This window comes from Siphonobacter sp. (assembly GCF_048595215.1).
Classification (GTDB): Bacteria; Bacteroidota; Bacteroidia; order Cytophagales; family Spirosomataceae; genus Siphonobacter.
On sequence record NZ_JBMDWJ010000048.1, the window covers coordinates 1 to 57,671 of the forward strand.

General features: G+C 50.0%; 51 protein-coding genes (1 of these 51 running past the window's edge). 29 read left to right on the plus strand and 22 right to left on the minus strand.

Translation table 11 applies throughout. The annotated features are described in order from the left end of the window. Positions 1–501: 501 nt before the first annotated feature. From ACOJTG_RS03105 to ACOJTG_RS03115, 3 genes are read right to left on the minus strand one after another with little or no spacing between them, the layout of a single operon-like run. Positions 502–2,268, minus strand: a complete 1,767-nt coding sequence (locus ACOJTG_RS03105) for an ABC transporter ATP-binding protein (protein WP_420152467.1) — start codon at positions 2,266–2,268, stop codon at positions 502–504. A gap of 40 nt (positions 2,269–2,308) precedes the next feature. Next, the gene (gene tsaE / locus ACOJTG_RS03110; RefSeq protein WP_420152468.1) at positions 2,309–2,734 is read right to left on the minus strand and encodes a tRNA (adenosine(37)-N6)-threonylcarbamoyltransferase complex ATPase subunit type 1 TsaE; all 426 of its coding nucleotides are present in this window, start codon (positions 2,732–2,734) and stop codon (positions 2,309–2,311) included. A 16-nt stretch (positions 2,735–2,750) separates the two neighbouring features. Then, positions 2,751–3,212 carry a YkgJ family cysteine cluster protein gene (locus ACOJTG_RS03115; protein WP_420152469.1) on the minus strand — a complete coding sequence of 154 codons (462 nt, stop codon included), beginning with the start codon at positions 3,210–3,212 and terminating at the stop codon, positions 2,751–2,753. A gap of 144 nt (positions 3,213–3,356) precedes the next feature. Here ACOJTG_RS03115 and ACOJTG_RS03120 point away from each other — a divergent pair, with 144 nt between their 5' ends. Beyond that, positions 3,357–4,400, plus strand: a complete 1,044-nt coding sequence (locus ACOJTG_RS03120) for a Gfo/Idh/MocA family oxidoreductase (protein WP_420152470.1) — start codon at positions 3,357–3,359, stop codon at positions 4,398–4,400. Between the two features lie 155 nt (positions 4,401–4,555). Beyond that, positions 4,556–5,785, plus strand: a complete 1,230-nt coding sequence (locus tag ACOJTG_RS03125) for a chorismate-binding protein (RefSeq protein ID WP_420152471.1) — start codon at positions 4,556–4,558, stop codon at positions 5,783–5,785. 57 nt (positions 5,786–5,842) lie between these two features. Here the strand turns inward: ACOJTG_RS03125 and ACOJTG_RS03130 are convergent, their stop codons facing one another. Then, positions 5,843–10,636, minus strand: coding sequence for a translocation/assembly module TamB domain-containing protein (locus ACOJTG_RS03130; protein ID WP_420152472.1), 4,794 nt, complete (start codon positions 10,634–10,636; stop codon positions 5,843–5,845). Positions 10,637–10,778: 142 nt separating this feature from the next. On the opposite strand from ACOJTG_RS03130, the gene tsaD reads away from it, so the two are divergent. After that, positions 10,779–11,777 (plus strand): tRNA (adenosine(37)-N6)-threonylcarbamoyltransferase complex transferase subunit TsaD, encoded by a 999-nt coding sequence (tsaD, locus tag ACOJTG_RS03135; protein ID WP_420152473.1) that lies wholly within the window; start codon positions 10,779–10,781, stop codon positions 11,775–11,777. Positions 11,778–11,779: 2 nt separating this feature from the next. Here tsaD and ACOJTG_RS03140 read toward each other — a convergent pair whose 3' ends face one another. Continuing rightward, a complete protein-coding gene (locus tag ACOJTG_RS03140) occupies positions 11,780–12,118 on the minus strand; it encodes an ArsC family reductase (protein ID WP_420152474.1) in 339 nt (112 codons plus the stop codon). 264 nt (positions 12,119–12,382) lie between these two features. Further along, on the minus strand, positions 12,383–13,516 hold the full coding sequence (gene hisB / locus ACOJTG_RS03145; RefSeq protein ID WP_420152475.1) for a bifunctional histidinol-phosphatase/imidazoleglycerol-phosphate dehydratase HisB: 1,134 nt from the start codon (positions 13,514–13,516) through the stop codon (positions 12,383–12,385). A 497-nt stretch (positions 13,517–14,013) separates the two neighbouring features. Here hisB and ACOJTG_RS03150 point away from each other — a divergent pair, with 497 nt between their 5' ends. From ACOJTG_RS03150 to ACOJTG_RS03160, 3 genes are all read left to right on the plus strand, one after another. Continuing rightward, entirely contained in the window at positions 14,014–15,750 is a 1,737-nt protein-coding gene (locus tag ACOJTG_RS03150; protein WP_420152476.1) for a DEAD/DEAH box helicase, read from the plus strand. A gap of 317 nt (positions 15,751–16,067) precedes the next feature. Beyond that, positions 16,068–16,484 carry a hypothetical protein gene (locus ACOJTG_RS03155; RefSeq protein WP_420152477.1) on the plus strand — a complete coding sequence of 139 codons (417 nt, stop codon included), beginning with the start codon at positions 16,068–16,070 and terminating at the stop codon, positions 16,482–16,484. Positions 16,485–16,782: 298 nt separating this feature from the next. Next, positions 16,783–17,397: a hypothetical protein gene (locus tag ACOJTG_RS03160; RefSeq protein ID WP_420152478.1), complete on the plus strand. Its 615-nt coding sequence runs from the start codon at positions 16,783–16,785 to the stop codon at positions 17,395–17,397. A gap of 17 nt (positions 17,398–17,414) precedes the next feature. Here ACOJTG_RS03160 and ACOJTG_RS03165 read toward each other — a convergent pair whose 3' ends face one another. Both ACOJTG_RS03165 and apaG read right to left on the minus strand, forming a co-directional pair. After that, complete coding sequence (locus tag ACOJTG_RS03165; protein ID WP_420152479.1) at positions 17,415–18,179, minus strand: O-methyltransferase; 765 nt, start codon at positions 18,177–18,179, stop codon at positions 17,415–17,417. Positions 18,180–18,269: 90 nt separating this feature from the next. Further along, positions 18,270–18,656, minus strand: coding sequence for a Co2+/Mg2+ efflux protein ApaG (gene apaG, locus ACOJTG_RS03170; protein WP_094816650.1), 387 nt, complete (start codon positions 18,654–18,656; stop codon positions 18,270–18,272). A gap of 166 nt (positions 18,657–18,822) precedes the next feature. Here apaG and ung point away from each other — a divergent pair, with 166 nt between their 5' ends. Beyond that, the gene (ung, locus tag ACOJTG_RS03175) at positions 18,823–19,488 is read left to right on the plus strand and encodes a uracil-DNA glycosylase (protein ID WP_420152480.1); all 666 of its coding nucleotides are present in this window, start codon (positions 18,823–18,825) and stop codon (positions 19,486–19,488) included. A 221-nt stretch (positions 19,489–19,709) separates the two neighbouring features. On the opposite strand, the gene ACOJTG_RS03180 is transcribed toward ung, so the two are convergent. Next, complete coding sequence (locus tag ACOJTG_RS03180; RefSeq protein WP_420152481.1) at positions 19,710–20,078, minus strand: cyclic nucleotide-binding domain-containing protein; 369 nt, start codon at positions 20,076–20,078, stop codon at positions 19,710–19,712. 130 nt (positions 20,079–20,208) lie between these two features. Then, the gene (locus ACOJTG_RS03185; protein ID WP_420152482.1) at positions 20,209–20,916 is read right to left on the minus strand and encodes a Crp/Fnr family transcriptional regulator; all 708 of its coding nucleotides are present in this window, start codon (positions 20,914–20,916) and stop codon (positions 20,209–20,211) included. Positions 20,917–21,049: 133 nt separating this feature from the next. Between ACOJTG_RS03185 and ACOJTG_RS03190 the strand changes: the two genes are divergently transcribed. Further along, positions 21,050–23,545 carry a heavy metal translocating P-type ATPase gene (locus tag ACOJTG_RS03190; protein WP_420152483.1) on the plus strand — a complete coding sequence of 832 codons (2,496 nt, stop codon included), beginning with the start codon at positions 21,050–21,052 and terminating at the stop codon, positions 23,543–23,545. Between the two features lie 284 nt (positions 23,546–23,829). After that, entirely contained in the window at positions 23,830–24,576 is a 747-nt protein-coding gene (locus ACOJTG_RS03195) for an acyl-CoA desaturase (RefSeq protein WP_420152484.1), read from the plus strand. A 204-nt stretch (positions 24,577–24,780) separates the two neighbouring features. Here the strand turns inward: ACOJTG_RS03195 and ACOJTG_RS03200 are convergent, their stop codons facing one another. The 3 genes from ACOJTG_RS03200 to ACOJTG_RS03210 all read right to left on the minus strand — a co-directional run bounded on the left by ACOJTG_RS03200 (position 24,781) and on the right by ACOJTG_RS03210 (position 27,338). Then, on the minus strand, positions 24,781–26,388 hold the full coding sequence (locus tag ACOJTG_RS03200) for a catalase (protein ID WP_420152485.1): 1,608 nt from the start codon (positions 26,386–26,388) through the stop codon (positions 24,781–24,783). Positions 26,389–26,405: 17 nt separating this feature from the next. Beyond that, the gene (locus ACOJTG_RS03205) at positions 26,406–26,891 is read right to left on the minus strand and encodes an ankyrin repeat domain-containing protein (protein WP_420152486.1); all 486 of its coding nucleotides are present in this window, start codon (positions 26,889–26,891) and stop codon (positions 26,406–26,408) included. A gap of 228 nt (positions 26,892–27,119) precedes the next feature. Beyond that, entirely contained in the window at positions 27,120–27,338 is a 219-nt protein-coding gene (locus ACOJTG_RS03210; RefSeq protein ID WP_420152487.1) for a hypothetical protein, read from the minus strand. Positions 27,339–27,394: 56 nt separating this feature from the next. On the opposite strand from ACOJTG_RS03210, the gene ACOJTG_RS03215 reads away from it, so the two are divergent. The 11 genes from ACOJTG_RS03215 to ACOJTG_RS03265 all read left to right on the plus strand — a co-directional run bounded on the left by ACOJTG_RS03215 (position 27,395) and on the right by ACOJTG_RS03265 (position 35,943). Then, the gene (locus tag ACOJTG_RS03215) at positions 27,395–27,808 is read left to right on the plus strand and encodes a group III truncated hemoglobin (RefSeq protein WP_094816730.1); all 414 of its coding nucleotides are present in this window, start codon (positions 27,395–27,397) and stop codon (positions 27,806–27,808) included. A gap of 106 nt (positions 27,809–27,914) precedes the next feature. Further along, complete coding sequence (ccoS, locus tag ACOJTG_RS03220) at positions 27,915–28,058, plus strand: cbb3-type cytochrome oxidase assembly protein CcoS (protein WP_094816634.1); 144 nt, start codon at positions 27,915–27,917, stop codon at positions 28,056–28,058. A gap of 25 nt (positions 28,059–28,083) precedes the next feature. Then, positions 28,084–30,243, plus strand: coding sequence for a cytochrome-c oxidase, cbb3-type subunit I (gene ccoN / locus ACOJTG_RS03225; RefSeq protein ID WP_420152488.1), 2,160 nt, complete (start codon positions 28,084–28,086; stop codon positions 30,241–30,243). A 126-nt stretch (positions 30,244–30,369) separates the two neighbouring features. Continuing rightward, positions 30,370–30,528, plus strand: a complete 159-nt coding sequence (locus ACOJTG_RS03230; protein WP_165796030.1) for a hypothetical protein — start codon at positions 30,370–30,372, stop codon at positions 30,526–30,528. A 131-nt stretch (positions 30,529–30,659) separates the two neighbouring features. Beyond that, positions 30,660–31,451, plus strand: coding sequence for a cbb3-type cytochrome c oxidase N-terminal domain-containing protein (locus ACOJTG_RS03235; RefSeq protein ID WP_420152489.1), 792 nt, complete (start codon positions 30,660–30,662; stop codon positions 31,449–31,451). A gap of 5 nt (positions 31,452–31,456) precedes the next feature. Continuing rightward, positions 31,457–32,842 carry a cytochrome c oxidase accessory protein CcoG gene (gene ccoG, locus ACOJTG_RS03240; RefSeq protein WP_420152490.1) on the plus strand — a complete coding sequence of 462 codons (1,386 nt, stop codon included), beginning with the start codon at positions 31,457–31,459 and terminating at the stop codon, positions 32,840–32,842. A gap of 75 nt (positions 32,843–32,917) precedes the next feature. Continuing rightward, positions 32,918–33,343 carry a FixH family protein gene (locus tag ACOJTG_RS03245; RefSeq protein WP_420152491.1) on the plus strand — a complete coding sequence of 142 codons (426 nt, stop codon included), beginning with the start codon at positions 32,918–32,920 and terminating at the stop codon, positions 33,341–33,343. Positions 33,344–33,424: 81 nt separating this feature from the next. Continuing rightward, positions 33,425–34,093: a sulfite exporter TauE/SafE family protein gene (locus ACOJTG_RS03250; protein ID WP_420152492.1), complete on the plus strand. Its 669-nt coding sequence runs from the start codon at positions 33,425–33,427 to the stop codon at positions 34,091–34,093. Positions 34,094–34,382: 289 nt separating this feature from the next. Continuing rightward, the gene (locus ACOJTG_RS03255; RefSeq protein ID WP_420152493.1) at positions 34,383–34,937 is read left to right on the plus strand and encodes an REP-associated tyrosine transposase; all 555 of its coding nucleotides are present in this window, start codon (positions 34,383–34,385) and stop codon (positions 34,935–34,937) included. Between the two features lie 140 nt (positions 34,938–35,077). After that, the gene (locus ACOJTG_RS03260; protein ID WP_420152494.1) at positions 35,078–35,239 is read left to right on the plus strand and encodes a hypothetical protein; all 162 of its coding nucleotides are present in this window, start codon (positions 35,078–35,080) and stop codon (positions 35,237–35,239) included. Next, positions 35,203–35,943: a hypothetical protein gene (locus tag ACOJTG_RS03265; RefSeq protein ID WP_420152495.1), complete on the plus strand. Its 741-nt coding sequence runs from the start codon at positions 35,203–35,205 to the stop codon at positions 35,941–35,943. Before ACOJTG_RS03260 ends, ACOJTG_RS03265 begins: the two co-directional genes overlap by 37 nt. A gap of 74 nt (positions 35,944–36,017) precedes the next feature. On the opposite strand, the gene ACOJTG_RS03270 is transcribed toward ACOJTG_RS03265, so the two are convergent. Together ACOJTG_RS03270 and ACOJTG_RS03275 are read right to left on the minus strand one after the other, a co-directional pair. Next, positions 36,018–36,404: a hypothetical protein gene (locus tag ACOJTG_RS03270; protein WP_420152496.1), complete on the minus strand. Its 387-nt coding sequence runs from the start codon at positions 36,402–36,404 to the stop codon at positions 36,018–36,020. Positions 36,405–36,427: 23 nt separating this feature from the next. Next, a complete protein-coding gene (locus tag ACOJTG_RS03275; protein WP_420152497.1) occupies positions 36,428–38,041 on the minus strand; it encodes an NFACT RNA binding domain-containing protein in 1,614 nt (537 codons plus the stop codon). Between the two features lie 29 nt (positions 38,042–38,070). Between ACOJTG_RS03275 and ACOJTG_RS03280 the strand changes: the two genes are divergently transcribed. The 3 genes from ACOJTG_RS03280 to ACOJTG_RS03290 are packed head-to-tail and all read left to right on the plus strand — an operon-like array spanning position 38,071 to position 40,973. Continuing rightward, entirely contained in the window at positions 38,071–38,706 is a 636-nt protein-coding gene (locus ACOJTG_RS03280; protein WP_420152498.1) for an ABC transporter ATP-binding protein, read from the plus strand. A gap of 18 nt (positions 38,707–38,724) precedes the next feature. Beyond that, positions 38,725–39,810, plus strand: coding sequence for a hypothetical protein (locus ACOJTG_RS03285; protein WP_420152499.1), 1,086 nt, complete (start codon positions 38,725–38,727; stop codon positions 39,808–39,810). 59 nt (positions 39,811–39,869) lie between these two features. Then, entirely contained in the window at positions 39,870–40,973 is a 1,104-nt protein-coding gene (locus ACOJTG_RS03290; protein WP_420152500.1) for a P1 family peptidase, read from the plus strand. Between the two features lie 165 nt (positions 40,974–41,138). Here ACOJTG_RS03290 and poxB read toward each other — a convergent pair whose 3' ends face one another. The 7 genes from poxB to ACOJTG_RS03325 all read right to left on the minus strand — a co-directional run bounded on the left by poxB (position 41,139) and on the right by ACOJTG_RS03325 (position 50,038). After that, a complete protein-coding gene (gene poxB / locus ACOJTG_RS03295) occupies positions 41,139–42,863 on the minus strand; it encodes a ubiquinone-dependent pyruvate dehydrogenase (RefSeq protein ID WP_420152501.1) in 1,725 nt (574 codons plus the stop codon). 394 nt (positions 42,864–43,257) lie between these two features. Beyond that, positions 43,258–45,603 (minus strand): TonB-dependent receptor, encoded by a 2,346-nt coding sequence (locus ACOJTG_RS03300; protein WP_420152502.1) that lies wholly within the window; start codon positions 45,601–45,603, stop codon positions 43,258–43,260. 149 nt (positions 45,604–45,752) lie between these two features. Further along, entirely contained in the window at positions 45,753–46,256 is a 504-nt protein-coding gene (locus tag ACOJTG_RS03305) for a methylated-DNA--[protein]-cysteine S-methyltransferase (protein ID WP_420152503.1), read from the minus strand. A gap of 25 nt (positions 46,257–46,281) precedes the next feature. Further along, positions 46,282–47,190, minus strand: a complete 909-nt coding sequence (miaA, locus tag ACOJTG_RS03310; RefSeq protein ID WP_420152504.1) for a tRNA (adenosine(37)-N6)-dimethylallyltransferase MiaA — start codon at positions 47,188–47,190, stop codon at positions 46,282–46,284. 49 nt (positions 47,191–47,239) lie between these two features. Continuing rightward, a complete protein-coding gene (locus ACOJTG_RS03315; RefSeq protein ID WP_420152505.1) occupies positions 47,240–47,851 on the minus strand; it encodes a DNA-3-methyladenine glycosylase family protein in 612 nt (203 codons plus the stop codon). A gap of 10 nt (positions 47,852–47,861) precedes the next feature. Beyond that, the gene (locus ACOJTG_RS03320; protein WP_420152506.1) at positions 47,862–49,544 is read right to left on the minus strand and encodes a sodium:solute symporter; all 1,683 of its coding nucleotides are present in this window, start codon (positions 49,542–49,544) and stop codon (positions 47,862–47,864) included. 362 nt (positions 49,545–49,906) lie between these two features. Further along, positions 49,907–50,038, minus strand: a complete 132-nt coding sequence (locus ACOJTG_RS03325; RefSeq protein ID WP_420152507.1) for a hypothetical protein — start codon at positions 50,036–50,038, stop codon at positions 49,907–49,909. Between the two features lie 178 nt (positions 50,039–50,216). Here ACOJTG_RS03325 and aroB point away from each other — a divergent pair, with 178 nt between their 5' ends. The 6 genes from aroB to ACOJTG_RS03355 all read left to right on the plus strand — a co-directional run. After that, on the plus strand, positions 50,217–51,242 hold the full coding sequence (aroB, locus tag ACOJTG_RS03330) for a 3-dehydroquinate synthase (RefSeq protein WP_420152508.1): 1,026 nt from the start codon (positions 50,217–50,219) through the stop codon (positions 51,240–51,242). Between the two features lie 26 nt (positions 51,243–51,268). Then, positions 51,269–51,832, plus strand: coding sequence for a Crp/Fnr family transcriptional regulator (locus ACOJTG_RS03335; protein ID WP_420152509.1), 564 nt, complete (start codon positions 51,269–51,271; stop codon positions 51,830–51,832). Positions 51,833–52,120: 288 nt separating this feature from the next. Further along, positions 52,121–52,540: a hypothetical protein gene (locus tag ACOJTG_RS03340; RefSeq protein ID WP_420152510.1), complete on the plus strand. Its 420-nt coding sequence runs from the start codon at positions 52,121–52,123 to the stop codon at positions 52,538–52,540. 7 nt (positions 52,541–52,547) lie between these two features. After that, positions 52,548–53,594, plus strand: a complete 1,047-nt coding sequence (locus tag ACOJTG_RS03345) for an efflux RND transporter periplasmic adaptor subunit (protein WP_420152511.1) — start codon at positions 52,548–52,550, stop codon at positions 53,592–53,594. A gap of 77 nt (positions 53,595–53,671) precedes the next feature. After that, positions 53,672–56,767: an efflux RND transporter permease subunit gene (locus ACOJTG_RS03350; RefSeq protein ID WP_420152512.1), complete on the plus strand. Its 3,096-nt coding sequence runs from the start codon at positions 53,672–53,674 to the stop codon at positions 56,765–56,767. Between the two features lie 28 nt (positions 56,768–56,795). Beyond that, the coding region annotated (locus ACOJTG_RS03355; RefSeq protein WP_420152513.1) for a TolC family protein crosses the window boundary (this coding region is incomplete at its 3' end): on the plus strand, positions 56,796–57,671 show 876 of its 968 nt. The annotated region continues 92 nt past the right edge of the window.

Here is a 57,671-nt window from a genome sequence, read left to right on the forward strand (position 1 = left end):
AAAACCGACTCTATGGCTTTGATGCTTCCTACGGAGGTGCCGCCGAACTTTAGAACTTTCGTACGCTAATCAACGACTTTACAGCCGTGCCGGATAAGTAGAGGAGCCCTTGGGGGAGACTCATAAAATAAGAGAATCGCAAAGATAACCGAGACGATTGGTTCGCAGCTGAAGAATTCTAAAAACTACACGTTTGCCGGTACTAAACGTAGGAGAATGCGGGAGTAGAGCAAATTTCTTAGGCTAAACATCGCCTACAAATTTTGAACATCCGTAACAAATCCTACGGATAGCTCGGAAAAAGAACGTGAGGGTTGGTCGGACTCGGGCTCGCGGCAAAGGTAGGCACAGCCTACAAATTAGAACATCCGTAGCAAATGCTACGGATAGCTCGGGAGGGCGGAGCGTTTTAAGGTAAGGCCAGGGCTGGCGATTATTAAAAACAAAAACTTCCCGGAAGTCATTACGCCCGGGAAGTCCGTACTCGTTATGAAACGGGGCTTACGCCACTTTTTCCATTTTTTCTTCCTGGTGCCACCACAGTTCCATAAAGCGGGGACCATTATAGCGTAACCACTCGAACGAACCTTCTTCAATGATTTGTCCCTGGTCCATGACGTAGACGTAATCAAAGTCGCGTAAGAGGTGCAGGCGGTGCAACGAGGAGACGATCGCCTTGTCGGGGAAGGCCTCGAACATCCGTTGGTAAATCAACGCTTCCGTTTTTGGATCGACGCTGGACGTCGGTTCGTCGAGCAATACTACGTGACTGTGCTGAGCAGCCAGAATCCCCCGGGCCAGAGCCAGCCGCTGTTTTTGTCCACCCGACAGGTTGACTCCTTTTTCCTGAATCTGCGAGTCGAATCCCTGTGGCAGTTGCTTCACGATTTCGTGGAAATGAGCAATCTCGCAGACTTCCCGAAGTTTTTCTTCCTCAAAAGGCAGTCCCAGGGTGATGTTGTAGGCGATCGTATTTTCGAAAATTTCCGGCTCCTGTGGGAAAAGCGTTACGGAGTCGTACAAGGCTCCCAAATCCGGATACAGCTGGCCATCGATGGTCATTTCACAGCCGGGCTTGGGCTGATACAATCCCCGTAACAGGGCGAGCAAAGTACTTTTTCCACTACCACTTTCTCCGATCAGGGCAATGCGTTGTCCCCGCTGAATTCGCAGATTCAGGCCTTTCAGGCCCGTCACGCGTTCGTCGGACTGATGGGAGAAGTGAATATTTTTTAGCTCAATCGCCTGCCAGTCGGGAGACATCGTTTCAATGGCTTCCGGACGGTGATTGTTTTCGTAGGCGTCGGCAATATCGTTGGCCGTTTGCAGGTCGGTATTGTAGCGGACGATGTCCGTATACTGCCAGGCGACGTCCTGAAATACGCTCGTAAACTGGTTCACGTAGCCGAGCAGCGTGACCAGTCCACCAACGTAAAAGGCCTGTGAGGGATCGCTGTTCTGATAAATGTAACCCAGCGTAATGACGCCGTAAATCAAACTGATCATCATTTCAGCCGTAAACCATTTCCATTCGTTGATAACTACGTTCTTACGAAACGCCGGAAATAGCTTCGAAACTTTCTGCATCAGTCCGGTTTCCATACTATTTTCCAGCCGTAAGGTAATTACGGTAAGGATGTTGGAAAGGCTGTCGAAGAGCGTAGCGGACACTTCATGCTCGCCTTCGTTGACTTCATTCAGCGTCCGAACGAAAGGCTTATCGAACATAAAAATGATCCGTAGAGTCACAATACCGATACCCACGCCGATTAGTCCAAATAGCGGAGAAAAGTATAGCATGGCTCCCAGTGACAAGGCAAACTTCATCAGGGCGTGCAGGTACGTAAAGCCATTCTGGAAAAAGAGACGCAGGGCTTCGTAGGCCTTCCGAATCCGGTTGATGGTGGCTCCCGAGTGGTGATCTTTATGCCACTTGACGGGTAAATGCAGGGCCTGGTGGTACCGTTCCTGCAAAAAGTTACGGCTTAGGTTAAAAGCCAGTTCCCGTTCCACCACGCGGGCTGGACCGTGAAACGCCCAGAAAACCAGTCGCAGACCGATATACCCCAGGATGTACCAGAGGGAATACCGCAGGGCATGCACACCGTCTTTTTGAAGCTGATTAACCAGCCAGCCCAGCATCAGGGGCAAACTGGCATTGACTAAATTGGAAAGAATAAACAGCGTGTAGACGCCTACATACCGGCCTCTTTCATGCCGGGCATACTGCCACGCGGTACGCAGCAGCGAAACATAAGGATTACGCATGGGGGAAAAAAGGATACCTTAAAAACGGAACGTCCGCGTATTAGCTCTGCACGCGAATCGTTCGGGAATCGTCGGGGTTAGGGATAATGGACACCAATAAAGCATCGGGGGGCCACAGGTTCGGAATCAACGAGGGCCATTCTACAAAACAGTACGCTCCTGAATCAAAATACTCTTCTACGCCCAAATCCAAAGCTTCAATTTCTGACTTAATCCGATAGAAATCAAAGTGGTACACCGTTTCACCCGCTTGGGTGGCATATTCATTCACTAAGGCGAAGGTCGGACTCTGTACGGTCTGGCTTACGCCCAGTACCCCGCACAACGCTTTGATAAAGGTAGTTTTGCCCGCTCCCATCTCGCCCTCAAACAGCCACACATTATGCTCCTTCCCATACGCCAGCACCTGACGGGCCGTTTCTGAAAGTTCCGAAAGCGAAGGGCAATGAAATTCCTGAATCTGCATGATGGGTAAAAGGGCCTCAGGCCGGTACTAGGTGCTGTAAACGATCAACGATGGTGGCTACGGCCGGACAAATCGTCGTATTTGCTAACGTCAGATCCAGAATCTGAACCATTCGCCGTCGGTCGGTATGGGGATACTCCCGACAGGCTTTGGGGCGTACTTCGTAAATCGAACAGTAGTTATCGCTGCCTAAAAAGGTACAGGGCGAACTATTGAGTACGTAATGCCGATCTTCGTCCAGGTGTAAATACCGGGCAATCAAATCCGATGGGCGGATCCGCAGGTGTTTGGCGATGCGTTCAATATCCGTATCCGTAAAAATGGGACTGGTCGTCTTGCAGCAATTGGCACAGGCCAGACAATCGACCTCCTCAAAAACTTCTTCGTGCAATTGCTCAAAAGCTTCGTCTAATTTTTTAGGTTTACGGGCCTTGAGCCGATTTAAATACCGCTTATGTTCCGCGTAACGCTCATTCATTGTACAAAAATAATAGATTAGTTTTCAGTTTATTGTTTTCGGTTTACAGTTATTCTTTGAAAATCAGTGGCTCCTTTTCCACAAGCCCGGGGGTATGCTTTTACTAGCTGAACACTGTAGATCGAAAACTGACCACTTACTGCCATGATTCGTACTGCTCTTGCCGGTTTCGGAGATTCTGCTCATTACCTCCACGCCCCATTCATTCTGGCTAATCCCGCCTTTCAACTCACGCACGTCTTCGAACGTTCCAAAAATCGAGCGGCGGATACCTATCCTTTTTTGCAGACGGTACGCACGTTTGAAGCCCTGCTGGAAAACCCGGAAATCGATCTAATCATCATCAATACGCCCAACGATACCCACGCGGATTATACCCGAAAAGCGTTGCAGGCGGGCAAACACGTCGTCGTAGAAAAGCCCTTCACGCCTACTGTCGAAGAAGCTGAAGAACTCATTGAGCTGGCTCAGCAGCAAAACCGGGTCCTCAGCGTATACCATAACCGTCGCTGGGACAGTGATTTCCGTACGGTTCAACAGGTACTGGAATCCGGCGAACTAGGCGAGGTACACACCTACGAAGCTCACTTTGACCGGTACAAACCCGTTTTGAATCCAAAAGCCTGGAAAGAAACTGCTTCGGCTGGTAGTGGAACCTTGTATGACCTGGGCTCGCATATTCTTGATCAGGTTCTCGTACTGTTCGGTCGTCCGCAATCGGTATGGGCCAACATCTGGACGCAACGGGAAGGCTCCCAGATTGATGACGCGTTTGATTTACACCTCAACTACGGTCGGTTACGGGTACGTTTACGTTCGAGTCTGCTCGTTCGCGAACCCGCTCCCCGCTATACCGTACACGGCAACTTGGGAAGTTTTCTCAAACCCGGTATTGATATTCAGGAAGATCAGTTGAAGGCGGGTGAAATCATGCCCGGCCATCCTAATTTTGGCGTAGAACCCGAATCGCTCTGGGGCTTGCTGCATACGGATGTAGACGGACAGAGCATTTCCCGAAAAATGGAAAGCTTACCCGGCGACTGGGGCATTTTCTACCAAAACGTAGCGGACGCCATTACGGATGATGCCGAACTATTTGTCAAACCCGAGCAGATGGTTACGCAGTTGAAAGTCATTGAAGCGGCTTTTCAAAGTACGCAAACGGGCCAGACCGTTCATCTGTCCTAAATTTTATTTCCTTCCCGAAAGTGCTGACTTTCGGGAAGTTACTCTTCTTGAGCGTAATCTTTACGCAGATTCATCCATCAATTAATGACTTTTTAAGGAGTTCCCAGCACCATTTCGCACTGCGAATAGTTATACTTATATCGTGAAATGGAGTTATGGAAACAGTTCATACTGAGAATATTTCAATTCGTACCCACTCATTATCCAATCTTTGGCGTACGGCTGAGCGTGGCGGTTATCCGGCAGCCTTGTGGCGATTACCGCGAGCTTCAGAAAAACAGCTGATTATTGACTTATCGAGCGAAGACCGTCGACTGAAAGCCGATCTGGAAGAATTGCCTGCTGGTTTTGCCATCAGTCCTTTTCTAAATCCAGAAGGCGAGCAGACGCGTTTTTTGCGGGCGGATCTTTACTTTTCGTTTGATGCCGAAGAGACCCTGATTGCCGAAGAGATTACTTCGTCGGCGGATTTCTGGCGTATTCAGGCGTTTGAAGACGATGCCGACGACGATTCCGATGACTTCCCCGAATACCATCTGACCCCCATTCCGCTGGACGCAAACGCGGGTTCGGAACGGGAGAAATTCGAGCAAGCTGTTCGGCAGGCCGTTACGGAAATGAAGCTCGGAGCTTTTCAGAAGGTCGTCCTTTCCCGGCGTAAATGGGTGGAATTACCCGCTCGTTTCGATCACGTCGCCGCGTTTCATCGGCTTTGCGAAACCTATCCCAATGCCTTTATTTCGCTCGTTTCCCTACCGGAATCGGGTTGCGTCTGGCTGGGAGCAACGCCCGAAGTACTCGTCAGTCAGGATCAACAGGGCATCTTTCGAACGATGTCTTTGGCGGGCACGCAATCCGCAACGGATGCTCAGCAACAGCCCGTTTCTCTAGAACATGCCCGGTGGTCGGACAAGGAGATTGAAGAGCATGCGTTGGTGAGCCGGTATATCATCGAATGTTTCAAGAAAATTCGATTGCGGGAATACCAGGAAAGTGGGCCGAAAACGGTCAAAGCCGGTAATCTCCTGCACCTGCGTACGGATTTTCAGGTGGATACGCAGGCCGTTAATTTTCCGCAACTGGGCACGGTCATGCTGGATCTGCTGCACCCCACTTCGGCGGTTTGCGGTACGCCGAAATCCTCGGCCCTTCGCTTCATCGAACATTACGAAAACTACGACCGAAGCTATTACAGTGGCTTCCTCGGTCCGATTAATATTCACAACGAATCCCATTTGTTCGTCAACCTACGGACCATGCAGATGGAAGGCGATCAGGCCGTTTTGTACGCCGGAGCTGGTATCACGGAAAACTCCATTCCGGAACAGGAATGGCACGAAACCGAAATGAAATGCCAGACCTTACTCGCCGCCCTGGCCTTGTAAGTACCTTACGATTTCAAACAAAAGCGGCCCGAACTTTGATTCGGGCCGCTTTTGTTTTCAGGGCTTATAGGCTTCCGTCGTGCGGGCGGGTTGCCTAGTCGTATCGGGTCGGGTCGTATCCGTTGGAGTCACAGCGGACGGTGTTACTTTTTTCTTCGGGAAGAAATAGTTGAAGCTTTTCGTATACAGTACACTACCTCCTACCGTCGGCGTATTCTGGTTGATGGTACTTTGCAGGAATGTGTTTTGCGGGAAACGGCTAAAGGCTTTCAGTCGCCAGCGGGCATCGGGTGTTACGGTCCATTCGGCGGCCCAGTCGCCAATGAGGTTCGCATTTTGTGTACTGTACACCGATGAAAAGCCCCCGTCCCGACTAATCGTCAATCCATTCCCAAAATTATACGATACGCGAGCCCGAAGCTGATCGGCCAGATTTTGATTCGAGCCAATCACGTTCACCGTATTGATATCCACTTCCACGCCATTGGCTACTTTAGAAAGGATGTCACTCAGTACGCTGGTACCCGTTTCAGCCAGCAAATTCAGTACGTTGATGTCGCGGAAAGCCTGTGAGTTCTGCGGGATCAATCGTCCCGAAAACAGGATACTACTGACTTGATTGTTCAGCTCCTGCTCATCGTTAGCGATGCGGGCTTCAAAAGCCTGTACTGAGCCGGAGAATTGCGGTTCCAGTGGGTATTCTTTGATTTTTAACCCAAAGCCAACGTTTGGCTTCATCAGCCGATCTTTCAAACTAATCGTCACCTCCACCGGATACGCCCGCCGGGCCTGAGCCGAAGAGGTTTGATCGTTGGTGAGATTCATAATCGGCGTCAGCGAGGTGAGTTTCGTATACGAAGCTTTCACGTCCACGTAGGCTTCATAGGGATCGCCGTACCAGCTAATGCGACTGTTGGGTTGAATGGCAAATTCCTTGGAAACCAGTGCTTCGTATTTGTAATAATACTTCCCTTTTTCCAGCTCATACGTCCCCCGCATGGCGAATTCGCCTTTCGTATCTACTTCCAGATTCAGGTTACTGTGTCCGTACGCCTCCAGCCGGTCACCCGTTCTACGGTCGAGCAGCAGAATACATTTGGCATCGGGCGTGATGTTGAAATTAAAGTCCATTCGAATACCCGAACGCATCCGACGCTTCAGGCTCAGATCCTCTTCGACTTTTTTCTTGATGGCCAGATTCACAAACTGAATGTAATCCGTATTGCTCACCTCCGAAGCATTATCAATCGGAATCGTAATTTCAGTACCGGGTCGGGTGGTTGCGTTAGACTTAACAATCAAATTATCCAGTGAACCCACACTTTCCACGCTCACATCGCCCGTCACGTAGGCTTTCCCGTAGAAGAGTTTATTATCCTTGCTGGTCGTATTGAGTACCTTGAAGTTTTTCAGGCTAGCTTTTAAATCCAGGGCATAACTACCGTTACCCCCCGAATACATGCCCAGCCGGATCTTACCCGTATTGCCTTCTTCATCGCTTACGCCCATCTGAGCCTGAATTTCGCCCCCCCGGAAACGAATGGTATCGGAAAAAGCCAGCCGTACGCCCAGATAATCGAAGCGAAGTTGCCCGCGTTTCACGTCCACCAGCCCCCCGAGTTTCGGATCGCGGGGCGTACCCCGAATCAGCAATTTACCACTGGCCTGCCCTTTAATTTCTGAGAAAAGGTCTTCCGTAAACGGTTCAAAAATCTGTAAGTCGGTTCGGTTCAACGTGGCAACGAGGTCTAGCGAATTTTCATCCTGTTCGGGAGCGTACGTTCCTTTTACGTTCAGAATCGGGTTGTTCATCCGATCAACGCCCATGTTGATGTTCACCCGCTGATTGGTACGGTCCCACTGCGACGAAGCCGTTACGTTACCAATGAGAAAACCTTTATACACGAGCTCATCCACATTCAGGTTACCATCCAGATTAATGTTTTCGTAGGCATCCCGCATGGACAGTTCGCCATTGAGCGTCCCTTTGACGTTTACCTGTAAAATCGGTTGGAGCGTAGCCAGGTTAAAGTCCTGAGCCTTGAGGGACAGGATTTGCAAGGGATCCTTGGAAACCATGCCGTTGATGGCAATCGACTGCTCCACATTGCGGAAGGTCAGATCACTGACCTCAATGTTCGAACCCGTGAGCCGGATCCGGTTCTCCGTATTCACGTTCCAATCCTGATCCAGAATCCGGACCCGGGAACGGCGAAAGTGAAGATCGGTCCCTTCCGGCCGGAAAAAAATATCCCCATTCAGGTTGAGCCGGTTGGTACTTTGCTGTTGCCGAAGGCGGCTGGTGAAGGCAATATGATCCTTTTCCCAGGAAGCTTCGACCTGTAAATCTTCCGTTGGGGCCGCCGAGTAGATTTGCTGCTGTTGGGACGTAATGACCGCCGAAGCCAGTACGTCGTTCTGAGTGGCGTATTTGGACGTATTGAGATCTATTTCCGAATGATAGAACTTATATCGCTCCACGAGTAAGGTATCAACTTTGGCATTGAATGAGAATACCGACGTCGCTCCCATCGTAAAGGCTCCTTCTACCCGCGTATTCGGCGAAAGATAGCCGCCGGGGTACAGAAAAGCCATCAGCGGCCGAGCGTCTTTAAAGTCAACGGAGTAATCCAGACTATAGCGGTCGATGATGGACGACTTTTTGGCCTTGCGACGGTAATAGTCCTGCCGGGTGGAGTCCAATTCAGTGAAATAAATTTTGTACTCCTCGACTAGATTGGGTAAGTCTTTCAGGGCTTGTGACAAGGCAAAGGGGCCCTCAACGGTGGCATTCAGAATATCCGTTTGCAGGGAGATATACCGACTGCTTACGGGCTTGGGTACGAAGAGATACAGCGTATCAATGAGCAGGTTACGATCGCCTTCTTCGAGCATCCGGGTCAGATACGTATTTTTCAGGCGGGCAACGCCGTACATCTGATCCAGCTCAAGCCCGGTCCAGACAACGTGTACTTCTGACTGCAACCGCATGTCTTCTTCGGATACGCCCAGCGGATGCAACATGGCCCGGCTGATGGTGCCGTCAATATCGAAGTAATTACGTTTCTGCCGAAGGTCGGCTTTCCCTTCCAGATCGAATACCAGATTAGTATCCTTCATGGCTACTTTCCCCTCAAACAAGCCAAGTTGCAAGGCTCCGTCCACGCGGATATTTCGGTAGTTATAGCCCTGGAATCCGAACTGTTTCACGTCCGTATTGAGCTTGACCGTGGCCGTTTCTTTATCGAACCCGGCTCCTTCAATCTGGCCCTTCAAATCAATTGATTGCAGCAGATTGGGATCTTTGATCAGATCTCCCAAGGCAAAATCAGCGAGTTCGATATTTCCTTTGTACGTTGAATTTTCGATCACGTCGGCAATCTTCATACTCAGATCAGGTACGATCGTACCGAGTCCGGTTTTTAGCGTTCCCTTCGCCCGAAAATCATTATAGCGACCCGCAAAAAGCCCCTGATAATCCAGCGTACCAAACTCTCTAATGGTTTCTTCGGCGGTTTTTCCCGTATACTGGGCCAAATCCTGAGCGTTCGTTACAAACTGACTCAGGCGAAAATCCATATCCGACGTCTCAAAGTCGGGTAAGCCTTTAAAAGCAAACGTACCCGCCGCCCGGCTTTGCTTGCCGTAACGCAGGTCGGTAGCGTTGAAAACAAAATCTCGAACGGTTCCATCGAAGTGTCCCGACGCCTGCCAGCGGTCGTTAAACTGGTACAAGGAGGAGGCAAAGCGGGCCAGGTCATTGGCATAAACGACGCTTTGATTGAGATCGGCAATGATGCGTACCTTCTCATTAAAGTCGCCTAAATCCCGGCTTCGATTGTACCGGAATTCGATATGTTTACGCAACGTCGAACGATTGACGTGTACGAGCAGATTTTCAAACCGCATCTGTTGAGCGGAGAAAAAGAACTTCGTATCGAACTTATGAATCCGCAACTGAGCGACGCGATCAATCCCCCGTAACTGCGTAATGTCGGCAGCAATGGTATCGGCAAAAACCAGAAAGTTTTTAACGTTACCGTTTAGCTCATGAATGACAAAGTGGTTGTAATCGAAAGTGCCTTTTCGTTTGAAAGGCTCTTTGCGAGGATCGTCGTAGTGAAATTCTCCCGCTTCCACCAAGCCCTCGCCAATGGTGAAGGGAATCACTTTCGGAGGGCCTTTTCGGGGTGTTTTAGGAGCGGTAAGCCGATCGATGGCATTAATAAACCCGTCGATATTCAAATCCCCATTAGGCTGTACGACCAGTCGTATATCCGGACCCACCAGCTTGACCTGATCGAGGTGGATGTTGGTACTGGCCGAATCAATGAGTTTGAATAAGGCCAGATTCACTTCCAGACGCTTGACCTCAATCATGGGTTTACGAAGCGTATCCGGGATAGAAACCTTTTCGAGGATAAGATTATCGGGAAAACGATAATTCACGCGGCCAATCCGAACCGGATAGTGCGTTTGCTCGTAAAACCAATTCGTAACGTACCGCGTCAGCTTGGTTTGAACAACCGGAATGCGTAAAAACGCCATCAGGCTAATCGTAAACCCAAACATCAAGGTGATTAAAATGGTCGCGTTACGAACGATAATCGGGGATTCCCGGGCGATATGAAACAAAACCCAGTCGCGTATTCGAGGAAAGAAAATCAGTACGAGTACCCCAATGACCACTAAGGGTAAGCCAAACAGGAGTAGGTTTTCTTCCAGACGTTCCTGCTGGGCTTGCGTAAACGTCACCCAGGAAAACCGAACCGCTATCGCTAACCCGATGAAAGCTACCAACGCCAGGGTTAGCAGGGTTCGAAGGGTGAAACGGAGGAGCGATCGCATCATGAGAAAACGGTACAAAAAACTATGGTTATTCAGGGATCACGTGACAAAACCTGTCATTTGAACGTTTCTCCTGTACTTTTGTTGACTAAATACTCATTTAAAATTACAAACCAGCCCGCTCATTTGGGTTGTTTCGCTAGCTATGGTCTTACTCGCCATTGAATCTTCCTGCGATGAAAGTTCAGCTGCCGTACTGATTGATGGTCAGATTCGTTCGAACGTCGTTGCTACGCAATTAATTCATCAGCAATACGGCGGTGTAGTACCGGAGTTGGCTTCACGGGCTCACCAGCAACATATTGTCTCAGTCGTCGCCGAAGCCCTAACGCGGGCCGAAGTTACAAAAAATGACCTGAACGTCATTGCGTTTACCCGTGGTCCGGGACTACTGGGAGCACTATTAGTAGGTACCTCCTTTGCCAAATCCCTGGCTCTGGGTCTGAACATTCCGCTGGTCGACGTGCATCACATGCAGGCCCACGTACTGGCTCATTTCCTGCAGGACCCGCATCCTTCATTTCCCTTTTTGTGTCTAACCGTATCGGGTGGACATACGCAGATTGTACTGGTTCGGGACTACCTGGACATGGAAGTCATCGGCGAAACTCAGGATGATGCCGTCGGCGAAGCCTTCGACAAAACGGCCAAACTGCTGAATCTGCCCTACCCCGGCGGCCCTTTGATTGACAAATACGCTCAAACGGGTAATCCTGACCGCTTTGCTTTACCCGACGTAGATACGCCTGGCCTAAATTATTCCTTCTCGGGTATTAAAACGGCCATCCTGTATTTTCTCAGGAAGGAAACGGCACAAAACCCGAACTTCATCGAAGAAAACCTAGCCGACATTTGTGCCTCCGTACAAGCTACGCTCATCCGAATTTTGCTGACTAAATTGAAACGGGCCGCCCGCGAAACCGGCATCAAGGAAATTGCCATTGCCGGAGGCGTTTCGGCGAACTCGGGTTTACGCAAGGAATTACAGCAAACGGGAGAGAAACTCGGCTGGAACGTGTACATTCCTAACTTTGAGTACTGCACCGATAATGCGGCCATGATCGGTATGGCGGGGCACTACAAGGCATTACGGGGCGAGTTCTGCCCGCAGACCGTCTCTCCGCTGCCCCGGATGGAATGGTAACCTTACGGGAAGGTCGTTTCGTAAACGTCCGGCTTAAAACCTAAAGCAACGATTTTTCCTTCGGCTTCAATCAAGGGGCGACGAATTACGGATGGTTTTTCCAGCATCAGAGCAATCGCCGATTCCTCATCGGCTGGCTTTTCGGCGAGTTGTTTCCACGTGGTTCCAGCTTTATTGACCAGTTCTTCCCAGGACTTTTGCGTGAGCCAGCGTTCAATCGTTTCCCGCGTAATGCCCTGTTTCTTGTAATCGTGGAACTGATACGCAATGGCATGATCGGCCAGCCATACGCGGGCCTTTTTCACGGTATCACAATTGGGAATGGCGTATAACGTATACATCGTATGTTGAGTAGCAAGTTAGGATTATACGGAAAAGAGCGGCTTTACGGGCCGCTCTTTTCCTAAAATTTGGTATTCCTATTTGCGAGGTTCCCGCTTCTCCAGGTATGCTCCAATGTAGAAAGACGTGGCCATCAGCAATACAAAAAACGCGATGGGTACAAAAGTGGGCAGAGGAATATTCAGTAACATATGCGTATGTGTTATCTAGTGTTTCGAAAGCAATGATCACAAAAGTAAGCCACAAAGCTTAAACTCTAAAGTTTACAGGACGCCTTTTGTACTGGGCAGATTATTCAGCTCCCGGATTTCCCGCCGTACGGCCATCTTAATGGCTTTGGCCCAAGCCTTGAAAATCGCTTCGATTTTATGATGTTCGTTCTCACCTTCTACCTTGATATTCAGATTAGTAAGTGAAGTATCGGTAAAAGATTTGAAAAAGTGATGGAAGAGTTCCGTAGGCATATCGCCAATTTTCTCCCGTTTGAAGCTAGCATCCCATACCAGCCAGGGCCGACCCGAAAAATCGATCGCTACCTGAGCCAGGGCTTCGTCCATCGGTAATAGGAAACCATAACGGGCAATGCCCCGTTTATCACCCAAGGCTTTGCGGAACGCTTCGCCCAGGGCCAGAGCCGTATCTTCGATGGTATGGTGTTCGTCAATGTGCAGATCACCGTTGACTTTGATGGTCAGATCCAGCCCACCGTGTTTGGCCAGCTGATCGAGCATGTGATCAAAAAAACCCAGGCCCGTCTGAATGTTGGCCTTACCCGTACCATCCAGATTGAGTTCAACAAAAATCTGGGTTTCCTTCGTATCCCGCTGTACCTGTCCAATGCGGTCAGCCAGCCGTACTTTGCGGTAAATTTCATCCCAGTCGGGCGTAAGCAGAGCTACGTAGGGCTCCAGTTCCGGCGTAAGCAGGCCGCGTTCCGATTCTTTGTTACCGGGTTCCACCAAGATGGCTTTCGCGTTCAGATTTTTCGCCAGCCGTACGTCCGTGAGCCGGTCGCCAATCACAAAACTGTTGGCCAGATCGTAACTCCCGTCCAGGTATTGCGTAAGCAGTGCGGTACCCGGCTTACGCGTTGGCAGGTTTTGTTCCGGAAACGAACGGTCAATGTGAACGGCGGAAAAGACGATACCTTCGTTCTCGAGCGTTTGCAGCATTTTATTCTGGGTAGGCCAGAACGTATCTTCGGGAAAGGAATCCGTACCTAAACCGTCCTGATTGGTTACCATCACCAGTTCGTAATCGGTTTCTTCGGCTATTTTACGTAATGCGGAGATGGCTTTGGGCAGAAATTCCAGTTTTTCGAGGGAATCAATCTGAAAATCGGTTTGGGGTTCTACGATCAACGTCCCGTCCCGATCAATAAATAAGGCTTTTTTCATGCACGCGATTTTGCCACAAATTTGTAGCCGAATCAGCTAATTACCCACACGTTCCCGCTAGTATTTCATTGCTAAGTGTTGCAAGGGCTTTAGAATCCTTTGGGAGGAAGCCTAGATTTTGATCTAAATCATGGAAAAAGTAAAGTGAATAGTATATTTCTTTGATTATGCTGAATATTTCCCCTACATAGTACAATTTACTTGCAGACCTGAACTCTTTCATCGTATTTTGCATTGTATTTCTAGCGGCAGGGAAACATCTGCTTGCTGAAAAGGCCTCCCGTCTGCCTTGCTCTGATTTGGTTCGCGTGCCGAACCCTCCTTTGTAGCTCACACTTTGGTCATCAGAAGCCCGACGGATGTGTAGGCATCGTTGTGGTTTATTTTACATCATTTAAAACCGACTGTACCGCAAACTTCTGTTTGTGAGGTCTTCGGAAACAGGCCCTGCCTGTGGATGACCGAAGCACAAGGAACTCTTGTGGTATCATTAATTCATGGAGAATCAAATTTTATTTGCTGACCTCGGTCTTTCTGACGAGGTGATGCAAGCCGTCACGGAAATGGGTTTCGTGGCACCCTCGCCTATTCAAGCCGAATCTATTCCTCACCTGTTGGCAGGTCGTGACGTGATTGGTCAAGCTCAAACCGGTACCGGTAAAACTGCGGCTTTTGGCATCCCCCTTATTGATAGTATTGATCCGAACGAGAAAGTCGTTCAATCGTTGATTCTGTGCCCAACGCGTGAGTTGGCCGTACAGGTTTCAGAAGAACTTCGCCGGCTGGCAAAATTCAAAAGAGGCGTTTGGATTACTGCGATTTACGGTGGTGACAGCTACGAGCGTCAGAACCGTGATTTACGCAAAGGCTGCCAGATCGTTGTAGGTACGCCGGGTCGGGTAATGGACCACATCGAACGTGGTTCCCTGCGTCTGGATCAGGTGAAATACATGGTACTGGATGAAGCCGATGAAATGCTGGATATGGGCTTCCGGGAAGACATTGAAAGTGTACTGGCCGATTGCCCCGAAGATCGTCAAACCGTCTTCTTCTCGGCTACGATGCCGAAACCAATTATGGATCTGACCAAACGGTATCAGAAAAACCCACAGTTGGTAAAAGTTACGAAAAACGAAGTTACGAACGCCAATATCGAACAAAGCTGGTACGCCGTGCGTCCCGATGCGAAGTTTGAAGCCATGTGCCGCCTGATCGACTTCCACCAAATCAAATTGATGCTGGTGTTTAGTAATCAGAAAGCTCGGGTCGATGAAATCGTTGAGCAATTCCAGATGCGTGGTTACGCAGCGGAAGGTCTGCACGGCGATATGCGTCAGGCTGCTCGTACGCAGGTAATGAGCAAATTCCGCGGCGGTACTACGCAAATTCTGGTTGCTACGGACGTAGCTGCCCGTGGTATCGACGTAGACGACGTAGAAGCTGTTTTCAACTACGACGTACCGATGGATTCGGAATACTACGTACACCGGATTGGTCGTACGGGTCGGGCTGGCAAGTCAGGTAAAGCCTTTACACTGGCTGCTGGAGCGGAAAAATACCGTATTCGTGATATCCAGAACTATACGAAAGTAGAAATTACGCGGGGTAAGCTTCCCACGTTTGAAGATGTATTCGCGATTAAGAAAACTCGCTTCATCGAACGCGTACAGCAAACCATCGAAGAAGGTACGTCTGAATTTTACGCCGATGTACTGAGCACGCTGGAAGAAGCTGGATATGAGCCTACTGCCATCGTTTCTGCCTTAGCTCAGCTAAACCTGGGTGGTGTGAAAACGACCGAGGATAACCTGGAAGAACAACCCCGTAACAAATTCGAAGGTCGTGATGCCCGCGGTGGAGACCGTAATGGTCGCTTCGGTGATCGTCGTGGTAACGAGCGTTTCGGTGATCGCAAAGGAAGCTTCGGCGAACGTAACGGAAATACCCGTGACCGCGTGGATCGTGAAGGCAAACCCTTCCGCCGTGGTGCTGATGCCGGAATGGTTCGTCTGTTCATTAACATTGGTAAGAATTTCAAAATTACGCCTAGCCACATTGTAGGAGCCATTACGGGCGAAACCGGTCTGCCCGGTAAAGTCATTGGCCAGATCGACTTGTTCGATAGCTACTCTTTCGTGGACGTTCCTAAAGAACACCAACAAACGATCCTGAGTGCTCTGGATGGCAACACCATCAAAGGCAAGCGGGTGAATGTGGAAGTGGCGAAAGGATAAGTTTAGTTGTCCGTTTCTAGTGTACTGTTTTCAGTTTTAACTTGACAACTTGAAATAAAAAAGCCTCTGTGACGAATCGTTGCAGAGGCTTTTTTCATGTTTAAAAATTGCTTGCTTCTCGCTTAATTAGTCAATGAATATTATTTACAAAATATTAAAACATTGATTTTCAATACTATACAAGCTTAAAGGTTTTTAAAAACTGTAAATAGCAAACCGAAAACTGTACACTCCCCTGTTAAAGAAAGTTAAGGCTTTAAACGTGCGTTGAGGTATTTGTTCTTAGTCTTGAATTTGAACAAAAACGAAAAAACGCCATGAAAACATCCTTTTTCTCCAAAGCCCTTTTTGTCGCCGCTACGCTGATGATTGGTACTGCTGCCTGCACGCAGGCCCAGCCCTACGGACGTTACGATGACCGGTATGATCGTCGGGATCGTGATCGGTACGAGGATCGCCGCTATAACAACCGAGGCCGCTTTAATCCTGAATTTCGGCAACAACAACAGAATAGAAGAATCGAACAGGGTATCCGATCAGGTCAGTTGACCCGTCGGGAAGTACGTGATCTAAAACGTTTACAATCGCAAACCGATCGGGCCATTTACGCAGCTCGCTCGAATGGTTATACTTCCCCCCGCGAACGAGCCCTCATGAGTGACTTACAAGATCGGATTGACCGGGCTATTACTTGGGAAAGACGCGATGGACAGGGATACCCGAATCGCTGGTAAAGTATCGGAAGCTCTGGGTGTGTGGTGGGTAAGATAAATAGGGCTTCCTTTTTAAATCGAGTGATTGGTTTGACAGGTGAGCGGAGTGGTCGGTGAATTTTCGCCGACCACTTTTTTTATACTCTATCGTCAGAATTTTGAGGTTACTCATTGCCCCACAAATGCTTCATTTGTTACTAATACCCCAAAGTGTAGATTTTCCTACCCGACTTGTCAAAAGCTACTAAGCCTACTAGAGGGCTTGGCACTTTTTTTTAGTAGTACTAGCCGGATTAATTACCTAAACAACATTATCTCCATGAAAGCAATTCGTTTATATGCAAGTTTGGCTCTGGTAGCCGTACTGGCTTCCTTCAGCTTTAATTCATTCGCTCAAGTAGGTTTCACGTTACACGGTACGGCCGCAGCCCCCAATTTAGACAATGCTCAAGTTAAACCAGGTGTGGGTGCTGGCTTGAAAGTATTCTTAGGCCCTAACGTTGCAGTAGGTGCAGCCGCTAAATACATCGCTATCGCTTATGACTATAATCGGTCTGCCGGAGATAACTTGGAAAACAAAGGCTCGTTGGTTCCATTGACGGGTACCTTAGACATCTTTCTGGCGAGTGGCGTTGTTCGTCCTTACATTGGAGCTGAGGCCGGGGTGTATCTGCGTACGACGAAAGTAAATCTGGCAGGTGCTGAAATTTACAAATCTACGGATACGCGATTTGGAGCCGCTCCTAAAGTGGGTTTGGCTTTTGCTCTGGGTGGCGTAGGTCTGTTTGCTGAAGGTAGCTACAACTTCATTTTTGGCAACAAAGATGGCAGTACGAATGCAGGTAACGTAAACAACATTCGTTGGGAAAACGCCAGCAAACTGTGGGCAGTTAACGTAGGGGTGACGTTCGGATTTCCCCGTACGAACAACTAATGAATCCTTGTCACCCCTTAGAAACGAAGGACAAAATGCTGGGTTGGCTGCTTTTTTCGAAAGAACACCAAGCCCACAAAAAATAAGTCGATCGTAACGGTGACACTTGGATGAGCCTGGATTTCGGTCCAGGCTTTTTCCATTTCCTTGGACCAGTGAATATCGTCGAAGACAAAAACGCTATCGGCATGAGCCTTACGCAGGCAGGTTTCAAAGTATCGAACGGTGGGCTCGTACCGATGATTAGCGTCGAAAAAAGCAAAATCAATTTGGGAAACTTGCTCGACTTGAGCCGTTAACGTTTCATCCAGATTGCCCGTTATGATAGTTACCTGCGGTGCAGACTGTAGATTACCAGCCGCTACGCGGGCAGTTTCCGGGCAACCCTCGAAACTGTAAATTTTGCTTTTTGGGGCAGCTTTAGCCTCATATAAAGTCGTTATGCCCAAGGATGTTCCTAGATCAAAAATGACTTTCGGCTGAAAGTGAGCAATAAGGCGATACAGTAACTGAGAGAATTTAGGCGTCTTCTGAGCATTCTTGGCAATGGTGGAGATTTTACGCCTTGGAGCATTAGTACGGCGGGAGCCGGCTCCGTAATCTACAATTTCAATTTCATCCGTACGAGCTTTCATGGCCGCACGAATGCGTTCAATCTCTGCAAAGACCGGCTGCTTTTGCCGGGAACGAATGACTTGAGTATATAAATCGAAAACGAACGGAGAATGTAATCCATGTTCGTTTCCGGCGGTAAACAGGTACCGAAGGTAAGAAGCAATCAAAATGGTTCTTGCTTATCGCATCCAGATTTTCCTTCGCTCAAAGCTTCAATTAAAAGTGGATATAATCGTAAAACGAACTATTCGTACAGATTAGTTGAGCTTATAGGGCACAATCAGCAAGAATTCCGGAATCTGAACCAGAAACTCACGACCATCGTACATGCGTTCCATCAGGTAGCTACCTGCCATTTTACCCATGGTGGTTTGCAGGTTACTACCGGATACGTACTCGTGTACCTGTCCGGGTTCGAGTACAGGTTGCTGGCCAATAACGCCCTCCCCTTCTACTTCGCGGGTTACGCCGTTGGAGTCATAAATGAACCAATGGCGGCGACGCAACCGAATCGTATGATCCGACTGGTTTTCGATACGCACCCGATACGTAAATACAAAATGCTGCAGGGAAGCATTGGAATGATCGGAAATGAATTCCGTAATCACACTAACTTTGATGCCTTCCGTGATGGCCGTTACCATAATCGTGTCCTTGTTTGACGAAACTGCTAAAAGCTAATCAAATCGAAATTAACCGTTAGCAAGATACGGGGCAAATCCTGGAATTGATTTTTATATTTTTTAATCCCGGGGTATTCTTGCTCGTGCGTGGAATATCCTAGCTTCGACTTCTCTAATTAACTGCCGTATGAACGTTCAGATTGCCGAATCGTGGAAACCTTATTTGCAACCGGAATTCGAAAAACCGTATTTCGGTGACTTAGTATCCTTTATCAAAAATGAGTATGCCACCCAACGGGTTTATCCACCGGGCAAGCTGATGTTTAATGCATTTAATCATTGTTCGTTCGAGGATACTAAAGTGGTCATTCTGGGTCAGGACCCCTATCACGGACCTAATCAGGCGAATGGGATGGCGTTTTCCGTCAATGAGGGAATTCGGACCCCGCCTTCGCTAGTCAATATTTTCAAGGAAATCAAAGACGATTTAGGAAAGCCCATACCCAAGTCCGGCGATCTCACCCGCTGGGCCGATCAGGGCGTATTACTGCTCAACTCGACCCTCACCGTACGCGAAGGACAGGCAGGTTCGCACCAGGGCAAAGGCTGGGAAACTTTCACTGATTCAGTCATCCGGATTTTGTCCGAAGAAAAAGAAAACCTGGTATTTCTACTTTGGGGAGCTTATGCTCAGAAAAAAGGAGCCGTTATTTCGCCCGATAAACATTTAATTCTGAAAGCGAAACACCCTTCGCCGATGTCGGCCAACTATGGAGGCTGGTTTGGCTGTAAACATTTCAGCCAAACCAATGCCTACCTGCATAGTAAGGGATTACCGGAAATTGATTGGTAAGGTGGGGATTAATACGTTGCTTTCTTAGGCTTTTACTGGGCCCGCTGGTACACTGGTACAAGCGGGCTTTATTTTGTGGGGGTATCCGTTTATCACGTTCATCAACCGATACGTTTTTTAGGCGGTATCAAAGGCTTGGTATGAAGGTTGAACGTTTAGGATACATTTAACTATAACTATGTTTATTGTGGGGGACGCCGCTCCATCTTTCGTGAAGCATTTTATTCATAACTCTTGTGTAGCAAGTCCATCTGATCGCATAGCTTGATCATAAAGTAGCGACGGGCCATCCGATGTTCCTCCATAAAGTGCTCGATTTCCTGTTTGTCAAACACCAGCAAAATGGATTCGTCATTCACCTTTACGGAAGCCTGATGCTCCACGTTCAGCAAAGCTTCGTGTAATCCTAAAAAGCAGCGGCTCTGGAGGCGATGGTTTTCTTTCCCGTTTTCGGGCAAAATTTCGACCGATCCGTCCTTGAGATAAAAAACAAACTCAGCAAGCTGTTCTTTCCGGTACAGATATTCGCCTTTGTGGGCGTACAACTCCGTACCCCGAGCCAGTAATAATTTCTCCGTATCTAGTAGCATGGTTCTTCGTCTGGCTTTTCCCAACCGGGAAGTTAAGCTCAATAGTAAGGCGAAGTTGCTGGAAATCAGCCTCGTTTGAAATGATAAAAATCAGTGGTTTCAGTGATGTGATTTAGTGGCTTTCGCACTTCTAATCGTACAACTGACTGATTTTCAACAGACGATCGGGCTTTAAAATCGTAATGGTACTACCATGCGAACTCACGATGCCTTCCTCCTTAAATTCAGACAAAAAGCGGATCACTGTTTCCTTGGCCGTACCCACAATCGCCGCCAGATCCTCCCGGGAAATGGCAATACTGAACAGATCTGACAGATCGGTTTTATGATACGTCGCTTTGAGTAGTAAGAGTGCTTCGGCCAGACGTTCGCGTACGGGCTTCATCGCCATGTGGATCATCCGTTCCTGCGACTCCCCCAAGGCTTTCGCCAGCATTTTCATCAGATCATTAGCCACTTTCACGTTCGTATCGATCAGCGAATTAAAATCCGTAGCGGGCAAAAAGCAGGCCTGCGTATCGTCCAGAGCTACCGCTGAGGCCGTGTACTTGGTGTTTTCGATCAATGAACGGTAGCCTAACGTATCGCCCGACTTGGCCAGACGAATGATCTGCTCCTTACCATCCGAGTTGAGTCGGCTGATTTTTACTTTTCCGTCGAATACACAAAACAGACCGAACGGGCGATTGCCTTCGTGAAAAATGACCTGTCCTTTCTTATAGGTGTGAAAGCACTTATTCTCATTCATCTCCAGCAATTCGTCATGCTGACAATTTTTGAACAGCGAATGTTCACGAAAAGTACATCGTTGGCACTCAGGAGCAGCTTGCGATTTCATCAGGATCTTGTTTAAATGCCAATAACGTATAGGGTATTGCTACCGATTGGCTTGACAAAGTTGCAAGGTCACATCAGTTAGAAAAATGATAAAAATCAGTTTCCGGACTTAATTCCAATCATGGAAAAAGGAAATGGAAAAGCGGACTTTTGGGGCTGCAACGAGCGTAACATCCGCCGTTGTCATCCGGCTTTCCCAGGTCTTGCCTGATTTACTTGCCATGAACAGCTCCACTGCTTCCATATCCATTGCGGCCCCTACGCATTGCTACCATTGTGGCAATGATTGTGCGGAAGACGCCCTCCACGTAGATGATAAAACATTTTGCTGTGAAGGCTGCAAGACCGTTTACGAACTACTAGCCGACCACGAATTATGCGGATACTATTCGCTGGGAAAAAGTGGGATGGGCACCTCGCCCAGTTTAGCCCGGTTCGAATTTCTGGATCACGCCGAAATCAGTGATTCCTTACTTGATTTTCAGAACGATACGCAGGCGAAGGTAACGTTTTACCTACCGGCCATTCACTGTTCTTCCTGCCTGTATCTACTCGAACACCTGCCACGTCTGCATCCGGCCGTACTGACCAGTCGGGTCGATTTTATGAAAAAACAGGTTAGCATTCTGTACCGAAAAACGGGCGAAAGTCCGATTTCACTGCGGGAGCTAGCCGAACTACTGGCCTCCGTAGGTTACGAACCACTCATCAGCTTACAGGATGTGGTGAAGGAGCAGCAGAATACTACGTACCGTAATCTGCTCACGCGTATTGGTGTCGCGGGATTTTGTGCGGGGAACATCATGCTGTTTAGTTTTCCGGAGTATCTAGGGCTGGAAGATGATTCGTATAAGGTGCTCTTTGGCTGGCTTAGCCTGATTCTGTCGTTACCAGTCGTCTTTTATTCCGGTGGCGGGTACTTTGAATCGGTGTACAAAAGTCTGCGGGCCGGGCGGCTCAACCTGGATTTTCCAATTCTATTGGGTATTCTCGTCGCCTGGGGACGGAGCGTATACGAAGTGCTATTTCTGCAACAGAATGGCTACTTCGATTCGCTGACGGGCCTGACGTTTTTTCTCTTGGCAGGTCAATGGTTTCAACAGAAAAGCTACGCCTTTCTTTCCTTCGAGCGGGATTATAAATCGTACTTCCCGCTGGCCGTTACGCGGATTAAGAATTTTCTGACGGCTGAAACGGAAAGCATTCCTGTTCAGCAACTTCGTCGGGGGGATCGCATCCGGATTCGGCACGGCGAGCTTATTCCCGCCGATAGTCTTTTGTACCGGGGAACGGGCCTGATTGATTACAGTTTTGTGACGGGAGAAGCCGCTCCCGAGTCCAGAACGGTGGGTGAACTGGTCTACTCGGGTGGCCGCCAACTCGGTGATTCCTTGGAGCTAGAAGTACTGAAAGACGTTTCCCAGAGTTATTTAACTCAACTCTGGAATCACACGGCTTTTGCTAAAGGTCAGGAAAGTCGGCTGAAATCCTTCGCGGATCAGGTCGGTAAATACTTCACCATTAGCGTACTCACGCTGGCTACTCTGACGGCCCTGTACTGGTACGTGTACGATCCTTCCAAAATCCTCAACGCTTTTACGGCAGTACTGATTATTGCCTGTCCCTGTGCCCTGGCTCTTTCGTACCCTTTTGCTCTGGGTCACGGGATGCGGATGCTCGGTCAAAAAAAGCTGTATCTGAAAAACGCCGAAGTCATCGAACACATGGCTCAGTGCGATACGCTGGTTTTTGACAAGACGGGTACGCTGAGTACCACCGAAGTCAGTCCAATCCAGTATCAGGGCGAACCGCTTACGGCCGAAGAACGGGTAGCTCTGGCTTCGCTGGTTCAGCATTCCACGCACCCGATTAGCGTGAAACTGCTGGAATACCTCCAGGAATCAACGCGAAAACCCGTAACCGGATTCGAAGCCGTAACCGGAATGGGGCTTTCCGCCGTCGTCGATACGCACGTACTGAAATTTGGTTCAGCAGCTTGGGTAGGTGCTCCTGAACGAGAAGGTTCCGCCAGCTTTTTTAGTATCGATGGGCAGGTGAAAGGGGCTTTCCAACTCATGCACCAGTACCGTGAAGGCCTCGATGAAACGCTAACGCAATTGGCTCATTCCTACGAGCTATATGTTCTCTCCGGCGATTCTGATGCGGAAAAGCGTACGCTCAGTCGCTGGTTTCCGCGTGATCACATGGCCTTCCGGATGAAACCCGAAGACAAACTGGAGTTTATCCAAACGCTTCAGCAACAGGGTAAAAAGGTAATGATGCTGGGCGACGGACTCAACGATGCCGGAGCCCTAAAACAGGCCGATGTGGGGATTGCCCTGACGGACAATACGCTGCATTTCAGTCCGGCCAGCGATGCGATTCTGGAGGCGTCTCAATTGAAAAACGTAGGACACTTCCTGAAATTCAGTCGTACGGGCCTGAAAGTCATTCAGTTCAGCTTTTTGATTTCACTCATTTACAATTTCATCGGCTTAAGCTACGGCCTTACGGGGAATCTGGCTCCAATTGTAGCAGCCATTCTCATGCCCGTCAGTTCAGCCTCCATGCTTTTCATTGCCATTACGGGGATGCACTGGGCGAGGCGGCGGGAGTTGTCGAGGGTTTGAGCAGGCTTGAGGTAGTACAAAGTTTGACTGTGAGTTTGAGCAGGTTTGATAAAGATTAAAGGTTTGAAGGGCTGTAACCTTGGAGACGTTTTAATCGACGAGACTTTAAACTGAAGGTTAAAAACGGCTTATCAACGCTTGTAGCTTTCCCTATCAAACTAACTCAAACATTACCCCTCTCAAACTTCACACTCCTTCAAACCTGCTCACACTCCATCAAAACTGAAACCCTACTCAAACCCACGACCTACCCCATTAAATTTTTCACACTACAACACCTTTCCATGTACATTCTGATTTTTTTTCTGGCTCACTGGTATCTTTCCCTGTTTTCACAAACGTTTTTTCTGCATCGTTACGCGGCTCACCAGATGTTTACGATGTCGAAGGGTTGGGAGCGATTTTTTTACTTTTTCACCTGGGTTACCCAGGGTTCGAGTTTCCTGAGTCCGTACGCGTACGGGGTCATGCACCGACTACACCACGCCTTTGCTGATACCGAAAATGATCCGCACTCCCCCAGCTTTTCGGACAATGCTTTTGATATGATGTGGAAGACCAAGAACATCTACAACCGCATTCTCAAGCACAAGGAAAATGTAGACCCGAAGTACTTCAAGAACGTTCCGTACTGGGGATTTATGGAGAAAATTGGCGATAACTGGCTTTCGCGTATCGGCTGGGGAACGGCGTATACGCTATTTTACATCCATTATGCCACCAGTCCCTGGATGTATTTGCTCTTACCGATTCATTATTTGATGGGTCCGGTACACGGAGTGGTCATCAATTGGTTTGCTCACAAGTACGGGTATACGAATTTCAAAGTGAATGATACGGCGAAAAACCTGCTGCCCTTCGATTTTCTGATGATGGGCGAATCGTACCACAACAATCACCACAAGCTGGGCGGCCGGGCGAATTTCGGCGTACGCTGGTTTGAATTCGATCCTACGTATCCGTTCATTCTGCTGTTTAACAGCTTAGGTATTGTGAAGCTCAAGAAGAATAACGATTTAAATTATATGTGAGGTGGCCTAAGGTTGAAACCCTAGGTTAGGCAATGGATCGATTCTACGGCTCTTTCGTATAAACCGCCCCAACAAGCATAACTCGTCAAACCACAGGTAGCCCAGCAACAAACCTTCAACCCATCAAACAAATCGAGTCTATGACTCTTCTTGCAAAAGTCATAGACTCGATTTTTATTCAACTGACCGTGAGACTACATCCGCTTAGTACGGTTTCGACTCGTGGCTTTCTTCTTCGGCCTGTTTTACGGCATCTTTGGAAGACGTACTGCCAATCGGACCTTTCTGAATGTTCATGCTAGCGGCGGCTTTGAGGCCATCGGCTACGCGTTGACCGTATTCCGGATCGCACTGGGTGAACAGATCAATCATCCGGTCTTGGATTTCCTTTTTAGCCGGAGCCAGCGTATTGACCAGATTGGTAATCAGATCGTCGCGTTCCCAATCCTCAAACGTCCGGTAGCGTTCACCCGCCTGAGCAAAGTTGTTCTGACGGTCAATTTTCTGACGCACCAGTTTCGCGGCATAATAAGGTTCGTAATCCTTGCCGGCTTTAGGGGCTTCCTGTAGACCATTCATAACCGAAGGTTCATAGTTTACGTGCGGATTGCCACCTTCGGGTACGTCCACGTGATAAGCCATTTGTCCATCCCGCTGATTGGTTGCCACGTGCGTCTTCGGAGCATTGATGGGCAGTTGCAGGTAGTTGCTACCAATGCGGTACCGCTGCGTATCTGAGTACGAGAAGGTACGACCCTGTAACATTTTATCGTCGGAAAAGTCTAGACCGTCTACCAGTACTCCCGTACCGAAAGCCGACTGTTCTACTTCGGCAAAATAATTTTCCGGGTTACGGTTCAGCGTCATTTTACCAACGGGCAACCAGGGGAACTGATCCTGCGGCCAGATTTTAGTATCATCCAGCGGGTCGAAGTCAAGTTCCGGGTGATCATCGTCACTCATGATTTGCACGAGTAATTCCCATTCGGGGTAATGGCCCTCTTCGATGGCATCGAACAAATCCTGGGTTGCGTGATTGAAATTTTTGCCCTGAACTTCCTCCGCTTGCGTTTGCGTCAGGTTTTTAATTCCCTGCAGGGGTTCCCAGTGGTATTTGACGAGTACGGCCTCACCGTCGGCGTTCACCCACTTATAGGTATTCACGCCCGAACCCTGCATTTGCCGGTAATTGGCCGGAATGCCGTAGGGCGAGAACAAAAACGTAATCATGTGCATCGCCTCGGGCGTACCGCTGATGAAATCAAAAATGCGTTCGCCGTCCTGACGGTTGGTTACGGGATCGGGTTTGAAGGCGTGTACCAGGTCGGGAAATTTCATGGCGTCCCGAATAAAGAACACTTTCAGGTTATTGCCGACCAGATCCCAATTCCCGTCTTCGGTATAAAACTTAACGGCAAAACCCCGGGGATCCCGCAGCGTTTCGGGCGAATGCCCCCCGTGAATGACCGAAGAGAATCGGACGAATACGGGAGTCTGTTTTCCCTTTTGCTGAAATAGCTTCGCCCGTGTGTATTTGGAAATGGGCTCGTCGCCTACCGTACCGTACGCCTCGAATACGCCATGGGCTCCGGCTCCGCGAGCGTGCACCACGCGTTCGGGAATGCGTTCGCGATCGAAGTGGGAAATTTTTTCCAGGAAGTGGTAGTTTTCCATCGTGGCTGGACCACGATTACCTACCGTACGAATACTCTGATTGTTGGTGACGGGGTGACCCTGACGAGTCGTTAGCGTTTTGTCAGAATCAGTGCCATGACTCTGGCCATTCTGATTCGTACCGTTTTCATTGCTCATAGGTAACTGCTATTTAGTTATGAATTAGAGGATTTTTGGGCGTGTAAGGCAGCCACCAGGATTTCGTAGCTTTCAGCATTTTCCTGGACCATCGCGTAATCAATGGGATTTTTCCCGAAACGATCTTTCAGTAAGGGATCAGCCCCGTGTTGTAACAGTAATTCGACTAATGGTTTATGATTGAATGTTGCCGCAAATGTCAGAGCTGTAGCTCCGTTCCCATTGGTAGTATCTACTGCCGCTCCAAATTCAAGCAACAATTGGGCTATTTCGGTGTACCCTTTAAAACAAGCTCCCATCAACGGCGTATTGCCCATGGCATCCTGAGCGTCCGGATTCGCCTGAGCTTCGAGTAAGAGCCGGACCGATTCCGGATGGTTGTAATATCCCGCAATAATCAGTGGGGTACTGCCGCGGGCGTCTACCACGTCAGGATGCAGCGTTTCCAGTTCTTGCTCCAGGGCTTCGAGGTTGTTTTGCCGGGCGGCTTCAAAAATGTCCATAGCTTACTCGTCGGGATCGGTTAAATAGAGGGTAGTCTAATCATAAGTTAGATCCTGCCAAGATAGAAATTTGCGAACAAAAATGGCCTTATAATAGGCAAAGCTTTACGCTAGTAGTATTGCCTACGCAAATGACCTTTCATTGCTCTTTTCAAGCTTGCCAGCAGTAAAGAGTAGATCAATAATCGTGCCATTCATAAAACTTGATCAGCTTTGGTTATCAGCTAATTAGTTCGGTTTATAATCTTCGTAAAATTGCTCATCAAAGGTATGACCGCTCGGAACGCCGTATTTTAAAATACGATAGGCCATCCAGCCCACGACCACGGGAGAGAGTAACCAAAGCGTGGCTACTACGGGCGTGGAAAGCCAGCCCATGTTAGCCCCGACGGTATAAACTAGTACGTACAGTGTTGCAAAAAATACTGGGAAACGAACGTTTTTCATGGCTAAGTTGATTTAACAGTGTTGATTTGATGCTCACCTCTTTTAAGCACCCTTCGATGGACTCCCCCACAAAAAAGATATTCCTTGATAGCCCCGAAGCCGTTCGGCATTTGGTGGATTCATTCTACGAGAAAGTACAGCAGGACTCTCTGTTAGCCCCTATTTTCACAGAAGTTGCCCAGGTCGACTGGTCGAAGCATATGCCGAAGATGTACGCGTTCTGGGAAAATTTGCTGCTGGGCAATAACACCTACCACGGCCATCCGTTCCGTCCGCACTTGATTGTCAATCAGAAACATACGCTAACGATTGAGCACTTCGAACGCTGGTTACAACTGTTTACGCAAACACTTTCGGAAAATTTTGAAGGCCCCATGGCCGAGCAGGCCCGCGAGCGGGCGACGCAGATTGCTCTGGTCTGGAACTCCAAATTGGAGTACCTCAACAACGACTCGTACATGGAACGCTAATCCCGGCGATTTCCCTTCCTCCTTCGAAAATCACCCCAAAGGGTGATTTTTGTCATTTCTATCCCTTCCCATTATTTAGACCTTTGGAACTGAAAATCAAAGGTTTATGAATATCATTTTCATTCTCATCGGCATTAGCCTCTTGTTAGCTCTGGGTTTTCTAGGAGCCTTCTTCTGGGCGATGAAGTCCGGACAAAATGATGACATGTATACGCCGGGCATGCGAGTGCTGCTCGACGACGAGAAATGAATTCCCCTAACATCCCTTATCACCCATGATTTCCCACGCTGCTTCCCCTGCCCCTCCGACGACGCTCGAACGCTTTGCGTACGACAACCGGGTGGTTAAGGCCTTTTCGATTGCGACTATTGTGTGGGGATTGATCGGTATGCTGGTGGGCGTAATTGCCGCCACGCAGCTGTTTCATCCCGGCATGAACCTGGACAATCAGTACACCACTTTCGGCCGCATCCGGCCCCTGCACACGAATGCCGTCATCTTTGCTTTTGTGGGTAATGCCATTTTTATGGGCGTTTACTACTCGCTTCAGCGGCTGCTCAAGGCTCGTATGTTTTCCGATACGCTGAGCTGGATTCACTTCTGGGGCTGGCAACTCATCATCGTTTCGGCCGTACTGACGTTGCCGCTGGGCTTCACGACTTCCAAGGAATACGCCGAGCTGGAATGGCCTATCGATATTGCCATTACCGTCATTTGGGTGGTATTCGGTATCAACATGTTTGGTACGATCATCAAACGCCGCGAACGTCACCTCTACGTGGGGATCTGGTTCTATATCGCCACGTTCGTTACGGTAGCCGTTCTGCACATTATCAACTCGTTTGAAATGCCCGTTAGCTTCCTCAAAAGCTACTCCATGTACGCGGGGGTTCAGGATGCACTGGTACAATGGTGGTACGGACACAACGCCGTAGCATTCTTCCTAACGACGCCGTATCTGGGCATGATGTACTACTTTCTGCCGAAGATGGCGAATCGTCCGGTTTACAGTTATAAGCTTTCTATTCTTCACTTCTGGTCGCTGATTTTCATCTATATCTGGGCTGGTCCGCACCACTTGCTATATACGAGTTTGCCCGACTGGGCTCAGTCGCTGGGTACGGCGTTCTCCATTATGCTAATTGCTCCGTCCTGGGGTGGGATGATCAACGGTCTGCTTACTCTACGTGGAGCCTGGGATCAGGTTCGGGAAGATGCCCGTCTGAAATTCATGGTGGTCGGCATTACGGCCTACGGGATGGCCACCTTCGAAGGTCCACTGCTTTCGCTCAAAAACGTAAACGCGATTGGTCACTTCACCGACTGGATCGTTGCTCACGTACACGTGGGAGCTCTGGGCTGGAACGGCTTCCTAACCTTTGCCATTCTGTACTACATTGTTCCTAAACTTTGGAAAACGGAATTGTACTCGAAACGAATGGTGAATATTCACTTCTGGCTGGGTACGCTTGGCATCCTGTTCTACGCCGTACCGATGTATATCTCCGGCTTTACGCAGGGTATGATGTGGAAGGAATTTACGCCCGAAGGCACGCTGAAATATCCCGCTTTCCTCGAAACTACGCTTCAACTGTTGCCTATGCACATGATGCGGGCCGCGGGTGGTGTGATTTACCTGGGCGGTGCCATCCTGATGGCGTTTAACCTCTTCAAAACGATGGCGAAGGGTAGCTTCCAGGCCAACGAAGCAGCCGAAGCTCCGGCTCTTACGCCTGAATACGTAGCCACGGGTGGTGATACCTACTGGCACCGTGTTCTCGAACGTCGCCCCATGCAATTGCTGGCTGGCTCACTGATCGTGATTCTGATTGGTACCGTGCTGGAAATCATTCCAACGTTTACGGTTGAATCGAACGTAGAAACCATTGCCGCGGTACAACCTTATACGCCGCTGGAATTGCAGGGCCGGGATTTATACATCCGTGAAGGCTGTAATAACTGTCACAGTCAGATGGTACGGCCCTTCCGCTCGGAAACGGAGCGATACGGTGAATATTCGAAAGCCGGTGAGTTCGTATATGACCACCCGTTCTTATGGGGATCGAAGCGTACGGGTCCGGATTTACACCGCGAAGGATTCAAGTACCCCGACTCCTGGCACTACCACCACATGAATGACCCGACGACGATGTCACCCGGTTCTATCATGCCCCCGTATCCCTGGTTACTCACGCAGAAGCTGGATAACAGTCAGTTGGAAGCGAAGCTGAAAACGATGCAATCCCTGGGCGTTCCCTACGACGATTACGCCATCAGCGATGCTCAGGCGAATGCCCAGCAACAGGCCGAGGCCATTACTACCCGCCTGAAAGCCGAGGGAATCAAGATTCAGTCCGACAAAGAAATTATCGCCCTGATCGCGTACCTGCAACGACTCGGTACGGACATCAAAAACGCTCAGGCGGCTAAATAGACATTGGTTGGAGGTTGTTTGTTGCTGGTTCATAGTTCAACACTTCATCAACAAACCGTTACCAGGGACCGCCATCCCTACCAACAACGAACAACCACTAACTAAAAACTAACAATCAAACTAACCATGTTTCGCAACCTTGTTACTCAACTTCAGGGAGCCGATTTCTACATGATTTCCTCGCTTCTGATTTTCGTTGCCTTCTTTGTTACGGTGAGTTTGTTCGCGTTACTGACGGATAAAAATCACCTTCAGGAAATGAGCAAAATGCCTTTGGAGAAATAAGCTTCTCAGTTTACAGTTGTCGGTTTACTGTTTTCAGTTTCGTAAACCCAGGGCTGGTTTCATAGTACCCGTTTGGACAAAGTCACCCCTGAAAACGGTAAACTGTAAACTGCCTTTTAATCCCTACTTTCATGAACTTTGAGATAAAAACCGGCGAGGATCTTTTCCTGATTGTGGTTCTCTGCTGCCTGATCTTAGGAGCGTTGGCTCTGATGGTCACGACGCTTCATTTGTATTTGACGGTCAAACAGGCTTTCCCTGATCCGTCTAAAAAAGAAGTCGACGAGCAATATCAATACAGCAGTCTCTGGCACCGGATCATGGGCCTTCGTCCTACAACCATGAATGACCAGTTGATGCTCGAACACGCTCCCGACGGCATTCATGAATTGGATAACCCAACGCCGGGTTGGTTTATGGCTTTGTTCTACGGTACCATCGTTTGTGCCATTGGTTACATGGTCTACTACCACGTGCTTGGCCCCGGTGATGTGATGAATCAGGAGTATACCACCGAGATGGCCGTCGCCGAGAAAGCCCACGAAGAATACCTGAAAAAATTTGCCAATTCGGTCAACGAGTCCAACGTGACGATCCTACGCGATGAAAAAGCACTCGAAGCGGGTAAGAAAATCTTCGATCAGAATTGTACGGCCTGTCACGGAGCGGCGGGAGAAGGAAAGGTAGGTCCGAACCTGACGGATAACTACTGGTTGCACGGCGGTACGATCAACGCCGTATTCAAAACCATTGCCGAAGGTGTTCCCGACAAGGGTATGCTTTCCTGGAAAAAACAGTTGAACCCCATTCAGATTCAGCAGGTATCCAGCTATATTTTTTCCTTACAGGGTACTAAACCGGCTGGAGCTAAAGAGCCGCAGGGAGAGGAAGTAAAGACGGCTCCTGATGTTGCCAAACGCTAACGTTTATGTTTACAATAGAAGAAGATAGGGAATTCCTTGCCCACGGGGCGGTCTCGGGTCAGCGAAAGTATCCCCGCTGGCCCGAAGGCGGCCGCCTGTTGCGGTGGCGGGAAGTCGTAGCGGGCATCCTGCTGCTGATTCTTTTTGGCCTTCCCTGGCTGGAAATTGAGGGGCATCCGCTGTTCCTGTTCAACGTACTCGAACGTCAATTTATCTTCTTTGGCGTACCTTTCTGGCCGCAGGATTTTCACCTGGTAGCCCTGGGCCTACTGGCCTTCATCGTTTTCATCATCGTATTTACGGTAGCCTTCGGACGGCTCTGGTGCGGCTGGGCCTGTCCGCAAACGATCTTTATGGAAATGGTTTTCCGGCGAATCGAACAGTGGATTGAAGGCGACTTTAAAGCTCAGCAACGCTTAACGGCCGCTCCCTGGACCGCCGAAAAAATCCGAAAACGCGTACTGAAACACGGCCTGTTTTTCCTCATCGCTTTTGCCATTTCGAATACCTTTCTGGCGTACATTATTGGCAAAGACGAATTGATCCAGATTCAGACCGATAACCCCGCCAACCATTTAGGGGGATTGGCGGCTCTGCTGATCTTTACGCTGATTTTCTATTTCGTGTTTGCCCGGCTACGGGAAATTGTCTGCGTGGTCATCTGTCCCTACGGACGTTTACAGGGCGTTTTACTCGATAAAAAATCCATCGTCGTTGCCTATGATTACGTACGGGGCGAACCCCGCGGAAAACTGCGGAAGCAGTCTACCGAAGTCAAAGGCGATTGCGTGGATTGCTCCCTCTGCGTACAGGTTTGTCCAACGGGCATCGACATTCGCAAGGGTACGCAACTGGAGTGCATCAACTGTACCGCCTGTATTGATGCCTGCGACGGCGTGATGGATAAAATCAACAAGCCTCACGGACTCATTCGATACGCTTCGCAGGAAGGCATCGAGCAGGGAAAGAAATTCCAGTTTACGGGCCGGCTCAAAGCCTATTCGCTGGTTTTGATTCTTTTACTGGGCGGCCTGGGCTATCTGCTCCTGACCCGTAAAGCCATCGAAACGACGGTACTGCGTGCTTCAGGACTTACCTTTCAGCAGCAGGCCGACGGTCAGATTTCCAATCTGTATACGGTGGAAGTACTCAACAAAACGTTCAAGCCGGTTGCGTTGGAATTTAAAGTCAAAAATCCGGGCTTCTCGTTACAGTACGTAGGTCAGCCGCTACAAACGGCACAACCGGGTACATTTACCAAAAGCTCCTTCTTTTTGCTAACGCCCGCAAAAGGCATTCAGGAAAATAAAACACCGCTGACGATTGAAGTACGGGCGAACGGTCAGCTGATGCAGGAAGTAAAAACGAATTTCATGGGTCCGGTTTTGTAGTTTTTCGGAAAGAACACCCACTTCCTGAAAACAAAAAACCACTAACCGCAGCGGCGTACCGCTGAACATTAAGCTATGAACTGGGGCAAATCCATTATTCTGGCCTTTATTCTCTTCGGTAGTTTCATTGGTTTCTTAGTATACCGAATGATGCGTACGCAGGTAGATCTGGTACGACCTGACTACTACCAAACCGAAATGGCCTACCAACAGCAAATTGACCGCGTGGCCCATAGTAAGGCCGCCAAAGAGCTGGTTACCATGCAGTACCGTCCGCAAAAGCAGCAGGTGCAATTTTCCGTTCCGAATGCGGTACAGGAAGGTACGATTCAGTTCTTCCGCCCTTCTGATGCCAAGCTGGACTTCACTGTCGCCGTGCGACCCGGTGTCGCTGCCCAGACCATTTCCACCGAAACCATGAAAACGGGTTACTGGCGGGTAAAAGTCACCTGGTCAGACGGCAAGCAGGAGTACTACACCGAAGAAGAAATCATTATTTGAGATAATAGATGATACCGTTTAGAGGATAGCTGAAAACGTCTTTAGTCGGTCCTCTATCATCTCTATTCTTTACCCATTCCCATGGTTCTCGCCTTTCTCACCGGACTTCTTTCCAGCATTCACTGCGTCGGCATGTGTGGCCCAATTGCTCTGGCCTTGCCCGTGGGTGGTTTGTCGGAAGGACGGATGCTACTGGCTCGACTGAGTTACAACCTGGCACGAACGCTGAGTTACGGCCTGTTGGGTTTGCTGGTGGGATTTGTCGGCGAACGCGTATCGATTCTCGGCTGGCAACAATATCTTTCGCTACTGGCGGGAGTACTCATGGCAGGCTTCGTCGTAGCCGATCGATGGATTGGTTTTAGTCCGTTCGTTCGACTGAAATCAACCTTTAGTAAGCTACTACAGCGGAAAACCTGGATGGCGTATGTGGGTGTGGGTTTGATCAACGGCTGGTTACCCTGTGGGATGGTTTACGTAGCCTTAGCCGGAGCCCTGGCAACCGCTACTCCTGCTCAGGGTATGCTCTGGATGCTGGCGTATGGGGCAGGTACCATTCCGGCGATGCTGGCCGTGGGCTGGGTTTGGCAGTGGGTGAGCTTACCCGTACGCCGAACGCTGAATCGCTGGGTTCCTGTACTCACCCTGGCGATTGCGTTGCTGTTTGTCTGGCGGGGATTGGGTTTAGGCTTACCCTATAGTCCGGGTTTGCCTTCGGCGGCGGCCACTGTTCCAGTTTGTCATGAATAGGTAGGCACAGCCTACTAATTTGAACATCCGTAGCGGATGCTACGGATAACGGGGTTTGGTTACTTGGCGGGAATGTTCATATTAGCTTGGCTGTGGGTTATAGATTTTTGCCAGGTAGCTGTTTGCGAAACATTTCTCTATCTCTTAGTCAAACCTTCCCCTAACACAACTCTTCCCAAGCAGCGAGTTGTTCGTAGCATCCGCTACGAACCTTCAAGTTTGTAGGCTGTGCCTACCGCACTGATTCAACGGTACGAACGAAATAAATTACCCGCGGTTTCTTTACCGAATGATCTTCAAGCCTTATCAATTCAGCAATCCTCGGGGCATTTATTTTATCAGTTTCGCAACGGTTTACTGGATCGATGTATTCACGCGAATTCATTACCGAACCATCTTTCTGGATAGCCTATCGTTTTGCCAGCAACACAAGGGCTTACGCCTTCATGCCTGGTGCCTCATGAGTAATCACGTGCACCTCATCATTAGTACAGAAGAGGGTTTTAACCTTTCCCATACACTCCGGGATTTGAAGCGGCATACGGCTACTACGCTCATAGAAGCGATTAAAGAAGATCCGGAAAGTCGGAAAGAGTGGATGCTCTGGATGTTCCAGCGAGCGGCTCATCACAACAAACGCAATGACGATTACCAGTTCTGGCAACAGGATAACCATGCGGAAGAACTGATCACGCCTCGCTTCACCCAACAAAAATTAAATTACCTGCATCAGAATCCGGTAGTGGCCGGGTGGGTCGATGCCCCTGAACATTTTCTGTACAGCAGTGCCCGGGATTATACCGGATTTGGAAAAGGATTACTGGACATTCTATTTCTTTTCTGATCACTTCGCTAAATGAGCATAGGCCACCCTGAAGGCTCACGATTAAGCAGAGCAGAACCGTTCTTTCAGTAACCCCTTCAAACTATTGAAAACAGCTGATAACTTTGGCATGATTCTCCCACTTATTCGCTCTCATTGCCATGCCCGACTCCGTATCCAGCCGTCCGTTACCAGCCATGACGTATTCTACGGCTATCCTCATTGAAAAGCTACGCAAGCTCGATCAGCTTTTACTGGAATTGCTGGAATCACTCACCCCTCAGGAATGGCAAGCCCAGACTGTAGCCAACGCTGGAAAGTAAAAGACGTAGCTGCTCACTTACTGGATGGTAACATTCGGATCCTGTCTTCGCTGCGGGATGAGTATCCGGGTGAAAGTCCCGCTATTCGCTCCTACCAGGATTTGCTGGATTTTCTCAATGGACTCAATGCCGATTGGGTAAAGGCCATGAAACGGGTTAGTCCGCAGGTACTGATCCTGCTCCACCGCATTACGGGACCGATGTACTGCGACTATTACGCCTCCCTCGATCCGCAGGCAAAAGCCACCTTTTCCGTAGCCTGGGCCGGTGAAGAAGAAAGTCAGAACTGGATGCACATTGCCCGGGAATACACCGAAAAATGGCTGCATCAACAGCAGATACGAGCTGCCGTACATAAACCGGCTTTACTCACGCCGGAGTTTTTTCACCCCTTCATCGACATCTTTATGTATGGTCTGCCCCATACGTACCGAAACGTACAAGCATCCGAAGGAACAACCCTGAAAGTTACCATCACGACCGAGGCAGGAGGCAGTTGGTATCTGATTCGTCGAACGGATTTCTGGCAACTGGAACGCAGCCCGCAAAATTCTTATGATACCGAAGTGACGCTAACCCCGGAAGTAGCCTGGCCCCTTTTTTCCAAAAGTATACGTCCGCATGAACTCAGTAGTGGCGTGACTATTACGGGCGATGCGACTTTGGGGAAGGTGGCTCTGGAAATGGTTTCGGTGATGGCGTAAAGGAACACTAGATTGAAAGCCGCCTCCTGTCCATTTTGTCGCCAACACAGACCTACTTTAGTCTTGAAATAGCATCACTCCTTTGTAAACGAAACCTCCCCCATCCCATCTTTTTCATACTTTGCCAGGGGTTGAAACGTATCATCAAAAGGCTTCTCACCGGGTTGTAATTCGTTAGGTGCCGCACTTCCCGTTTTGAAGAAATAAACCGTCGTCGTACCGTATTTGGTATGCGGCATAAAATCGCCGTATTGCTTCATTTCGTTCCACAACGTATCGTCTACCGTTACGGCATACATACGTTTGATCGGACCCGTGTTATTTTCATTCCGGTACAACGCGACTTCTTTGAAATTTCCCTTCAAATCCTGTACGCCGGGTTGCGAGGTGGCGTTATACACCATGTAAGCCATCAGGACAAGAATGGCTCCTATAAACAGATATTTTACTTGCTTACTCATCTGATTTTCAATTAGTCAATTCCTTACGCTTTCGGCTCAACCATCACCACTTCTTCTTTTTCAACAATCACCTGACCCTCCTGTAAATCGCGGGTTTTTCGGACGAATTTCTTCGGCGTTACAATCACCGGACACAGCGTATCATTGCGTCGTTTCGAATAGTAAGCGGCCAGTTGAGCCGCCCGTTCAATCACCGGATTTGGGAAGCGTTTACCCGCCTGATGCCGGATGATAACGTGCGAACCCGTTACATCACGGGCATGCAGCCAGAGGTCTTCCTTGCGGGTATACCGTTGCGTCAGCAGGTCGTTGTTCTTGGCATTTCTGCCCACGAAAATCTCGAAACCCTGGTATTCGTAGCGTTTAAAGAGCGTCGCCGCTGATACATCGGGCTTTTCAATTTTGTCGAGTCCACTCGTTTTCAGGTATTTCCGCAGCTCCTTCAGCGTTTCGATGGATTCTACTTTCGCGATCTGAGCGTCGTATTCGGCCATTTCCCGCTCCCGTACCTCCAGGGCTTCCATGAGGTGTTCAACTTCGATTTTCTCGTTTTTCGACTTTCGGTAATACGATTCCGCGTTTTTCTGCGGCGACAAATCAGGCTTGAGTCGAATCGTTACGGGCTGATCCCGGTAGAAATCGTGCAGCTCCACGGACTCGGCCCGCTCGGGAATCTGGTGCAGATTCGCCATCAGAATGTGGCCGACTTCTTCGTGCTTGATGGCCTTTTCCATCTCGTCGAGCTTTTCGTAGACCGAGTCTACGTACTGCTGCGTTTTCTGCTTCCGCTTCTGTAAGGCCCGAACAATCAGCCCCTTTTCCCGGTCAAATACGTTGATTCGCGAATAAGCGTAGTAAAAGCCATTGGCCGCCTCAATCGGATCGGTAAAGGATTTCTCGGCGTCGTCGGGCAGCAGCGTCAATACGGGCTGGTACTCCACCGTTTTGATGTAATACGTCGGATTTTCCAGATAGCCGCGTACCTGTTCCACCAACGCCCATTTTTCGTCAATCGTTTTCGAACGGTATGCCTGCCGATCCAGCCAAGCGGTGACGTCCTTCCCAAATGTGGGAAAGAGCTTTCGCCAGTCGCCATTGGCCCGATCAAAGGCTTCTCGGCTCTGATCCAGCGGTCGATCCAGGGTGGTGATGTCCAGCTTTTCGTCCGTTACGAGCTTGTTGTGGAAGAGATCCACGACCGACGCTCCCTGCACCAGTACCAGGTTGGAACGATTACCAAAGAGCTTGAATACTAAATGAAAATCATCCGCAAAATCGATAGAAAAGGCCCGTTCGTTCAGGTATTGCCGAACGCCCAGAATGGGTTTATCCAGTAACTCGGAGAATAAATCAACCGTATTTTTTCCCGCCCGTCGAAAGTCTTCGGGAAAGTTTAAGGCCACAAAATCAGGCCGTATGGTGGCTCGTATGTAAAAATCCCTTCGCTTTCGCCACTGCTTCTCTGCCGGACAAAACCCCAGTACCAATTCATCTTTTTCCTGCGAAAAACACTCCGCCAGAACCAGGCCTTCGAGCTGGGCTTCGATCTCCCGGGAGAGCTGACGAAGAAAGTAGTAATTGCTTTGCATACCCCAAAAGTACGAACGGCCCGCCCGGAATACTGAAAGGTTTGGCAAGGGATTCGCAAAAGCTTTCTTTTGCAGGTATGCTACAGGTCAAAAATTATCGGAAAGCGTACCACGGAAGGACGATTCTGCAAGTCCCCGACTGGCAGTTATCGCCGGGTATCCACTGGATTCGGGGTTCGAACGGCTCCGGGAAAAGTACGTTTTTCCGGTCCATTGCGGGCATGCTTCCCTGCGAAGGTGAAATCTGGCTGAACAATCAGTATGAAGTCAGTCGGCACACGGTCCCGTATCGCATGCGGGTGAATTACGCCGAAGCGGAGCCGCTGTACCCGGAATATCTGTCGGCCTTTGATCTGATTTCTTTCGTGGGAAAAGCCAAGCAGTCGCCCGCCGGGCAGGTGGATTCGTTGATTGATACGCTGGAAATCCGGGAGTTCTGGAAACAGCCCGTTGGTACCTATTCCTCGGGCATGCTCAAGAAAACGTCGCTGGTGCTGGGCTTTCTGGGGCAACCCGAACTCATCATGCTGGATGAGCCCCTCATTACCATCGACGACCGGGCCGTGGCCAACGTCTGTAGCCTCATTGCGACGTATCATCAGCGGGGTGTAAGTTTTCTGCTGTCTTCGCACCAGGATTTTCGCCTGACCGAATTAGCTCTGGATTCTTCGTATCTGATCCAGAACCATACGCTAGTGGAAACGCCTGCCTAATCTTACTCGCCAACGCCCTTGAAAGCTGTCTTTTTCCGTACGCTGGTTACCGAATTTTACCGTCAAAATTCGGGCTTCTTCCTGCTGATCTTACTGATCGGTTTTGGTATCATCCGCAGCGACGACCACGTGGCCCTGTTTCGGTACGCGATGGCTTCGCCTTCTACCCTGGTGTATTACTTTATCCCCTGGATACTGTACGGATTAAAAACGCTCAGTTTCGTTCGTAGTCAGTTTCGACATCCGGCGTATGGCTTTCTTGATCATTGGCGGCTGGTTCCGTTTGGCACGCGTCTGAGCGGCTGGGTTACCATGCAGGCCGGACTGTTACTGCCCGTTTTTCTGTACGCGGGCTGGATGAGCGTGTACGCTTTTCCCGGTCGCCAGTGGTCGGCTTTGGTTCTTATAGGTCTGGTTCTGCTGGGGCTCGTCGTACTGCCGATTCCGCTGCTGGAGCGAATGCTGCACCATACGAGTCGGGAAGTTCGCGTGCGTACGTTCATTCGCCACTGGCCCTTACCTTATCCGCTGTACTTCATTCAGCATTTGTTCCGGCGGCAACCGCTGCTGTTACTACTGACCAAAATTTTCTCCGGATTACTGATCATAGGGGTTTGTTTGCTCTACCCCACCGACGATTACGATGAACGTTTGTTGACCATCGGTATGCTCATCGGTGGACTGACGCAACTGGGACTGGCTCAGGAACAGTACATCTTCGAGCATGAGTATCTACTTTTCCTGCGAAACCTGCCCCTTTCGTTCGGCAAACGGATGGGCTATCTGTTCGTACAGGGTTTGCTGCTGTTTATTCCGGAAACCCTGCTCCTCTTCCGCTACCTGCCCGCAACGGTATCGTGGCTGTACGTCGGCAAGGCTCTCTTCTTCGGGATCGGTCTGTGGCTGGCGGGTTTACACCGCTTGTACCAGAACGATAAAAGTCTGGAAAATCTCGGAGCGTATGGGTTATGGGGCTTTCCAATGGGTCTGCTACTCATCATGTTTCAGGTAGATACGGCTCTACTGGGGCTGCTGCTGTGGGTGTACGCGGCCTGGATCAATGCCTACCGCTACTACCGCTCGGAATTTCATTTACCGCAGTAGTTGCTTTCCTTTTGGCTGGCCAATCGTAACTTGGGGTTTGTAAGCTCTTCCCAATTTCTATGAAAAACGTAATTCTACTGCTCTTAATGAGTACTTCCCTCCTTCACGCCCAAACCCGCTTTCGCGAGCATACGCAGCAAACCATTGGCATTCTGAAAACGGGTACGCACAACGCCATCACCGATGTAGCCGGATTGAAAGTAGGACACGTTACGCTGATTGAAGGTCAGCAGATCCGGACGGGCGTAACGGCCATTATTCCTACGGAAGGGAATCTGTTTCAGCAAAAAATCCCGGCGGCCGTTTTTGTGGCGAATGGGTTCGGGAAAATGGCGGGAATCAGTCAGATCAATGAATTAGGCAATCTGGAAACGCCCGTCGTGCTGACCAATACGCTTTCGGTAGCAGCGGGGATGCAGGGGCTTGTTTCGTATACGCTGGCCCAGCCGGGCAATGCTACCGTTCGTTCGGTCAATGCCGTCGTGGGGGAAACCAATGATAGTTTTCTCAACGACATTACGGGTTTTCACGTCAAACCCGAACACGTCACCCAGGCCCTTCAGAAAGCCCAAAGTGGTCCGGTTGCCGAAGGAAATGTCGGAGCTGGAACGGGTACCATCTGCTTTGGCTGGAAGGGCGGGATTGGCACCAGTTCGCGGGTACTGCCGAAAAAGTCTGGTGCGTATACGGTAGGCGTTCTCGTACAAACCAACTTCGGGGGCGTGCTGGAAATCAAAGGAAAACCCATTGGAAAATCGCTGGGCAAGTACTTTCTAAGTGATCAGTTGAATGATCCGGCGGATGGTTCCTGTATGATCATCGTGGCCACGGATGCTCCGCTCACCCACCGCAACCTCGAACGGCTGGCGAAACGGGCCTGGTCGGCCCTGGCGAAAGTGGGGGGTATTGCGTCGAATGGCTCGGGTGAATACGTATTGGCTTTTTCTACCAGCGAAAAGGTACGCATCCCACACAACAGTAAAAAACTGACACTAACCGTTGAGGAAATGGATAATGAAGCGATGTCCCCCTTGTTTCTAGCCGCCATCGAAGCGACGGAAGAAGCTATCCTGAATTCCCTGTGGGCGGCTCGTACCATGCAGGGGAAGAATGGTTCTGTTAACGAGTTACCGAGGGATCAGGTGAGGACTTTGCTGAAGTGAGGATAGGGTTTGAAGTCTGATGAGGTTTAAAGTTTGATCGTGTATAAAGTTTCAGGTTTAATTGTGTTTGAGACCATTATCATCAACCCTGAAAGGGTTCAATGTACATAGCCAGGGGTAAAACCCCTGGCTTCATTCCATAGCTTACTGGCCTCACCGCTTTTTCTACTTCAAAAAGTTAGTCTTAATAGTTTCCACCACATCGCTTAGGTCGCCTCGCAGGGTTTCTTTCATCATGTACATGCTAAAGCCCCAGGCCTGCTGAAACTTGATTTTCGGCGGCATGGATAATTCCGTCGGATTCACTACCACATCCAGGACTACGGGACCGGAGTGACGCAGAGCTTCCTCAATGGCTTCCGGTACATCTTCCGGATTTTCCACCCGAATCCCCCGAATGCCCATGGCTTCGGCCATACGGGCAAAGTTGGGGTTCTTCATATCCGTGCCGAAGGGCGGTATCCCCGCTACCTTCATTTCCATCGCCACAAAACCCAGGGAATAGTTATTATAAATCACCAGTTTAACGGGAAGATTGTACTGATAAATGGTGAGCAGATCGCCCATGAGCATCGAAAATCCACCGTCGCCCGCCAGAGCAATTACCTGACGTTCCGGGAATGCAAACTGGGCTCCAATGGCCTGCGGCATGGCACTCGCCATCGATCCGTGCGTAAAGGACCCAATCAGTCGCCGTTGCCGGGTCATCTTCAGATAGCGAGCCGCCCAGACCGTCGGGGTTCCGACATCACAGGTAAAGATGGCGTCCGGACTGGCCTGTTCACTCAGCACGGACGTAAGGTATTCCGGGTGAATGACCCCATCGTTTTCGTCACCTTTGGCGTGCGAATCCAGCTCCTTGCGGGCTTCCTGATACGCCTCCAGCGAATCGTCGAGGTGACTACGATCCGTTTTCGGTAACAGCATGGGTACTAAGGCTTGAATCGTTGGTCCAACGCTACCCACTACGCCCAGATCCAGCCGCGTACGGCGACCCAGGTGTTCTGGTCGAATATCTACCTGAATGATCTTTGCGTGTTCTGGATACCAGTCTTTATACGGAAAATCGGTACCCAACATCAGCAGTACATCCGCCCGACTGATGGCTTTCGCTCCGGAAGAGAATCCAATCAGGCCCGTTAGCCCTACTGCATAGGGATTTTCGTATTCCAGATATTCTTTGCCCCGTAGAGCGTACACCAGCGGAGCTTTCAACTGCTCGCACAACTGCAGGACTTCCGCGTGGGCTCCGGCACAGCCGCTACCGCCCAGAATCGTAATTCGGTCGGCCTCATTCAGGAGCCGGGCCATCTGCTGTAATTCTTCGTCGGAGGGCCGGATGACGGGTTTTGGCAAAAAGAGGGGATGAATCAGGTTCGTTTCTTCAACGGTTTCGGACGATACATCGCCCGACAGCGTAATCACCGCTACGCCCTGTTTTCCAATCGCATTCTGCATCGCAATCTGGAAAACCCGGGGCATTTGCTTGGCCGAGGAAATCGTCTCGCAGTAGTGACTACACTGCTGAAACAGGTACTCGGGTTTGGTTTCCTGGAAATAACCCGTACCGATTTCCATACTCGGAATCTGAGCCGCAATGGCCAGAACGGGTGCCATACTCCGGTGGCAATCGTATAAACCGTTAATCAGATGCAGGTTTCCCGGTCCGCAGCTGCCCGCACAAACGGCCAGTTGACCCGTTGCCTGTGCTTCAGCTCCGGCCGCAAAGGCAGCCGCTTCTTCGTGCCGGTAATGAATCCATTCGATTTTTCCGGAACGGCGAATTTCGTCGACCAGTCCATTCAGCGAATCGCCTACAATGCCGTGAATGCGGCGAACTCCGGCCTGTACCAGCATTTCGACCATTACGGCCGCAATTGTCTTAGCCATATCTGTAGATAGGTTTTGTATCAGACCTCTTCCGTCACAAAAGCCTTGCCAGATAGGGCTATTTGCAAAGCCGTTAATGATCTTTTAATACCCGAATGGGTTCAGATGAAAGCGGTACTCTTTGAAGCAAGCGGTAGGTTAGGCGGAGCCTAACCAGTAGGGCGTCCGTAGCGGATGCTACGGACAACTAGCAGCTTGGGAAGAAGCTTGAAAGGGTAACCTAAAGCAACGGATGGACCACAACTTAAACGTTTCCGAACCAATACAGACAACGGCTAATCAATCCTTTCAAACTTTATACCCATTGAAACTCCACACTCAAAAAACAGCCCGAACGTAGGAATACGCCCGGGCTGTTTTTCAAATCTCAAACCATAATCAAACCTTACTCAGTTTAGAACGAGTAGCCTACCATTAACATAAACCGTCGTCCGCTGCCTCGGGTGTAGTTTTCATTACTACCATAGAACTGAGCGATATTGGTGTAATAACTCGTGTTGAGCAGGTTTTCAACCCCCAGATTGAGTCGCACCTGCGTACTTACCTTGTATCCAACATTCAGATTCCAGAGGTTGTAGGATCGAATCCGTCCCTCGTAAATCGCATACGTACCGTTGGCCCGGGGCATGAAGCGATTCCGGTCGCCCAATCGCCACCAGTTCAGGTCGACACTCAGGTTTTTAATACCCGTATAACGAGCGTAAAGGGTGGTTTTATCGGGTGAAATACGGCTGGCGTTCAGGTAGGTATCATAATCTCCATTCGAATTTTTATCCACTTTTCCTTCCGTAAAGGCATAGTTTCCTCCGACAGAAAACGTTGGTACCGGAGACCAGTCGAGCTGTACTTCGTAACCCCATACGCGTTCGGGAGCCCGCTCGGTCGAGTACACGCCTTCGCCCAGATCCACGAAGTTAGCACCCAACTTGGAGGTACTAATGTACGTAGACGCCGCTAAAGAAAAGGTTCCGATCTGACTACTGAAACCAGCTTCGTAGTTATTAACAATGATGGGTTGCGTTTGCAGTTTTTCGATGGTATTCTCCTGAGCTGAACGCAGAATCCGACCTAAATCATAAATCGAGAAGGCTTGTGAATAACTGACAAAAGGATTGAATGCTTTGTTTTTAGAGTACCGGAGTCCGGCATTGAAGACCAGGGCTTCGTAATCCAGATTTCCGCCTTTCACGAAAATGCTGCCCTGCCCGTTAGGGCCAGTCGCGAGCGTATTGAAATCGGCAATTTTAGTCTTGATATTTTCCGTCCGAACGCCCGCTTTCAGGGTCAGCCCTTCCACCAAAGCAGCACTCAACTGAGCGTAAGGGGCCAGGTTCCGCATGTTGATGTTCGGTACCCAGGTCCGACCGTCTACCAACGACTGCGAAGTCTGGTCGTTGAGCAAGTCAAAGCCGTAGGTAACGTCCCCGCGAATGCGGCTGGCAATCACAAAAGGACTGTTCAGATTGACCCGAAGCCCTTTTTTCTGGGAAGGAATCTGCGATTGGCCGGCACCGTAAAACGAAGCCGAGTTGGAATACACCGTTAGAAAGTCCTGAAAATATAAACTAGCGTTAATACTGGTTCCGCCGATGATATTCCGACCGATGTACTGAAGGTTGGCGTTGTGGTTATGCCGCGTTCCTTCATCCACACCTACGCGTTTGCCAATCACGCCGATGGCAGGACTCACGCCGTACTTACCCGGCTTCAGTACGTAATTGGAATGCTGATTGGAGCCGTAGAAGTTGTACATCCCTTCAATCCGATGCTTGCTGGATATGTCGTAACCGACTTTCACGAATGCGTTGTAGATACGCGTTTCGCCCAGACCGTATTCGGGGGAGATGACCTGACCTTCGCCATCCCGAAACACGCCCGTTTTCTCGTGCATCCCACTCACGACGTAGTCTACTTTTCCGGTACGTCCGAAAAATTGCTGGGAAAAGCGGTAGCCGAAGGTACTGTCCCCCTGGGTATTACCCGTCATGGCCAGTTGCGTAGAGCCGCCCGAATGGTCTTCCGGACGTACTTTCTTCGTGATGTAGTTAATCAATCCGCCATCAGCTCCGTTACCGTAAATGGAGGTCGCTCCTTTGATGACTTCAATGCGTTCGATCACGGAAGGATCAATGGTACGAATATCGCGACCACCCGCCCGCAGGGGCGTTGATTGCGGAATGCCATCGATGAGTACCAGCACGTTACGGCCCCGTAAGGTTTGCCCGCTATTACCGGTTTGGTTGGTGGAAGGAGCGAGTCCGGGTACCGTATTGGAAAGAATGTTGGCAACGTTGGGACTAATGCCCGCCTGCGTTTCCAGTTCCTTCCCGGCAATCACCGTAACGGAAGAAGGCGTTTCTGCCAGCGTCTCCACCCGACGTCCCGCCGAAACAATCACTTCGGAAAGCTGTTTGTTGGTCTCTGTTGTCTGCAGCGTCACTTCATTTTTCTCACCCGCTATCAGCGTAATGGCTTGGCGTACGGTTTCGTAGCCTACTCCGCTGGCGATAATCGTGTAGGATCCGGCGGTGGCTTTCATCGAGAAATTCCCGGCTTCATCGGCGGTCGTGATGGCCCGAACGCGTCCTTCTTGCTCCAGTGAAATATTGATGAAGGCAGCGAGTCCCTTTTCGGTACGGACCGTTCCCTGAAGGGTGATACGATCGGATTGAGCTTGGGCAGTAGTGAAGAAAAAGAAGGTTAAAAGAAAAAGATAGGGAAGTTTTAACTGGGGGTGCATGAGAATCGGTTCATAGTTACGCCCCCAAATTTATTTATATTTAGATTTATTACAGATAATAATTTTCAAATTCATAGTCCAGATTCGGATTAGCCCTACTTTTTGCTATATACGTTTAACAGGTTGGTGCTTAGGACAAACGCGTCTTCTTACTCCCACAACGACGTTTGGGCAATGCCTCCTTCCAATCGCAGCAGACGGTTTTTATAGACTAACCCACCCGCAAAACCTACGAGTTTCCCCGACGCCCCCACGACCCGGTGACAGGGGGCCACAATCGAAATCGGATTACGGTTAGCGGCACCACCCACGGCTCGTACCGCCTGCGGATTTCCCAGTTGTTGGGCAATCTCGCCATACGTACGGGTTTGACCGTAAGGAATGGTTAGCAAGGCCTGCCAGACTTGTTTCTGAAACTCAGTTCCGATGAAGTCCAGGGGCAAGGTGAAGGTCTTTCGTTTTCCAGCAAAATATTCCCCTAGCTGCTGTTCCGTTTCCAACAATACGGGATGTTGTTCATCTGGCGAACCCAGGGCGATTGAAACGCGTTCGGGGCGATCCTTTTCCCAAAGGATCGCAGCTAGACCCTGATTACTGGCTACCAATGTTAGCAGACCGACGGGCGAGGGTATCGTTTTGTAAGAAGTAGACATCGTGTGTTAGAGAGGCCCTGAAAAATCAGGAACTAAGGTTTTCCAGTACGTAGGCCTTGACGCCATCGTAATCTTCCGCATCGAACCATTGAAAATGATCCTGATGGCGGAACCAGGTGAGCTGTCGTTTGGCATACCGGCGACTATTCTGCTGGATTTTCTCAACCATCGTTTCGTAGGCATACGTACCGTCGAAATAGTCGAATACTTCCTGATAGCCCACCGTTTTCAAGGCATAATGGTTTCGGTACTCGGCCACGCTCCGCACTTCCTCGACGAGCCCCTGCTGGAGCATGAGTTCCACTCGCTGATTGATCCGATCATACAAAATCGCCCGGTCGCGGGTCAGGCAGATTTTCAGTATTCGGAAGGGTCGCTCGACCTTGTGTCCGGTTCGGAAGCTGGAGTACGGCTTACCCGTCGCTAGGCAAACTTCCAGAGCCCGCACGATGCGTTGGGTATTGTTGCGATCCACGTAGTCGAAATACGCCGGATCGAGCTGCCGGAGTTCATCAACCAGCGGGGTAATTCCCTCCTGCTCAAATCGTTCCATCAATTTTTTCCGGATGTCCAGATTTACTTCGGGCATTTCGTCCATGCCGTCGGTAATTACCTTCAGAAATAGGCCGGAACCACCCGTCAGGATGGCTACGTCGGTACGCGTGAAAATCTCCTGAATGGTTTGTAGGGCTTCGCGTTCAAAGTCGCCTACGCTAAAATACTCGGCAATGGAATGCGAATCGACAAAATGGTGCGGTACGCCCTGTCGCTCGGGCAGGCTGGGTTTAGCCGTACCGATGCTGAGTTCGCGGTAAAACTGCCGGGAATCCGCCGAAACAATTTCCGTACCGAGTTCCTGGGCCAATCGTACGCACAATTCTGTTTTTCCAACGGCCGTCGGACCGGCGATTATTACTAAAGTAGGAAGACGCATAGCGAAACAAACGCGGCCCGGAACTGAGTCCAGACCGCGTTTTCAGGTATTAATTACTGTTTTTCTGTTGATTTTTCCACCGCCACATGGCCCGGCTGGCCGTGGTTCGGTAGGGTCGCCAGTGTTCGGCGATTTCGATCATCCGCTTGCGAAGGTTCCGGTCTTTTTCCAGCCCATACACCAGCATCATGCCCTGCTGTACGCCCAGATCATCGACGGGAAATACGTCCGGACGCTGTAACGTAAAGATCAGAATCATTTCCACCGTCCAGCGGCCTACGCCTTTAATCTGGCTGAGATAATCGACGAGGGCATCATCGTCATACTCGTCCCAGTTCTTGTTTTCCAGCTTTTCCTTTAACCAGAATTCCGCTACATTCTGCATGTAATGGGCTTTCGACTTGGACAAGCCCACCGAACGCAGCGTCTCAATATCCAAAGCTAAAAGTTGCTGTGGATGCGGGTACTCGCCGGGAAACAGGGTTAGAAATCGCTGAAAAATAACGGCAGCGGCCTTCGTCGATAATTGTTGGGAGACGATGGAATCGAGTAAGTCGTAGTATAAATCGCCCGTTGGCTCCGGAGCGGGTAAGGTTACCGCCGCCAGAACTTTAGCCAGTTTGGCGTCGCGGTGAACCAGATGAACGAGTGCTTCCTGCATAGATTTAATCCTAATTTGGGGAATTAGTAGTGCGGTCTAGTCCTCTCAGCAGCAGACCCAGCCCCACCACAGCCACGCAGCCAATGACGTTGAGCCAGAGAAAAGCCGTCAGATTCAGTACCCAGAACACGACTACCAAAATCTCGGCTCCAACCGCTGCCCAGAACGTAGCTTGGGCTCCAATTGACTTAAAGTAAAAGGCAACCACAAATACGCCCAGAACCGTTCCGTAAAACAACGATCCGAGAATATTAACGGCTTCGATCAGGCTACCGACGCGGCTGGCGTACATGGCGACCGCAATACTAAGCATGCCCCAAACCGCGGTACTGATTTTCGATACGCGGATATAATGAGCTTCGGTACCGTTTTTGACCCACATGCGTCGGTAAATATCTACCACGAAGCTCGAGGTAAGTGAACTGATGGCCGAAGCGATGGACCCCATCGAAGCGATAAAAATAATGGCAATTAGCAGGCCCACCACGCCCGGCGGCAGGTATTTTACCACAAAGGATAGAAATACGTAGTTGGTATCGTTGGCGTTGCCGCCCTCGGCCTGCACCAGTTTTTTGGTTTGATTCCGAAGCTCGGTTGTTTGATGGTCGAGGGTTTGAACGCGTTGTTGCAGGGAAGCAATACCGCCTTCGTCTCCACGTTCGAGGGCCGATTGTAATTGCGTTACGACCTGCTTTTTTTCCTGGAATCGCTGCGTATGCTCCCGCTGAAGCGTCTGATATGCGGCGGTATGTTCGACTTTCTTTAAAGCCGTTTCGTTAAAGAGTAAGGGGGGCTGATGAAATTGGTAGAAGACAAACACCAATGCTCCCACCAGCAGAATCAGAAACTGCATGGGAATTTTGACGATGCCGTTCATGAGCAGTCCCAGCCGACTTTGTCCGATGGTTTCGCCCCCGAGGTACCGCCCGACCTGCGACTGGTCGGTACCGAAATAACTCAGTTGCAGGAAAAACCCGCCGATCAATCCCGACCAGATGTTGTAGCGATCATTCCAGTCGAATTGCCAGTTGATGGTTTGCAGCTTCCCCATCTTCCCGGCCACCTCCAGCGTATCGACCAAACCCATGTTTTCGGGCAGGAGTCGTACGACCAGATACCCCGCCAGAAACATACCACCGAGGACGATAAACATCTGCTGTACGTGCGTATAGCTCACCGCTCGACTTCCACCAATGACGGTATAAATCAGCAGTATACCTCCCATCGCCAGATTCGTCCAGACAATATCCCAGCCAAAAATGGTGGAAAGAATAATACTCGGAGCGTAGATACTGATGCCCGTGGAAAGCCAGCGGGGCAACAGAAACAGCAGGGCCGTGAGGGTACGGGTCTTCAGATCGAACCGCGTTTCGAGAAATTCATACGCGGTATAGACGTTCAGTCGATGAAAAATTGGAATGAAGGTAATGGAGATGACGACCATGGCCAGGGGCAGTCCGAAGTAGAACTGCACGAATCGCATGCCGTCGGTGTAGGCTTGTCCCGGTCCCGACAGAAAGGTAACCGCCGAGGCCTGCGTAGCCATCACGCTCAGGCAGACGTGCCACCAGGTCAGCGTATGGCCGCCCGTCAGGTAAGTTTCCAGGTTTTGTTGCTGTCGACTGCGGTAGATGCCGTAACCTACAATGAAGGTTAGGGTAACGCCCAGTACGATCCAATCGAGTAAAGACATATACTCAAGGGTAAAGAGGTATTTTTGGGTTTATTCGTTGGTTTTTGCTGGGGCTTGGTGCCTATAGACTGGGTTTGGTCCTGCTTACTGGCTGACTAGTAGCCCGTGAGCCTTCTAGGCTGGACCTTTCCACGACTGACCATTCCATGGCGGCAACCGCCCGCTTTAGGCCACTGCGTTGCGACGGTCGTCAGTCGTTGCGTTGCCAGCATGGGATGCCCCGCATGGGATGCCCCGCATGGAGTGCATACGGACGAAAGGGCAGCCGTACTGGCGGGACGAACGAGTGATCCTGTAGCACGATAAACTTCTGTATGCAATGTATGCCGATGAAATAGCTACGCATCCCTATTAAAAACACGTTAGGAAAATGCCTCGGTAAACCACCAGAACAAACCAATCATCAGGATAAGATTAGCGATGACTAAGGCATAGAGCTGCTGCCAGGACCGGATAAAGGGTGGCAGGCTTTCACGATCTTCATTCTTACTCATGTTCGTATGCAATCAATCCATAAAGGATGCAAACTGCCCAATTTTGAGCACTTGACCAACTTTTACCCATAATCCCTTCCGTAAAGGGAACGAAGAAGCCAGGCTGTTTTTGTACCTCCCGCCGATAACTTTTACGCCCGGCTGTCGACTCTCTACTCTTTCGTCTATTTTTGCGGCTATGGTACAGATCGCCCCTATTACCGAAAGCCTGCCCGCTTTCCTTGCCTCGCACTCCTTTTCTCAGGTAGCCGTTCTGGTGGATGAGCAAACCCGTCAGCACTGCTATCCCCGCATTCAGTCCTTACTGCCCCCGCATACGCTGATTGAGATCCGTTCGGGTGAAAGCGAAAAGCACCTGGGAACGGCCACGCAAATCTGGGAAGGACTCACGAAAGCGGCTTTCGATCGCCACGGCCTGCTGATCAATCTTGGCGGCGGCGTCATTGGCGATATGGGCGGCTTCTGTGCGGCAACCTACAAACGGGGGATTGCCTTTATTCAAATCCCCTCGACTTTACTTTCGCAGGTCGATGCCAGCGTAGGCGGCAAACTGGGTATTGATTTTCAGGGTTTGAAAAATCACATTGGCGTCTTCCAGATCCCCGACGCCGTTCTGATTGACGCCGATTTTCTGGCTACGCTCCCACCCCGTGAGCTTCGGTCGGGTTTTGCCGAGATCATCAAACATTGCCTTATCGCCGATGCGGCTAAATGGGAGGAACTCCGTCAACAAAGCTGGGAAACGCAGAACTGGACGGACCTGATCGCTCATTCCGTCGCCATTAAAGAACGGGTGACGCAGGCCGATCCTACGGAGAAAGGATTACGAAAGATTCTCAATTTCGGTCATACGCTCGGTCACGCCATCGAAACGTATTTTCTGGAAGATCCCGAAAAGCGGCTCCTGCACGGGGAAGCTATTGCGGCGGGTATGCTCACAGAAGCATTTCTGAGTCGGCAACGCGGTTGGCTTACGGAAGAACAATTCGAGGCCATTCAATCGTACCTGCTTCAAACCTATGGCCAAGCACAGATTCCTGCCGACGCCTTCGAGGCGATTGTTGAACTGACGGCTCAGGATAAGAAAAACCGGGGTAAAGAAATTCGGTTCTCCCTACTCGACGGCATCGGTACCTGTCGCTTCGACATTCCCGTATCCAGCTCCGAAATGCAGGAAGCTCTGACGTACTACGCGGGCCTGTAAGGGCGTCGTTTCAAATCGGTTCCCTTATGCATATTATTACCTTCCTTCAACAGCACTTACCCTTATCTGCGGAAGTCGTCGAAGAGCTTCAGAAAATTATTGTTCGGGAACACCTTCCGAAAAACCACGTGCTGGTCCGACCGGGCCAGCACTGTCGACGGCTCTTTTTCATTGAAGAAGGACTCATTCGGGAACACTATCAAAGCCTCTCGGGGAAAGAAACGACGTACCGATTTCATACGGAAGACAATTTCGTAACGGCAGACGAAAGTTTCATCGACGGTCAACCCAGTCAGTATTACCTGGAAACCCTGGAGGAGACGACGCTCTGTTCCATCTCGCACGAAGACTTTGAAAAGCTGCTGAAACGGTATCCCCTTTTCGAGCAATTGCACATACTGGTTATGCATCAGGTCATGCGGGAAATGAAGGAACGCATCACGGCCCTGCAATTTCAAACGGCCACCGAACGCTACGAGTCGTTGCTCCGAAACCAGCCTTCCATTTTTCAGCGGGTCAGTCTGGGTCATATTGCTTCGTACCTCGGCATTTCGCAGGAGACGTTAAGTCGGATTCGGAGTAAAAAGTAGGCATAGCCTACAAATTTGAACATCCGTAGCGGATGCTACGGATAACGCAGGTTTCTATTGGCCGTAGCATTCTTGCAAGGAAATACACTTTAGTAGAAGAAGCAGAATCTACCTTCCTACAAAAAACACTTCATTCCCCCTCCCATTTCCAGGGAGCGAGTGGTCCGTAGCGGATGCTACGGACACCCAAATTAGTAGGCTCCGCCTACCCTTTTGCTTTTTGACTTTTATCAAAGAGCTTGGCCTAATTCTTTCCGAGCTTTGCATTCACAACCCGGAAGCAATGTTATGAATGCCTTGAATTTCATGCAGCAAAGCAGTCTTCTACCAAAGCGACACTGGATATTCTTATCGACGTCGTATTCCCTGCATTCGCTGATCGACCTTATAAAAAATTTGCTAAATCGCCACCAGCCGTGTACCGTCGTTCATGGCCTGACGCAGCTGAATTCTCCGTTTTTTCCCGACGAGCTTACCCGTCTTGAATCGACGTTTCGTGGTCTTTTGAAAACGTATTACGTATTCGGCAGTCCTACACCAGCTTACTCGGCGTTAGACCTGCTTGAATCGCTCACGAATACAGTCCCAGTATCAGAGCTAAGTTTTATTCTGACGGATACTGAAGAATGGGTTGACAGTGTCATTGAACACTTACTGTTTTTAGAAATCCCCCAATCACAAATTCACCTACTGGAAACGATTAACTAATGAAGTTATGAAACCCAAGCCTTATTTTTCCATCGGTTTAGCAGCCTTCGTACTCGCCAGCTGCCAGAGCAAACCCGCTCCCGAAACTGCCGCCGCTGATCCGGCCGTACCCGTACTGACGCAAACGGTTAGTCGTTCTTCTTCAGACAATCAGATTTCCATCAGCGGAAACGTCGAAGGAAACCGGACCGTCAAACTCGGTTTTCTCGTGGGGGGAAAAATCAACTACATCGCCGCTACGGAAGGCCAGCCCGTAGCCGCTGGAAAAGTACTCGCCAGTCTGGACCCCACCAGTTATCGGCTCGGCGTGGACGCGGCTACTGCCAGCGTCAATCAGGTGCAGGATGAGTACAACCGGCTCAAGCTCATGCACGATCGCAACAGCCTCAGCGATGCCGATTTCGCCAAAGTCTCTAACGGACTCAAACAGGCTCAAGCCCAGGCCGGACTCCAGAAAAAGAATCTTTCGGATACGAAGCTCTACGCCCCGTTCTCGGGCGTGTTGCTCAAAAAAAATACGGAGATTGGCGAAATCGTAGGCTCGGGAATGCCCCTGTTTATCGTTTCGGATATCCAGAAAGTAAAAGTCAACGCGGCTATTCCGGAATCGGAATTACAGCGGGTCAAAATCGGTCAGTCAGCTCAGGTGTACATCTCAGCCCTCGACAGCACCTTCACCGGAAAGGTGACCGAAGTAGGTTCCGCCGCCGATGCGACGACGCGTTCGTTTTCGGTGAAGATTGAATTACGGAATCCCAAGCTCCTGATTCGTCCTGGTATGGTGGCCGAAGTGAAATTGCCTTCGACGCAGAAAACGGAATCGCTCACCTTACCCGCCGAAGCCGTCTTGCACGATACCGATAATTCTTCCTACGTTTTTGTAGCCGATTCGCAGAAAAAGCAGGCCTTTAAACGTCGCGTATCCATCGGTCGCCTGCTGGATTCTACCATTGAAATCACCTCCGGTTTACAGCCGGGCGAGCTGGTCATTACGGGTGGGCAGCAGAAAATCCATGACGGTTCCGCTATTCAGCTTACCAATACCCAACCTTAACGTATACAACATAACGTTCAATTTCCTTTAACGGACGTATACGCTTACTACTCTACAGGCCTTATCCAGTGTAGATCATGAATTTTGTCAAATCATCCCTAAAATATTCGCAGGTTACGCTGACGGTACTGCTGATGGTTTTTGCCGTTGGTATCCATTCTCTGCTGACCATGCCCCGCCGGGAAGACCCCAAGATTACCATTCGTACGGGTCTGGTACTGGCGTATTTCCCCGGAGCGAATTCCGCTCAGGTGGAAGATCAGGTTACGAAAAAGCTGGAGCAATACCTGTTTCAGTTTGAAGAAGTCAAAAAATCCAAAACCTTCTCCACGACCCGCGACGGAGCCGTCGTCATTAACGTGGAACTGGAGGATAAGGTCAAAGATCCGGACGTATTCTGGAGTAAACTGCGGCACGAATTACTCGTCGCCAAAACGCTGGCTCTGCCCGAAGGCGTACGTGGCCCGATCGTCAACTCCGACTTTGGGGATACGGAAGCTCTGGTCATCGGTATCGAATCCGATCAGGCTTCGTACAACGAGTTGAAAGACTATCTGCAAAAAGTAGAAGATCAGCTCCGGACGCTGCCCGCCGTGTCAAAAATCAAACGCATTGGCGAGCAAAAAGAACAGATCGTCATTACGAGTAATTCAGAGAAACTGGCTCAGTACGGCATCAAGTTCACGCAGGTCATGAACGTACTGAAATCCCAGAATGCCATTAGTCCGACGGGAAATGTGAAAACCGGTACGGCGGAGGTACCGCTCTACGCCAACGGTGGTTACAGTACCGAAAGCCAGATTGCCAGTCAGATTATCGGTACTTCCAAAACCGGAGACGTGATTCGGCTGGGCGACGTAGCCCGCATCACCCGTCAATACCAGGACCCCACCAGTACTACCACCGTGAACGGACACCGGGCCCTGATGCTGGCTGTAGAAATGCACGAAGGAAACAACATCGTGTCGTTTGGCAAGGACGTTGATGCTCAGTTAGAAGCCGTTAAAAAATTACTACCGAGTACGGTGAAGTTAACGACGATTGTCAATCAGCCGCATCTGGTGGATGAAAACGTTGGTCACTTCATTCGGGAATTTTTCCTGGCCATTGTTTCGGTCGTGATTGTCGTGATTTTGCTCCTGCCCTTCCGCATTGCGGCGGTAGCGGCCATGGCGATTCCGATGACCGTCGCCGTCACCTTTGCCCTGCTGCACGCCTTCGGTATCGAGCTGCATCAGGTCTCGCTGGCAGCCTTGATTGTGGTACTGGGCATGGTGGTCGATGATGCCATCGTCATTGCCGATAACTACGTGGAACTGCTCGATGAAGGGCTGGATCGCTGGACGGCCGCCTGGCGGAGTGCCAGTGACCTGGTTGTGCCCGTATTTGCGGCAACAATTACGATCATTGCTTCGTTTATGCCGATGGTTATTCTGTCGGGATCGGTGGGTGAATTTATTTTTGCCCTGCCTATTACGGTCGCCATTGCCTTGTCGGCTTCGTTTATCGTCGCCATGATTCTGACGCCCTTACTGTGTTATACCTTCATCAAAAAAGGCTTACACGATCCTTCCGAGGCGAATAAGAAGAAACGTACGTCCCTGCTGGACCGGATGCAGAATGGCTACAACACGGCCATCGACTGGTGCATGCGTCATTCCGGCGTAACGATTCTGGGCAGTTTGCTGACAGTTGCCCTGGCGGGTTTGCTGTTCACGACGATCCGGCAGAAGTTTTTCCCGGCGGCGGAGCGGAATCAGTTCGTCGTAGAATTATGGATGCCGACGGGTACGAAACTCGATAAAACCCGGGCGGCTATCAATAAAATTGAAAACGTTGTCAAGAAAGATCAGCGGGTAACGAGTTACGCCACCTTTGCGGGTACGAGTGCTCCGCGGTTCTATTACAACTTTTCGCCCGAAGTACCCGTCACCAATTACGCCCAGATTCTGATCAATACCACGGATATTGCCAGTACGCAGGCGATGGCGGAAGACCTGACGCGTCAGGTCGATGCCCTGGTGCCCGAAGGACGTCCGCAGGTCAAACTCATGCAACAGGGTACGGTTACCAAAGCTCCGGTGGAAGTACGCATCGTGGGCGACGATCTGCCGACGCTCAAGCAAATCGGTGTACAGGTAGATAGCGTGCTAAGAAATACCCCCGGTAGTGCCATGGTGCGTACCGATTTTATGGAAGATTATTACGGAGTAAATATCAACCTCAAGGGCGAAGCCAACCGACTGGGCTTTACTACCTCCAGCATCGGGCAAACGGTTTACGCTGGTTTCAACGGGGCTCCCGTGACTACCTTGTACGAAGGCACTACGCCCGTGGATCTGGTGGTACGGCTGGATGAAACCAACCGCCGCAACTTCGATGATTTGCTCAACACGTACCTCTCCTCCCCCGTCACGGGAGCTTCGGTGCCCCTGCGGCAAATCGCCGATCTACAACCCGCCTGGCAAACGGGCCGTATCATGCACCGCAACGGCGTTCGCACACTGACGGTCCAAAGCGAAACGCAGGCGAACCTGTTGCCCTCGGAATTGCTCAAGGCCGTTCAACCTAAAATCGAGTCGCTGAAGTTACCCGCTGGTTACCGCATCGAATACGGGGGTGAGTACGAAGGACAGAAAGAAACGTTCAGTCAGATGGTGGTGGTCATGGTGATTAGTATCGTCCTGATTTTCCTGATTCTGTTGTTCCAGTTCCGGAATATCAAGGAAGCTCTGCTGGTGATGCTGACCATTCCGCTGAGTCTGTTCGGGGCGTTCCTGGGACTGATTCTGACGCATAACAACTTTGGCTTTACGGCTTTCGTCGGACTGATTAGTTTATCGGGGATTGTGGTGCGGAATGCGATCATCCTTGTCGATCATACCAACGAACTGCTCAAACACGGCATGGACATCCCTACCGCCGCCGCCGAATCAGGAAAACGACGCTTACGTCCGATTTTCCTGACGGCCATGGCCGCTGCCATTGGAGTACTCCCCATGATTCTCTCGGGATCGCCCATGTGGAGTCCGCTGGCGAGCGTCATTGCCGTGGGCGTAGTCTGGTCGATGATTATGGCCCTGCTGACGGTACCCGTGCTGTACGTGAAAATGATTAAACCGAAAGACAAAGCGTATCTGATGAGCGTTGGCCGCGATACGCAACCCGTCTAAGTCTTTTCAACCCATTCCATTAAAACCCATGAAAAAGGTTTTGTTATACAGCTTTCTGCTCGGCTCGGCGTGGTCCGTACAAGCCCAGGAAGTACTCTCGCTGGAAGAAGCCAAAAGTCAGGCTTTGCAGCACAATCGCTTGTTGAGTATTCAAAAAGAGAAGGTCCGCGAAAGCGAATACAAAGTCACGGAAGCCAAAACAAAGAACAAGCCGCAGTTTCTGGCTTCGGGCATGTACGTCTTCAATGGAATCACGAAAGATCTGGCAATTCCCGCCGGAGCCTTTGGTCAGGTGGGAGGCACGTATCTGCCACAAAAGCCCGTTCCCTTGTTTCAAAGTAAACACAACCTCTTTCTCGGCTCGGTTGGAGCGTACCAGCCGATTAGTCAGCTCGGTAAAATCAAGGTGGGGGTGAAAGCCGCCGAAGCCGACGTACGCATCGCCCAGACGCAGGTAACCAAAGCTGAGCTGGAAGTACTCCAGGGCGTAGAAAAGCTGTATTACGGCGTGCTGATCACTCAGAAGCAGCTCGACGAAGCCAACGCCAACGTGCAGCTTACCCAGGCCAAGCTATACGACGTGGAAAGTGCCCTGCTGGCGGGGAAAACCGACGAAGTATACAAAGTAGGTTTACAGGCCGATCTGGCCAACCAGCAGCAGAAAGTGGTGCAGATCATGAACCAGATGGAAGATTATGAGGCGGATCTGAAAGTCGTACTCGGCGTGCCGGATACGGATTCCCTACGACTCACTGATGTAAGCATGGAAGCTTTAGCCGTACAGCCGCTGAATACCTATCTGGAAGAAGCCCGTCAGTCTAATCCGGACGTAAAACTAGCGACACAAACCATCGAAAAGGTAGATTACGGCATTGAAGCCGCCCGCAAGGACAAGCTTCCCAAT

Coding starts and splice junctions, on each gene's coding strand:
- ACOJTG_RS03250 (WP_420152492.1), top strand. CDS start 33,425: ATGGTTCTCGCCTTTCTCACCGGACTTCTTTCCAGCATTCACTGCGTC.
- ACOJTG_RS03265 (WP_420152495.1), top strand. CDS start 35,203: ATGGCAAGCCCAGACTGTAGCCAACGCTGGAAAGTAAAAGACGTAGCT.
- ACOJTG_RS03215 (WP_094816730.1), top strand. CDS start 27,395: ATGGACTCCCCCACAAAAAAGATATTCCTTGATAGCCCCGAAGCCGTT.
- ACOJTG_RS03205 (WP_420152486.1), bottom strand. CDS start 26,891: ATGGACATTTTTGAAGCCGCCCGGCAAAACAACCTCGAAGCCCTGGAG.
- ACOJTG_RS03130 (WP_420152472.1), bottom strand. CDS start 10,636: ATGATGCGATCGCTCCTCCGTTTCACCCTTCGAACCCTGCTAACCCTG.
- tsaE (WP_420152468.1), bottom strand. CDS start 2,734: ATGCAGATTCAGGAATTTCATTGCCCTTCGCTTTCGGAACTTTCAGAA.
- ACOJTG_RS03345 (WP_420152511.1), top strand. CDS start 52,548: ATGAAACCCAAGCCTTATTTTTCCATCGGTTTAGCAGCCTTCGTACTC.
- aroB (WP_420152508.1), top strand. CDS start 50,217: ATGGTACAGATCGCCCCTATTACCGAAAGCCTGCCCGCTTTCCTTGCC.
- apaG (WP_094816650.1), bottom strand. CDS start 18,656: ATGGTAACGGCCATCACGGAAGGCATCAAAGTTAGTGTGATTACGGAA.
- ACOJTG_RS03210 (WP_420152487.1), bottom strand. CDS start 27,338: ATGAAAAACGTTCGTTTCCCAGTATTTTTTGCAACACTGTACGTACTA.
- ACOJTG_RS03125 (WP_420152471.1), top strand. CDS start 4,556: ATGGAAACAGTTCATACTGAGAATATTTCAATTCGTACCCACTCATTA.
- ACOJTG_RS03325 (WP_420152507.1), bottom strand. CDS start 50,038: ATGAGTAAGAATGAAGATCGTGAAAGCCTGCCACCCTTTATCCGGTCC.
- ACOJTG_RS03115 (WP_420152469.1), bottom strand. CDS start 3,212: ATGAATGAGCGTTACGCGGAACATAAGCGGTATTTAAATCGGCTCAAG.
- ACOJTG_RS03320 (WP_420152506.1), bottom strand. CDS start 49,544: ATGTCTTTACTCGATTGGATCGTACTGGGCGTTACCCTAACCTTCATT.
- ACOJTG_RS03185 (WP_420152482.1), bottom strand. CDS start 20,916: ATGAAATCGCAAGCTGCTCCTGAGTGCCAACGATGTACTTTTCGTGAA.
- ACOJTG_RS03105 (WP_420152467.1), bottom strand. CDS start 2,268: ATGCGTAATCCTTATGTTTCGCTGCTGCGTACCGCGTGGCAGTATGCC.
- ACOJTG_RS03270 (WP_420152496.1), bottom strand. CDS start 36,404: ATGAGTAAGCAAGTAAAATATCTGTTTATAGGAGCCATTCTTGTCCTG.
- ung (WP_420152480.1), top strand. CDS start 18,823: ATGAACGTTCAGATTGCCGAATCGTGGAAACCTTATTTGCAACCGGAA.
- ACOJTG_RS03140 (WP_420152474.1), bottom strand. CDS start 12,118: ATGTATACGTTATACGCCATTCCCAATTGTGATACCGTGAAAAAGGCC.
- ACOJTG_RS03260 (WP_420152494.1), top strand. CDS start 35,078: ATGCCCGACTCCGTATCCAGCCGTCCGTTACCAGCCATGACGTATTCT.
- poxB (WP_420152501.1), bottom strand. CDS start 42,863: ATGGCTAAGACAATTGCGGCCGTAATGGTCGAAATGCTGGTACAGGCC.
- ACOJTG_RS03155 (WP_420152477.1), top strand. CDS start 16,068: ATGAAAACATCCTTTTTCTCCAAAGCCCTTTTTGTCGCCGCTACGCTG.
- ACOJTG_RS03315 (WP_420152505.1), bottom strand. CDS start 47,851: ATGCAGGAAGCACTCGTTCATCTGGTTCACCGCGACGCCAAACTGGCT.
- ccoN (WP_420152488.1), top strand. CDS start 28,084: ATGATTTCCCACGCTGCTTCCCCTGCCCCTCCGACGACGCTCGAACGC.
- tsaD (WP_420152473.1), top strand. CDS start 10,779: ATGGTCTTACTCGCCATTGAATCTTCCTGCGATGAAAGTTCAGCTGCC.
- miaA (WP_420152504.1), bottom strand. CDS start 47,190: ATGCGTCTTCCTACTTTAGTAATAATCGCCGGTCCGACGGCCGTTGGA.
- ACOJTG_RS03335 (WP_420152509.1), top strand. CDS start 51,269: ATGCATATTATTACCTTCCTTCAACAGCACTTACCCTTATCTGCGGAA.
- ACOJTG_RS03280 (WP_420152498.1), top strand. CDS start 38,071: ATGCTACAGGTCAAAAATTATCGGAAAGCGTACCACGGAAGGACGATT.
- hisB (WP_420152475.1), bottom strand. CDS start 13,516: ATGAAAAAAGCCTTATTTATTGATCGGGACGGGACGTTGATCGTAGAA.
- ACOJTG_RS03300 (WP_420152502.1), bottom strand. CDS start 45,603: ATGCACCCCCAGTTAAAACTTCCCTATCTTTTTCTTTTAACCTTCTTT.
- ACOJTG_RS03150 (WP_420152476.1), top strand. CDS start 14,014: ATGGAGAATCAAATTTTATTTGCTGACCTCGGTCTTTCTGACGAGGTG.
- ACOJTG_RS03195 (WP_420152484.1), top strand. CDS start 23,830: ATGTACATTCTGATTTTTTTTCTGGCTCACTGGTATCTTTCCCTGTTT.
- ACOJTG_RS03160 (WP_420152478.1), top strand. CDS start 16,783: ATGAAAGCAATTCGTTTATATGCAAGTTTGGCTCTGGTAGCCGTACTG.
- ACOJTG_RS03350 (WP_420152512.1), top strand. CDS start 53,672: ATGAATTTTGTCAAATCATCCCTAAAATATTCGCAGGTTACGCTGACG.
- ACOJTG_RS03305 (WP_420152503.1), bottom strand. CDS start 46,256: ATGTCTACTTCTTACAAAACGATACCCTCGCCCGTCGGTCTGCTAACA.
- ACOJTG_RS03120 (WP_420152470.1), top strand. CDS start 3,357: ATGATTCGTACTGCTCTTGCCGGTTTCGGAGATTCTGCTCATTACCTC.
- ACOJTG_RS03290 (WP_420152500.1), top strand. CDS start 39,870: ATGAAAAACGTAATTCTACTGCTCTTAATGAGTACTTCCCTCCTTCAC.
- ccoG (WP_420152490.1), top strand. CDS start 31,457: ATGTTTACAATAGAAGAAGATAGGGAATTCCTTGCCCACGGGGCGGTC.
- ACOJTG_RS03235 (WP_420152489.1), top strand. CDS start 30,660: ATGAACTTTGAGATAAAAACCGGCGAGGATCTTTTCCTGATTGTGGTT.
- ACOJTG_RS03255 (WP_420152493.1), top strand. CDS start 34,383: ATGATCTTCAAGCCTTATCAATTCAGCAATCCTCGGGGCATTTATTTT.
- ACOJTG_RS03190 (WP_420152483.1), top strand. CDS start 21,050: ATGGAAAAGCGGACTTTTGGGGCTGCAACGAGCGTAACATCCGCCGTT.
- ccoS (WP_094816634.1), top strand. CDS start 27,915: ATGAATATCATTTTCATTCTCATCGGCATTAGCCTCTTGTTAGCTCTG.
- ACOJTG_RS03230 (WP_165796030.1), top strand. CDS start 30,370: ATGTTTCGCAACCTTGTTACTCAACTTCAGGGAGCCGATTTCTACATG.
- ACOJTG_RS03180 (WP_420152481.1), bottom strand. CDS start 20,078: ATGCTACTAGATACGGAGAAATTATTACTGGCTCGGGGTACGGAGTTG.
- ACOJTG_RS03245 (WP_420152491.1), top strand. CDS start 32,918: ATGAACTGGGGCAAATCCATTATTCTGGCCTTTATTCTCTTCGGTAGT.
- ACOJTG_RS03340 (WP_420152510.1), top strand. CDS start 52,121: ATGAATGCCTTGAATTTCATGCAGCAAAGCAGTCTTCTACCAAAGCGA.
- ACOJTG_RS03200 (WP_420152485.1), bottom strand. CDS start 26,388: ATGAGCAATGAAAACGGTACGAATCAGAATGGCCAGAGTCATGGCACT.